We start from the raw sequence: 57,119 nt of genomic DNA, 5'->3' as shown, positions 1-57,119 counted from the left end.
CTCCATACTTTTCCATGTGTATTCTAAATTTATCGACATGAAGACGTAATAAGTGAAGAGTTGGTATTTAAGGTTGACATATGTTTACTTGCCGTGTAGCATATGAAAAGTCGTCATGATGATAATAATCACATATTTCTCGTATAACTCCGCATTCAAGAAAGGCCACAAGGGCGGAGGTTTCTACAGGAAGCCTATTCTTCCTAACTACGATGATAAGGAAATGCTTCAGTTCCCTTATTACGAAGTTAGGTTTATTTGCGTTATGTCAGGCGGTTTGGAATATTGTGGAGGTGCAAAATGAAAGATTTGAAGTATTTAATATCCGTCCTAGTGGGGGCTATGAGCTACGGTATATTATCAACAATTGTTGTATTGGCTTACGATAAGGGGTACCAGTTGGGTGAAGTGGTTGGCACGCAGCTCTTGACGGGCTGTATACTTGCCTGGCTGTTGGCACTTTACACAAAGGTTAGAGAAAAGCGTACACAGAGTGGACAAGGTACAGTAGGTGGTAATTCAGCTGTAGTTAGAAGTAAATTATCTTGGAAAAATAGAATAGTGCTGATGTTGGCTGGGGCGCCAACGGTCGTAACCGGTCTGATGTACTATCAATCCCTGCGTTACATCCCGGCTTCACTCGCGATCATTCTATTGTTTCAGTTCACTTGGATCAGCGTACTGATTCAAGCGGTCAGCAAACGCAAATGGCCTGATAAGGTCACCCTGCTAACCTTGTTATTGCTGTTCGGAGGAACGCTGCTTGCAGCGGGGATTATGGATCAGGGCGAAGCTCGTTTCAATGTCCTGGGACTTACACTTGGGCTTCTGTCTGCAGTAAGTTATTCTATGTTTATTATTTTCAGTGGCAAAGCTGTTCCTAACGTTCATCCAGCGTACCGGAGTGCGTGGATGGTTACCGGAGGAATGCTGCTGCTATTCATTTTATTCCCGCCATACTTCCTGTTTAACGGGTTGCTATGGAGTCAGTTACTGCTATTTGGTTTCTTGCTTGGTTTGTTCGGAGCGTTTATCCCACCTGTGCTATTTGCGATAGGTGTTCCTCATATCGGAGGCGGCATGGCGGGGATTCTCGGTGCTGCCGAGCTGCCGGTTGCCGTATTGTTGTCCTCATTCGTGCTTCATGAGCAAGTCAGCGGACTTCAATGGGTCGGGGTTATCGTAGTGCTGCTGGGTGTTGTGCTTCCTGAGCTAAGCAAGTTACGCTTGAATAGCGTTGATGCAAAAAAAGTATAATCTATCCTTATTCACTTAAACGCTATGTCCTCAGCATATCGTTGCAGACAACGGTTGCTAACGCGCTGTGTTTGAGGATAAGGCGGAGGTACGAGGCGTAAGTCCGGCCCGGAGCTCTCTCGCCTGGCTGCTGTCCAAATTGGTTGTTACTTCCGTAATCGTTGGTGCCAAACGCCTTGAGCAATTGGAGGATAATATGGCCGCTGCGGAAATGGAGCTTACCCTTGAAGAATTCCAGCAGCTTGACGAAGTCAGCGCTCTGCCGCCGGAATAGTAAAACCAAGAAGACGATATAGTTGTTCAAAAAAACGGCGCATTCCCTCCAAACAAGGGAGAATGCGCCGTAATTTCTTTACAAGACAATATTTAAGGAGCTTCCTTTTTTAGGTTGTGTTGAACCAAAGTGAAAGGGGGCTATTGATGATTATTTTGGTGAGTACAGTGAATTTGTCCATCGCTCTTGATTTCCTTCAACACTGCGTATTCATTACCCCAATCACACATTGTATTTAGAACAGGTACAAAAGATTGCCCCAGCTCTGTGAGACTGTACTCTACTTTTGGTGGAATCTCCTGAAAGATTTCTCTTTTCACAAGTCCGTCTTTCTCCAACTGCCGCAATTGATCTGTTAATACTTTTTGTGTGATCCCAGGTATCAGCGCATAAAACTCTTTGGTTCGAACTGAATTTCGACTCAAAAAGAAAAGGATTAAGCACTTCCATTTTCCACCCACAATATTCATAAAAACATTTATCCCTGTATTAAAATGGATCAAATCCCGTTCCTCCTCAGATAGGCACTTAAAGGTGGCTTACCCACAATTTTGTGCGTTATTTTCCTGTTTAGTATTAACTACTATAATTTGAAAAGCATTATAAATAAAGATGGGAGTGAACAACATGAGTGTTAAAAGTATTCTGGAGCATAGAAATTCAGTCCGACATTATGACCCGAGTTATAAAATCAGCCTGGACATGCTGGTTTCATTGATTGAAAGTGCAGGCAAATCACCGAATGGGAATAATATCCAGTCGGTAAGGTATCTAATTATAGATGATCCCCAAATCCAAAAGTCTCTATTGCCCATCGCTTTCAATCAACAACAAGTAGCAGACGCCTCAGCTTTAATTGTGATGCTAGGTGATTATAAAGCGTTCCAAGCAGAGAATATTGTACAGATCCATGAGGAAGGTTTTCAATCCGGTTATTTCGATGAATCTTTAAGAGACTTTCTAGCACAGGCTGCAATTGATTATTATGCAGTTAAATCAGACGAGGAACTTCGGATGGAATTAACCAGAGATGTAAGTCTTGCCGCAATGTCATTAGTCTTGCTGGCAAAGGAAGCTGGACTTGATACGGTGATGATGTCCGGTTATGATTCCAAGCAGTTAAAAGCAGCTTTAAATATTTCCGAAAGATATCTTGATGTAATGCTTATCGCTATCGGAAAAGGGATTAAAGCTGGGCATCGAACGGTGAGACATGATGTCCATAAAGTAATCTATAGAAATAAACTAACTTAAAGAGACGCACATTGAAAAAAGAGAGCCGAACGGCTCCCTTAGTATTGTGAGATTGAAATGTTTCTCCCGAATTCCTCGCTAGATTTATTGCTCCTCGGAAGTTGAATCAGTATGAGGATACTGAGATGCAATAAACTCGTGAATGATTTGACGGAAGTATTCGTGATTATCATAGCTGTTGTACATGCGGAAGGCCAAGGTTTGGGAGTTTCCGAAAAATAAGCGTTCAAACTGGGTTTGCCGGCCGCCGAATGCTCCCGCTCCCAGTTCCCAAGCAAGCCGGAATAAGGCATTTCGATACCAGGCATCCGAGACATTACCCTTCAAATACTGACTGAGGTACGAACCGGCACTTGAAATGAAGTCGGATTCGGAGGGGATCATGATGAGACCGCTTGAACTGAACTTTTGGACCATCTCAACCATCTCTGGATAAAACTCTGAAAAGTGAATGGTTGAAGCCAGAAGTGGACCTTTATCTGGAATGAGATATCCAAATTTGTCTGAAGATGCCCCTATTTCAGAAGCCAATCTTAATGCTTTGAATGTTTCTAAAAAAGTTATTGTTCTTGAAATCTGCTGAAAATTGTAGGGCTCAAGGACAGAATTTTGTTCTTCCGCCAATGATTCTAGTACACCCAGAAAAAATTCGGTCTTTGCAATATAACGGGTGATAATTTGATGAGCCATATGTGTATGAAAGTGACTTTCGTCGAACAATCGTGCACCATACGCTTCATCACCGTAATAAAATATACGATCATGAGGAACCAGCACACGGTCAAATACAACAAGCGTATCCATTTCTTCATATCTTGAACTTAGCGGATGGTCGTAGAGGGATGAGGCTGCGTAGCTTTCACGGCAAAAAAATGTCATTCCAGGCAGGTCATTGGGTACTGCAAAGGCAAATGCGAATGGGTTATCATCATCCACAAATGATGGTGAGGGTGTCGGAAATACAAGCATTTCATCGCATGTAGCACCTTGTGTTGCCATCATAAAAGCTCCTGTTACAATCATCCCTTCATCATTGATCTCTACAACTTTCGCAGCGATAGAATCCTCTGTAGCATCAATCTGACCGGATATTTTGCTTGCTTGAGGCTGGATGAATGCATGGGATAAGGTAATGTCCTGATCTCGGCAGTAAGCGTAGTACTTCCTGAGGTTCTCAGCATATTTAGGATTTAGATCTTCGAGAATATCGGCAGCTGTAAACAAAGACATGATGGCCGTGTTCATATAATCGGGGGAACGTCCTAAAAATCCATGATGCTTGCCTGACCAGAGTTCAATCATTTTTCTCCGGCGTTGTAAGTCTTCAGCATTTTTGGGAGGGAGAAAAGAGAGACCGACAGGCTCTCCTGTTTCTGGTGAAGGATAGGTCATCTGCGCTAAATATTGCTCATCACACTGCATGTTGTACATTTCGGCTTGAGTTTGTATGAGACCTTTAAATGCGGGGTGCTTCGATAAAGGGCCCTCGATCTGCACTCCTTTATACCAGATATTAATGTTTTGGCGGTCAATTCGTTCGATGTATTGATCACCCGTTTTAATGGGCACACGTCTTCACCTCTTTGGAGAGCGTCTTTTGCTAAAAAAGCTGTGTTATTGCTTATAATGTACGTACTTATGATCAACCTTGTACATTGTCCTTAAAAGGTGTGGGGGAAGAGGGCGCCTAAAGTTAAAGTGCTATAGAAATAGGGTATCTCATTCGCCTTTAAGCGGTGGAATACCCTATGATCCAGTCTTTATACATCGAGGAATATTACATGCTGCTGAAATTCAAACGGTTACCGTCGGGATCATATGCATGAAAGCTGACCATTCCTCTAGTTATGAATCCGCCAATATCCGAGGTTTCGATCCCGCTGTCTGATAGGAACGTATGATAATTAAAAAAATCCTCACGATCAGTAACCCAGCAAATTGGCCGCACAGGTCCATCTACTTTTCCAATATAAGCATCTTCTGTTAACTGCTCTAATACCCATAAGGATTTTTGATCTCGTTGATGATTTAATTGAAGGCTCATGATGACATAACCATCTTTGCTTAAATCGTTCTCCATTTCCATCCCCAAATAGTTACGATACCACTGGACGGATTTTTTCAGGTCGCTAACACCCAATCTAATCCAGGAGGGGACGAAACCTTGTTCTTGTATTTGTTTATCTTCCTGAGCCGTAAATCGAATTCCCTCGTATGTTGCCCAGAAGTCAAAGTAAGTCGTACCACCCGGCCCTTTATAAATATCGGTCACCCGAACCCCGCTTGATTTATAGTGACTGTGCAGTTGTTTCAGGTTTCGAGTCCTCCAGCACAACCGGATGTTGGACTCCACGGTCCCGCGTTCAGCAAAATGATGGGGCAGTCTTACAGACGATAGACTTGAGATCAGCCAAGTACCCCAATTCATTCGCGTCATTTTGCCCTCCGTACATCTTGGATCAGGCTTCCAGTTCTCCTTTTGGCCTACTTCCCACGACATGAACTTCTCAAACCAATGAATGGCCTCTTCGTGGTTGTCCCAAAGTACGTCGACAGTCGAACCATCAAAATGTAATTTCGGTACTGCAAAGGTTGTCATAAGCATTCTCCCATCTTATTATTTTTGCAAGATTTCCCTGTCCCTTATTTTAAAAAAACCCATTATGTACGGTTTGACGAATCTTGCTATTTTAAAAAATTGGCTATTTACCTCTGATTGGCAAGCACCACTGGCTGCGGAAATGCCGCTCAGGATCTGTTATACTGCCCCTAATTTCAATTACGGCATACTTGCCGCCGGGCAAGGTTGAAATCTCCAGATCATCTCTGGATTCTGAATGGGGTGTGACGGTTACGCATGCATCATATCGGCACTTTTCAAGAGGGATCAAGTAGGGATCGTCGTAGGATACGCCGATAATCTCAGGCTCAGAAGAGAGCAACCCATTAAGATAAGCTTGACGAAACGCTTTGTCGAAGGCATGCGATAATTCCCGGGTCAATCCCGTATCTGATAGACCGGAATGACGTATGGAAAGTATTTTGACAGGTGGGAAATGGACAATCTGAGCCGTATGAACGTAATGGTGTGCCCATCTGATCATTTCATCTATATCGATTGACAGATACCCTGCGGCCTGCATTTTGTGCCTGAAATGCTTCTCCGCAAAAGTTACACTCCGTGACTTAAATATATTAAATTGTAAACGGTAGTTAGTGGGAGACATACCGTAGAATACTTTGAACGAACGGGAGAACCCTGCACTGGACGAAAATCCGCATTCCAATCCAATTTCAGTGAGCGACATGTTTTCATGAAAAACAAGGAGTTTCGAGGCTTTCTCAATGCGGACCCGGTTCACATATTTATTCAGAGTTTCTTTGACGACATGTTTAAACATTCGATGAAAATGATATGGAGAGAATCCAGCAACCTCAGCGAGCTGCTCCAAGGAAAGATCATCGTCCAGATTAGTGTGAATATAATCTAGAACAGCATTCACTCGTCTAGTATAAATGGCCATTTCATGGATGTTCGGGGATTGCAATAGACTATCCTCCTAGCTGTATATCTGTCTGTATTTTCTTATTGAAAAATTCTACGAAATTTTGGACTTTCCTGATTTTTCCTTATCACTAAGCGCGTCTATTAAAGCAAGTGCACGTGTGGTTTCTGCCAATGCTGCGGTATGATTACCGTCAGCTGCGTATCATTCAGCAAGCTTAGTGAAATATAATTCTGGAATCTGATTCAAGGCGGCAATAGCGCTTTCATATTCTCTCTTTGCATTATAACCATAGGCCAGAAAACGCAGTGCATCATATTTTACTTCAATGTTATTTGAATATAGAGTAGGGTATCCTGATGCTCAACAACCGCTTAAGCGATTAAAAATCAGCTCCAAGTTGAATACAGGAAAAGTAATCGGCGCTTGTTTAATGTTGATTAGCTAGACTCCAATAGCAGTATCGATTAATCTAGATAAATGGAAACTGGAATTTGCTTGAATCATGGACTTGAACTCATGGTGTAAAGAAGAAAGGAGGCTGGCTATGACTTATTCACAGATGTGGAACAACGCTGGAAATGAAGCCGAGATTCTCTATTTGGAAGAGCAAGTTGAGGTTGTCAAAAAAGAAATAAAACGAGCAGAAGCCGCAGGGCTTCAGGAAATATTGGATCAAGCGAATCACAAGTTGGCTGAACTGGAAGCGAAGCTGGATGAGCTAGAGGAGTAGGGGCTAGCTGCCCCAAGTACTCGATTACTCTTACCCAATAGTGATTGGATTCCTCTCATAAGAAATCCAATCACTCCAACTACCCGCAGGAACAGCAGAAATTTTGGTGATGTTGCAAGAAGAGCAGGGAAGCGCAAGCAAGCTATAGCTCAGTTTTCGCTATTAGGTTGCACTGTCGCTCCTTTGCTGTTCAGGATTTTTTTATACACCTCAATCGCCAGCGCCCGTGACTGCTTAAGATCAACGATAGCATATGGTCTAGGCAGGTGGATATCTTTATCGGACAAATCTGCCAGCTCCGGCAGCCAGGTACGTATATAATCTCCGCTGGGGTCATGAGTCTGGGACTGGGTTACCGGATTCATGATCCTGAAGTAAGGGGAGGCGTCGAATCCGAGCGAGGAGCTCCACAGCCAGCCGCCACGGTTCAGCACATTATCATAATCGCTCAGCTTCAGCCGGAAGTAACGCTCCCCGTAAATAAATGGACAGCCCAGATTTTTGGTAAGAAACATTGCGGTAATCATTCGCAGCCGGTTCGGCATCCAGCCGGTTGTGTTCAGTTGGGTCATGGCGGCATCGATTACCGGAATACCAGTTCTTCCTGAAGACCAGGCCTCAAAGTATTTCGTACCCAGAACGCTCAAATCATACACCTTCTCATAGCTGAAGAAATCAGAATCGAGCCGGGCCTGATACAGATAGAAATCCCGCCAGGCCAGCTGCCGCAGCCATTCTTCCCCACCATTTTCTTCATCCGCCAGCCGAGTATACACAGTACGTGCAGAGATGGTACCCGTATTGAGGTGTCGGCTGATCCGGCTGGTGCCCTCCTGTGCATATTTGTCACGGCTCACATGATAATCCCGTAAATGTAAGTCTATAAATTGCTCAAGCGTATCTTTTACATCTATCTTCTTTCCTGAAGGTGCTAGCTTTTCAATCTGAAGTGTAATCTCCTCAGGAATCTTGAAATCCTCAGCAATTCTCTCGTCCAGCGTGGACGTTGACAGCTCCGCTAAGGTCGAAGAATAGGGCGGACGAAACCGCTCTGCCAAGTAGCTGCGCCAGCGGCGGTAGAACGGTGTGAATACCTTGAAGGGCTCTCGTCTCCCACACCAATCCATGAAATCTTCCAGATCGCAGAGCATGCTGTCGTGATAAATTTTGAAACGGATGCCGAGTGCAGCCGATGTATCGCGCAGGCTCATGTCTCTTTGTAATGCATAAGGGGTGTAATCGGCATGGAGCATCAATTCCTGAATGGGGTAGGTTTCGCTAAGCCTCTTGACAATAATATCAGGCTCGCCATACAGAATATGTAGCTGCTTGCCCTCAGTGGCGTACTCCTGCTGAAGTCTTGAGACCTGCGTCAGGAAGTTAACCCCGCTATGCTCAAGATAACGTTGTTTGCGCAGTAGAAAAGGCTCCAGAATCAACACATGAAGGCTGCAAGATCCAGAAGAACGTATGGCTTCAAAGGCTGGAAGATCGCTAGTCCGCAGATCCTTGCGGTGAATGAAGAGAATCATTAGAAGTATTTCCTTTCTGTTATCTGAGGGAATAAAACTCCTGTCCATAATACGATAGATTTGAAGTTTTGGCGATGAACTGTTCCTGCTGCAAGCGGGAAACTCGGCGGAAACGGACCTTTCCTAAAGAACTACTACTAATTTCCATGATATAATCATTAAAATCTATATTCACATGGAAAGAAGAAATTTCAGTCGGGAGCGTGATGAAATGCTGAGAGGAAACAAGAAAGCAGAAAATATATCGAGTTTCAGGGTAATAGCCAATGCGATACGATCTTAATAGCGCAAGAGAGTTGGCTATTCGTGTGTGTGTTGCTTCTGGTGCAAGCAAAGCAGTAGCAATCTCTCTTGCAGAAGCAACTATCGCTGCAGAATGTGCCGGTCGTAGTTCGGTTGGTTTTGCTCATCTTCCTGATTATCTGGAAGGCTTTTTGGATGGTCGCATTACTAGCACAGAAGAGCCGGCGCTCTTTTTCCAGCTCCAACTCTCATTCAGGTCGATGCCAAGGGTGGTATCGCCCAGCTTGGTTTTGATCGTGCATTCGAGGAATTGCAAACACGGGCAAACACTTATGGTGTAGCCGTATTAGCGTTAAAGAACAGCTATACGGCTGGAGAGTTGGGCTACTACGTAAGGCGTCTCGCCCGCAAAGGATTGGTAGCATTGGCTGCGGCCAATGGATCTGCCTTAATGGCCGCCGGACAAAGTAAGGAGGCTGTGTATGGTACCAATCCTCTCTCATTTGCTGCGCCTGTCGACAACAGAGCTCCCTTGGTTATCGATCAGGCATCCAGTGCCACGGCTTTTGTTAACATACGGCAAGCGGCAGAACGCGGTGAGATGATCCCTGAAGGCTGGGCCATCGATGAGAAGGGGCAAAGCACTATGGATTCGCGTGCAGCGATCAAGGGGGCTTTGCTTGCTTTCGGCGGTGCGCGTGGTGCCAATATCGCACTCATGGTTGAAATACTCGCCGCAGGTACGACAGGCGCGAACTGGTCACTTGATGCTCCGTCCTTTGAGGAAGGGAGCCACTCGCCTGGTGTAGGCTTGTTCATTGTTGCCCTAACCCCCGAACTACTCGCTCCAGGTTTTTCGGCTCGTATGGCGGATCAAATCGAACGTTTGTCCTCCAAAGGCATTCACATTCCCGGGGGCAGCTTTGTTAAGGAAGAAATAGATCTTCCGTCTTCACTTGTTGCAACCCTTGAGAAATATTATTAGAACTAGCAATTATTTAAGCTATTATGACATGAAGCAGAAACCATCTAAAGATAGCCAAGACAAAGGTTTGGACAGATAAGTAACGCGTTACCTTTTTAGAATACGCCAAACTCTATCGTTACTACATTAATAACAAGCGCTCTCTTTTTGCATGCAGGTAGACACTTCTAAGCTGACTTCTAGGCTTTTCAGCGGCCGTTCTCAGGGGGAATTTCCGTTTGACTTCGTTACACCCCAGCATGACGCAAAAAGTACATCGCCACATGAGCGATGTACTTTAATACATAACCTGTATGTCTGCTTTCGCTACTTTTCGTCCCCCGTCGCAATCGGATTTTCCTCATAAGAGATCCAATCACTCCAGCTCCCCGCATACAACTTCACATTCGTATATCCGGCCTTTTCAAGTGCTAGCACGTTCGGGCAGGCGGTGACGCCGGAGCCACAGTAGACGATGATTTCCGAATCTTTGTCCAGATTAGCGAAGTGTTCTTGCAACTCTTCGGCGCTCTTGAGGCTGCCATCTTCATTCTGAGTGTCTTTCCAGAAGAAGTTAACGGCACCAGGAATGTGCCCGGCCTTCTTGTCCAAGGTTTCTTCGAGACCTAAGTATCTTTCCCGCGCACGGGAATCGATTAGCACGGGAAGAGCAGGGGATAAGGCGGAATCTGCAATATTCGTAAGCGTGTGCCCGGACACCCGGCGAACCTCATCGACACCCGCTAACATCTGTGATTGTAAGTTTGGCTCAAATGAGCTAGGTATTCTTATTGGCTGATGATCCGTAACAGGGAAGCGTTCGGCTTTCCAAGCGCTGAAGCCACCTTCCAGGATGAATACTTGCTCATGGCCCAAATAACGCAGCAGCCACCAAAGCCGGGCGGCGTTCATACCACTCTCATCGTCATAAGCGACTACGCGCGTCGTGTTGCCGATACCAAGCTTCGCCAGACGTGCAGCTAAAGCTTGTGGGTCCGGGAGAGGGTGGCGTCCACCATGCTCTGATACAGGGGCTGACAAGTCCAGCTCCAGATCGAGATAGACCGCTCCAGGAATATGTTCCTGCTCAAAACTTTCTTTGCCAGCTAGCGGTTTACCTAGCGTAAATCGGCAGTCTACAATGGTCTGCTCGGGTTCATAGAGTCGTGCCAGCAGCCAGCGTTTGGAAACGGTAGCTTCCATAAGTATCCCATCCTTTGCTTGAATCAATATAAAAAACATTATAGCAAAATATGATTGTTCGTGGAGTTGTAGTCAACGCAAAAATCCTAACCGCAGATGACAGGGGAAGTTGCCCTTGCAGTTAGGATTCTAGGATATGAACTAGAAATTATTAACCAGGATCGCTTGTGGTATCGACCACGTTCAACTGTGTTAGTTAATAGTCTTAACAGCCTGTAGAAAAAGGATATTCTAATGCAAGCTATCAGCTGCTACTCACAATCCGAGTCGATTACCCTTCTCCAACCGCAGAATTTGCTTTTCACCGTTGTCAGCCAGTTCCCGGAACTGGACGATGGTATCACGCATCTTAGGGAGAGCGTCCTGCTTGTAGGTGCTAATCGAATCCAGCGCTGAGAGGACGTCTGTGAACGCCTGCTTAAGCGTGTCGGCAGAAACGCTGGTCTCCAGCGCCTGCTTGTGAATGGCTGCGCCTTGCTCTTTAAGCATTCTGGAAGTGCCACTGATCAGTGTGTCAGTGGTCTGGTTAAGCAGTTCTATTTTTTTTAGGACAATTCTTTGATTATAAAGGGCACTGGCGACCGTAACCGAGATTTTCAGCGCAGACACTGTAACGTTTCTGGCTCTATCTACCCCGCGGATTAGCTCTTTATTATTGCGGATCACCACTTCGATAGCCATAATGCCTTGCTGGTTGACCACCAGCATTTGCTGCAGATCCATCACCCGTTGACGGAGAGGGAAGAGAACTTCTTCCGTAATGAAGCGGATTTTGTCTTCGGACTCCCCACGCACCTTGGCAGCTTCGATCTGTGTTTCAATCTCCTGGTCCATTAAAATACCGAGCTGAATTTCTTTTTGCAGCCTTTTCGTTAGCTCCCGTAAGGTCTGCTGTTCAATTTCCAGTGTTGTATTGTCGTTACGCAAAACGGTTTTGCCTTTATCCAGAGAGATAATAATATCGGAAATGACGGCATCGGCCTTCTGGAATTTGGCAAAGTAAGCGCGTAGCGGATTGAACAGCTTGCCTAGCAGCCCGCTTTTGGCAAAATCGACAGCGCTCGGGTCCAGATCCTTCAGCTGCAATTGCAGCTCAGTTAAGCCTTTGGCAACATCGCCGCCTTCATCGCCTGTTTTGGACAAATTGCCCACGGTTACTTGTAGCAAGGCATTCTTATCGGAAGAGGAGCGCATCGTTCCCATGCCGAAGCTGTCAATGGATTGCAGAACGGCTCTTCGCTTCTCCAGCGAATCGATGTCCAGTTCCAGAATGGAAGAGACGTTGTTAATCGCGAGTTCCTTCAGCTGTGTGACTTCTTCCGGCTCTGGTTTTACCTGTTCTTCAATAACCGACTTCAAATTCTCTGCACTTGGCACTTCCATAGTGAATGACATGGCAATCCTCCTATAAGTGAGTAGTTGATAACAAAATTACATTTGCACATTGAGCAGATTGCCGATTTTGTACACGACGTCATCTGTATCTGCATTGATATTGGCAGCTTCATTAATGATGGATATACTCTCCAGAGCTTTAATATTCGCATTGTAACCAATGGTATAGATCGGAATTTTATAGGTTTGAATAAGTCCTCTGATATCATCCAGTGAATGTCCCTCGTTGGTCTCCCCGTCACTTAGTACAAAGATCAGCGGCTTGATCTCCGGATTAACTTTGACTTGATCTTGAAGCATCTTCATGGCAACAACCATGGCGTCAAACGTAGCGGTACCTCCCGCAGCTTGTAGACTGTTAATGGCACCTACGAACATAGACTGCTGATTGGTATCATATTTTGCAATGGGAAGATTGACCGTAACGTCACTGGAGTAAGAGACAAAGCCGATACTGTTGTCTTTTCCTAAATACTTCTGGCCCTTCAGCAAGGACTCTTTCAGACGATTGAGTGGTTCGCCGGCCATGCTTCCCGATACATCGGCAACAAATACTGCTGCAATTGGTGTATTTCCGTCTTTCTTTTCCTTCCAGAGCTTCTGGGCGGACGAGAGTACACTGCCATCTACTGGGTCAAGTTCGGCAACATAATCATTCAGACCGTTAAATCCATTGTCTGCTCCAGATTTTTGATATTTAGCCTGTTCAACAAAGGCAGCGAATTTCTTAATAATCTCCAGCTTTTCCTTAGGTAAATTACCAAGCGCGTACAGCGGGCTGTCATGTCTTACACCGAATGGAGTAAATACATAACCACTCTTTAAATCAGCTGTGTTGACATAAGTCTGGTATTCCAGCACGAATGCATCGAGTCTGCCAGTTTTTGCGGCTTCGCGCATTTGCAGGGTGGTGGAGGCAATGAAGGGAACGTTGGCCTGGAACTTCTCGAAGCCTTGCACTGCCTTATCCCCCAGTAGATCAGAGCTATCAAAGGTGGATAGGGCCGTTACCAGAAAATTCAGTCCGGTGGAACTGGCAAAGGGATCGGTGTACCCCATCGCCAGCTCGTTGTCAGCGATAGCGTCTGTAATGGTTTTAACATTGAGGGATCCGTACTTATTCACCAGTTCATCATACTTCTTCTTGTTGGTCACGACGCCCGTTACATTACCGATCAGGCGCTTGGCGACAAGTTCAGTTTGAACGCCGCTGGCTTTGACCATTTCTCCCCACAACTCATTAGAAGGGGTATAGGCGTCCGGCACATATTTACCGGATCTTATGTAGTCGGCCGCTGTACCTGAAGCGATATTGCGGATTTTGACCGAAACGGGTTTTCCGTCTACCAGTGTATTAGAATCATTGAAGTCTTTAGCCACACCATTCAACCATCCATCTTTGCCAGTTCCGGATTTCTCTATAGAAGAGAAGATTTCAACGAAGTTGTCGGTTGTAGGCTCAACAGAAATCGTGAACTTGGAGATATCAGGTAGGGAGTCGCCGACGGCTACAGGATCAAGATCGATTTGACCTTTGACCAGTGGCGCAGTGGTTACTTTAATATCTTTATAGAGCTTCTCCAGTCGTTTCGTGGCATCCTCCGCCGAAATTTCGGTCTTGGATTTACCCAAGTTAGAGGTAAGGGTGATTCCAAAGTATACAAGTGCAAAGACCGATACCGCAATAATTGCTAATACCGCAAATGTTTTTCCTTTCCTCGCCATCATCATCTTCCTTTCTATTGCTGGTAGAGTTTTGTTTGTTTGATTAAGTCATTGATTTCTCTCATGCAGGGCATTTCTTCGATCGTTTTATAGTCTGTACTGTCTAACAGGGAGATTTCCAGCAACAGCTGATCAAGCTTCAGTATAATTTCTTCGTTGGCACCTAAATACCCGGCCACATAGGCAAAGTATTCGTTGAAAAGATTCCTTTTCTGCTGTACCAGTTTATCGGAGAACTGTCCAGGGTTATGTGAATCGGTAAAAAGCGAGAATTCTTCGGCATCGAATACGCTTAACTTGTTAAGAATCCCTCTGATATTCAAATAAAAGAGTTTTTCAACGGACCCGATCACCGCAATAAACTTTTGATAACTCAGTTCTGTTTGCTCAAATCGCTGCGACAGGACGTTCAGCAACGTATCCTTCTTCTTATCGATTCGCTCGAGCTGATCCAGAGCAAGGACAACATCTTTTTTAAGTACTTTAACATTACGGTATTTATGCAGCTCGGCTATATAATCCACCTGGGTCTCCAGCTTCCGGATGGATTTCACAGGTGAAGGTTTGAATAGCAAGATATAACTTCCGTAAAGGACAATCAGCAAGCTGAGGACTAACAGAGTTACGCCGGAGGCGGTCTCAAGGGCAGTTCCGCTGACAATGTCCACGCCCAGCAGCCCCGGTGACAATACCGCGATGTTCAGTAACACAATGCCTGCAATTAGGCCGAGCAGTTTGAAAAGTCTTGAGCTGTTCAGGGTTTACACCTCCTCCAAGAGTATATTTTGACAAGGGTCATTCTGATTCATTTTATCAGAGAATAGCGAGATTGGCTTTCAAATCTTTCCAATAAACAGGAACTATACGGAAAAATGTTGGCTGATTAGTGGTTATTACGTGAAATCAAGGATATTTGTTTCAAAATAAAATATAAATTGGGCTTTACATGGTTATAATGTTAGTGTACTATTAAACTATGACACCGACACAATGAAACTTTACCATAACAATCTTTCTAAAGGGGGAGGCATATATATGAGCCAAAGAGATGAGCAGCAAGCGCAACACGAACGGGAAGACATTGTCCTGCAGATGAATGAAGTCAGCAAGATCATTAAGGGAAAAGCTATTGTTGATAAGCTTTCTTTTCAAATTCGCAAGGGTGAGATCGTAGGGCTGCTAGGACCAAACGGTGCGGGGAAGACGACAACGATCCGCATGATGACTGGGCTGATTCGGATGAGTGAAGGAGATATTGAGGTACAGGGCCACAGCATCAAGAAGAATTTCAAATCGGCCATTGCCCACATCGGCGCCATTATTGAGAACCCGGAGTTCTATCCCTACATGACCGGACTCGATAATTTACGGCAGTATGAGCGGATGACTGACGATGTGGATGATGACCGGATTGAGGAAGTGGTTCAGCTGGTGGGACTTCAGGAGGCAATGAATAAGAAAGTCAAATCCTATTCGCTCGGTATGCGCCAACGGTTGGGGATTGCCCAGGCTCTACTGCAGCGGCCTAAGCTGTTGATCCTGGATGAGCCAACTAACGGACTTGACCCGGCGGGTATTCGGGAAATGCGCGACTACATGCGAACCATTGCTGAAGTGGAAGGCATCTCCATTCTGATCTCTAGTCACATGCTGTCGGAGGTGGAGCAGATCTGCCACCGTGCGGTTGTGATTCAGAACGGCAAGCTCGTGACGGTAACAGAACTTGGAGCAGAGAACAACGTTTCAGAAGAGGTTACGTTAACGTTCCGAGTAGATGCTATTGAACCGGCAATTGCGATAGCTCATGGAACAGAAGGTATACAGGTGGTCCGCACCGACTTTATTAGGGATCAGTTGACGGTCACGATGAACAATAAGAATGTACCAGAACTGGTAGGGGCTCTGGGTGCAGCGGGCGTGGGTCTGTACCGGATTGAGGAGAACAGGCGGAGCCTGGAAGAAGATTTCTTGAAATGGACAGGAGGGAATCGTATTGCATAACCTGAAACGGCTGGTCGTCAACGAATGGTTGAAATTGTTTAAGAAACGTTCGTTTTTTGTACCGTATGCTTTGTTAATAGGAATGTCTTTCATAGCAGGTTACGTTATACATTCTTTTGCAGCAGGGATGTTTGGCTCGGTCTATGACTTTACAGTAACGATGTCCTACATCCAAGGACTGGGCCAGGTCGTAACCATTATGGCGATTATCGGTATCTCCGGAATAGTAGCCAAGGAATACAGCCAAGGAACAATTAAATTTTTGCTGATTCGTGCTCGCAGCCGGAGTGCTATACTGACTTCCAAATATATAACAGCTTTGTTCTACGGATTGTCGTTGACGCTTGCAACAGCTGTAGCGCTATTCATTTCCGGGTCAATCTGGTTTGGCTTTAGCGGTGCTGAAGGAAGCTGGCTCGACGTTCTTGGTTCACTTGGGTATAGCTATGTCTATACCGTGGTCTATATAACGCTTGCTTTTATGATAGGAATACTAACGACCTCGGGAGGGGCGACGATAGGGATTACGATGCTCATGCTTATGCTCGACAAGACAATTATTCAGAAGGAATTTTATAAATATATGCTGTTCCCCAACTTGGATCTGTCTGTCTATACCGATGGAGGAGCTCCGCTGCCGGGAATGACGTTATCCTTCTCGATCGTGATGCTTGCCGTGTATGTGCTTCTATTCCTCCTTGCCGGGTTTGTTGTGTTCAGACGAAGGGATGTTGCATAACTATGACGATTGAATTTGATAACAACCTGCCTATTTACATCCAGATTATGAATTATATCAAAGGTGAGATTGTGACCGGGAAGCTGAAGCCGGGGGATAAAATTCCTTCCGTACGTGAGCTGGCCAGTGATTTACAGATCAACCCGAATACGGTGCAACGGACCTTTCAGGAACTGGAGCGTGAGACAATCGTGGAGACAAGACGCGGGATGGGACGATATGTGACAAGTGAGGAAGGTAAAATTATGACCATCAAGAAGGAAATGGCCAAAGATGTGCTAGACCGGTTTATCCGCGGGATGAGAGAGCTCGGTTTTCAAGGAGAAGATATTGTTGCTGCCGTAGCAGAGAGCGTGAACCACAAAGATGGAGAATAAGGGGATGTATAGTGTGGAGGATATCCTTCAGGTACAGCAAGTCAGCAAAAAGTATTGGTCCAAGCAGGCTGTTCGCGATATTTCTTTTACATTGGGACCTGGGAAAATCATCGGTCTCTTGGGCAGCAACGGTAGCGGCAAAACTACAATTATGAAAATGATCGCCGGTCTGGCTCATCCAACCTCTGGAAAAATTTCTGTTTATGGTAATCCTGTAGGTTTTGAGACCAAATCTTTAATCTCATTTATGCCAGACCAGCCGCTAACTGAGTCGTGGATGACGGTGGGGGATGCACTGCGCTTTTACAGTGATTTTTTCCCGGATTTCGATCAAGCCAAGGCGGAGCGGATGCTGGACTTTATGAAGCTATCGCTGGCTGACAAGGTCAGATCACTGTCCAAAGGGATGAGTGAACGTCTGCAGCTGACATTGGCATTATCACGTAAGGCCAGTCTCTATCTGCTGGACGAACCGCTGGGCGGTGTGGACCCCGTGGCGAGAACCAGAATCCTGAATGCGTTGGTAGAGTTCTATGAAGAAGACAGCAGTATTCTGATCTCCACGCATCTGGTGTCTGATATTGAGCGGATTTTTGATGAAGTCATTATGGTCAAGAATGGGGAAATGGTCATGCACGGGAATGTGGAAGAGCTCCGGCTGCAGCATGGGAAAAGTATGGATGAACTGTTCAGAGAGGTGTTTGCCGAATGCTAAAGCTAATGAAATATGATTTCAGGCGTAATCGTGATCAGATTCTGGGGCTGTATGCAGTCACACTGCTGCTTGAGGCTGTGATTTGGATCTTGGCTGAGGTTTATCAATGGGAGAATCTTAGCATGCTTGTGCTTCAGGCCGTTATTTATTTCTCGGCCGCTATCTTCCTTGTAGTTCTGGCTTGCCGAACTTATAGTACCAATCTGAAGTCCTATGGTCGCAAACTACTTCCGTTAAAAACATATTATACCGTGCTCTCCCCGCTGCTGTTGAATCTGATTCTGTTGATAGTCTTAATTGCACTAGGAATGCTGCATGCGGCAGTCTATGGCTGGGTCTATCCGGACATTCTGCCAACAGATTTCTGGTATATTGCTTACATCAGTGTACTGAATTTGCTAGGCGCAGCCATGGTCTTTTTGATTGCGCTGACGTTCTCTATTACGGTTTCCTACAGTCTGCCTTTCCGCAGCAAAGTCTGGATCGGGATCGTCACACTGTTTGTTCTGAATCTGATTCTGGGACTGGTAGAAGGGAAGCTGTTTCCAGATTCAGGGGGATGGATGGAACTTGCTTTCCGGTATAATTTCACTTCAGGTGAGTATTTGAACCCTAACGGAATTGAAGCGGCTGGTAAAGCTTTTGACATCGGTCCGGCACTAATTGAAACTGTATTTTGCCTGATTCTATTATATACATCCAACTGGCTTGTTAAAAAGAAGGTAGAGATCTAATTTCTTGACTCTCTACTATAGAGTATAATAAACAGACGCCTCTCCAAGTGATATGCTCCCATCATAGTAGACAGTAGAAAAAACAAAAACATCTACTGCTACAATGATGGGAGTTTTTCTATTTCTATTTACATTCCCTCCGCACTGCGGCCATGGGTCCATGAGTCCAGTTCCCGGATCAGCATTTCTTCTTCAATTTCACTCAAATCCAGTCGAACACCATATTTGTACTGTCCGAGACCGAACATCCAGCCCCAGCGCACACTGCCTTGTAATCTGAGTTTGTTCTCATTTAGCTGAAAATGAATAATCAGCTTCGTATCTCCAGCTGTGAAGCGAAGGTTCAGGGAAGTCCGTACCTTACATCCGGAACGGCTGAGATCGAGCATTACGCCTTCGGTCAGCTTCCCGGCACCGGGGCCGGTATTACCGGCCGGCACTTCAAGCCAGCATTCGATCGGTTGGTTCATGACATACCGGAATGGTTCTTTTCTGCTCGACCCGTCCATAATTTACCTCCGCTAGTTTATTTGCTATTATATCGAAATGAAGAGAGTGCGACAATCTACTAAAGTGTTATTTTTCAGATTTTGTAGTAAAAATTTACATTCGTACGAATAAGGGTGGGTCAGACATGTATCAATACGATAATGAAACTTTTCACCATCATAATTTTGACCAAAGTAATTTGCAGGATGGTGAACTAAACGGCTGTATCTTCGAACAATGCTCGTTCAAGGGCGCATCAATGGAAGAAATGACTTCTACGGGATGTCAGTTTATTGATTGTGATTTTACGGGAGCCTATCTGAATGCATCTCTGCACAGGGGCTCAGCATTCACGAATTGTAAATTCAGCGGGACTAATCTGTTTGTCGTAAAATTTGAAGATTGCAAAATGGTCGGTTCGGATTTCTCCAACGCAGCGCTTGACGGACTGACGATTACAGGTGGTGATTGGTCATACACCAATCTGAGACACGCGAATTTGAGCAAGCAGAATCTGCGCGGGATAAGATTTTTGGAGGCAGATCTGTTTGGCTGTGATCTGCAGAAATGTGACCTCCGCGGAGCGGATTTAAGCAGAGTGCAACTTGGTCAATGTAAGCTGAAGGGAGCAGATCTTCGGGACGCAAAGCTGGAAGGTATTGATCTGAAAAGCCTTGATTGGCAAGGTGTAAGAATGGATGTAGAGCAAGCTGTACTTCTGGCACGCTCGCTTGGTGCGAAGGTAGGCTGAGCTGAGAAAACAGACTGTTGAAAACTTAAGAGGAATCCGATGATAGATCAGTGGCGTTTTCAAACAAGCAGGATCGAATAAGGAGAATGAAGTGTGACATTGAATTTGCGCCGCTGGCTATTCTGATCTAACCGGGTATGCCTACGGTGAGGGATATATGGACTATCCCGGCTTAGAGGTTAACTACCTTAAAAGCACAGAAACTGCGCTAGGGTTCGTGTCCGATATCGCGCTCGCAGGAGGCGAAGGTAGTATCCAAACGTTTTATTAACACGATAACCAACTCTTTGATTTGGAGGAGTCAGTGAATGTCGGCTGCATTATTGGCGCAGCTGTCTGGAATGCGGAAAGCGGGCAGGACACACGCGAGACGATGCGTCTCGCGAATGAAGCCCTTTATATATCCAAACGTACCGGCAAAAACCGGATTGCGTTCGAAGCTAATTCTTAATCAAACCGAAAAAGGCTGGTTGAGCACTAAGTGCACTGTATTCCTGGTAAAGGACAAGGTGCCATACTGCTTAACGCAGCCTTTTTCTCGGTTTGGACCACCATTTGATCCAGAGGTAACCTTCATCGTCCCGGAAATATTTGATCCCAATCCAACGCAGAGGCGTCCAAATTTCCTTAAAATAATATGATGGCATAGTCTTTTAGACCCCCTTAATAGGCATATAATACTATATTTTACGCTACAAATATGAAAATCTCAACTTTTATTTGCTTAAAATTTCCACAATAGAATAAAAGCGCCTAATTATATCTCCTAAACTATCCTCCTAACATTACGATTAATCATATAGTTCTTTAGCACCTTACTTTTATTATATTTCTCCTCAATGACGGGAAAATGACAAATTATAGATTTATAGAATTTTTGTATGTTTTAACTTGGAAATAGGGTGGAGCAGGGGGAGAAGCACAAGCATTGTGCGCGGACTGGCATTAGATAGTAGTAGAAAGGATGTGATGATATGAAAGAGGCGGATTTCATCGCAAAAATTGCACCTTTTGCGGTGGACAACATGCGAAGCAGCAGGGTCGCAGCTTCCTTGACGATTGCGCAAGCCGCTCTTGAATCCGGCTGGGGCAGCAGCGGACTGACGGTGAAAGCCAATAATTTATTTGGTATAAAAGGCAGCGGGCCGGCTGGAAGTATCACCATGCTGACTACGGAATATGTCAATGGAAAGCCGGTTCAGGTTCAGGCTGCTTTTCGTGCCTATAACAATTGGGGCGAATCCGTTGCCGACCATTCCAGATTACTGGTCAACGGAGTGTCCTGGAATCCTAAAATTTATAGCAAGGTTATCGGGACTACTGGCAAAGCAGCAGCCCAAGCCATTGCCGCTGCCGGCTATGCCACCGACCCGGGTTACGCAGCCAAGCTGATTTCAATGATGGACACCTATAATCTTTACCAATTTGATGAGCAAGGAAAGGAGGACGACGAGATGTCGGCTGAAGATAAGCAGAAGCTAGCAATCCTGGAGGAGCAAGTCAAGACGCTTAATGGATTGATAGCCAGCCTGAATGTCAGCAGGGATACGCTGAAGACGGGCGTGCAGGAGCAGGGTCAGGCAATCAAAAACGTCACTGAACGTATAGCTGCTGTCGAGAACCGGGCGGTTATGAATGTGCCAGATTGGGCCGAGCCCGCGGTTAAAGCGGCAACCGCAGCCGGGCTACTGGATACCCCTTCCGGAGGAAGCTATGATTTTTACCGCATTTTGACGGTATTGAATCGTGCAGGTCTTTTAATAACTAAGAAAGGATGATCCTATATGAACGTTGCGCTCAATACGGTACTTGCCTTTGCTTCGATGCTCGCAGTATTTGTAATGGCTCTCGTGCAACTGGTGAAGAACAGCTTCAACCTGCCACGCAATCTGGTGCCTGTTGTGGGTCTGGCCCTTGGCCTGGTGGTGGGGGTTGTTTCTTACCCGTTTACCAATATGGATTTGATTATGCGTCTTTGGGCAGGCGGACTGGCAGGGCTATCTGCTACAGGGCTGTTTGAATTGGCTTTTAATAAACGGGAAGGTACAACGAAAGAGTGATAGAAGCATAAGCATCATAGTTTCGCTCACAGATAAGGCTTGTTTCTCTAGTAAAACAAGCTTTTGATAGAGGAGATTTAACCAAACCAATTAGTAGTACCGTTAATACAATAAAGTATGTTAAAAAAGAAAGGAGGTGCATTCTCATGGGAACCTATGTTGATGGCAGAACATCTCAGAATGCCAGTTACGCCAACTCGATTGCAATTCCGATTACCGTCATTAATACTCCGCAACTCTTTGGTCAAATCGGTCTGGTAACAGCTGGTATTGGTGCTAACCCTCGGGTTATATTGAAAGGAACGATTTCTGTACAGATTCCGCTGGCTTTGGTAGGAATTAGAGTTACTATTGTTAGAGGAACCCTCCCAACCGACCCAGCTGTATATTCTGCGACCTCTACCTTTGATCTTAGCGTTTCGGCTCCGCAGGTTATCACTTTCTCGGCTACGGATTTTCAGCCGCCGGTCACACCACAGATCACGTATACAGCTTTCGTCTCTTCTTCATTACTGGGAACCGTTCGTGTTGGTCCTGAAAGCTTCGACGGTATTATTGTTTCGGATTAATATACTCCTGGCACAATTAATCAAATCTTTATATTCTTTTCAGGTAGTTTTAAGCTGGAATGAGTATAGTAATCCCATGACCCCCTTATAATATAGACTTTGACCCTGCCGGATCTCGGTGGGGTCCCTTTTTTGTATAGATAAGATTCTATTCTTCTAAAAAAGACCTACTCTTCGTTATTATCACCCGGTACAATAAAATCATCATAATACTTACGGAGAGTCAGGTGGTGTCATAGTTATGGATATCAGGAAGATGGGACCGCATGAAGCTCCCCCGATGGAGCTGCTGCTGTTGGCCGATCCCTCGGTGCCGGTTATTGAAGGGTACATAGAAAGAGGAGAGTGTTACATCGCGTTAATCGAGCGGGAAATCGTCGGCGTGTCTGTACTGCTTCCAACCCGGCCGGGGACGGCAGAATTGATCAATATTGCGGTGGTGGAACATCTTCATGGCCAGGGCATAGGGAAGCGACTGGTACAGCATGCCATAGCGACAGCCAAGTCGCAGGGCTACAAAACTCTAGAAATCGGAACAGGAAATTCCAGCTTGCATCAGTTGGGTCTTTATCAAAAATGCGGTTTCAGAATCATTGGGGTGGATCGTGATTATTTTATCAGGCATTATCCTGAAGCGATCTTCGAGAATGGTCTGCAGTGTATCGACATGATCCGGCTGGCGCAAGATCTCATAGCAGATTCAGTATGCCTCCCGCAAATAAAAATGAACCAAGAATAATGGTTACTAGACCTCCGAATTTGGCCATGTCTATATAGGCATCGCTGGGTTCGGAGTCATTTTTAACTTTCCAAGCTTCGTTCATCTTCCACCCAAAGGTGGGCTTGCGAATCGTAAAGATGCCCAGTGCAATAATCAGACCGCCTAGAATAATGAGAAAAAAGCCATTCAATTTAGGAGCCTCTCCTTTCGTTATGAATTACCTAAACTATATTCTATTTTTGCCGGGATTTCCAAATACGGATGCCGACTGTAAGCAGAACGAAAATAATGATAAAAATTACTAATTGAGACATATGTATTCACCTCCAATACAATTGTAAACGATTGGAAAGTGAGAATCTGTGAAAAAAATCCAAGGGGATGATAAGGTGTCGGATACTTCTGAACAACACTATATGAACATACATGGCGTAAAAGTATATGGGGTCCAAATGGATTCCCAAACCCGCTGCAGGCATTACCATTCACCAATTGATATTATAGCGATCCGTTTTCCATGCTGTGATGCTTATTATCCTTGTTATAAGTGCCACGAAGAAGTCGGAGGTCATGCTGCAGCGAGGTGGGGAAAACATCAGAGGGATGAACAAGCAATTCTGTGCGGGGCCTGTGGTCATCAGTTAACCATCCATGAATACATGGCCTGCGGCTCATCGTGCCCTGGCTGTAAGGCTGCTTTCAATCCAGGTTGTCAAAATCATTATCATTTATATTTTGAAATGTAGATTTGATATGTTTCACTATTAACGACATCGAGTTATCATCATATTTCTCAGCAAGCGTTGAAGTTTGCTCAACACGATCTCAATGGACCTGCACTCATCTCAACACTTTATCATATGCTGATTTCAAAATAGGTTAGGGTGGTGAAAATCAAAAATGATGTCATACAATTCATCTGTTCTTATTAGTGGTATTGCAGCATTTTCCGATGGGGTAAAAGCAACGTAATCAGTTAACGTTCAAATGCCCATCTGACGGTCAGAACCAAACCACATGAGCTAACCAAGCTAATTAGAAGAAAGCACCCATGCTAATGGTAAAGAAACACCCCAAGCAAATCACACAAGCAAACGATAATCAAACTTTAACCAAACGACACAGAGAGATAACCGAATCACACAGAGAGATAACCAAAGTTAGGTCGATCTCAATACTAATCGTATTTAGAATAGCGAGGATAGTGTCCTCACACTCGGAATTTAGGTTTGAACAATTTTATAAGAAGAGGTGATTATGTATGTATTATTGCATCGCTTGTTCACAAATACATCAAGGGAAGAATAGCCAAGGAAGTGTTTTCAAGAAAGGACTTTATGTAGACCCAGGAACTGGGGCGATGATTCATTTGGGGATGTGCGAAGAAGAACATAGAGGGACACAAGACAATATACAATTAACAATCAGTGATAATTATGTGCAATTAAAAACCATTAACAGTTGGTTACCCATTCATCAATCTGCTATAGAAAATTCAGAATTTAGCGAATATCATTAGGTGGCAAAACGAGGTGGCAAAAACGGGTGATATCCTCAATGGAGGACAGCATCCGTTTTTTGTGTGCATTTATTTAATCTATTTCATTAATTTAATCGATTCATTTATTTCCATCAATTGCATCGTAAAATTGGCCTAGCTCACTGTGTTCCTAACTAAGGGCAATTTTGTACCTTATTTCAACCTTTTTGGGCCAAATTAAGGAAATAAGGGCATTTTTGTATGCTATTTTATGGAGAATTGGATTTAAAGCATGATATCAGAAGATTTAAGGTACAAAAATGTCCTTAATTTAGGCTGGCCCTCATCTTCACACAATTTAAGGTACAAAAATGCCGTAATTTACACTTTGGTGAGGTACAAGGCGATCTCCGTTTTATTCGAGTGGCACATTTTGCAGTTAGAATGCTTTGTATTGCTTTCTTTTGTTCATCGTACAAAGTTAACATTGTTATGGAGAATCGTAAATGGTGTTTTATAAATAGAGGCTCATAAAATGGACTCATGTAAATATAAATTTGGTGTATTGAAAATGAAATCCCCTTGCTAAGTAAGGGGTTATAAACAAAAAAATCGAGACCCTATTTCTAGGGTCTCTTTCATGGGAGAGGAGAAACCGGACGAAGAGCTTATGGGGAAACGTAAGCCTGCTCCGCGGTTGTCTACGACATTTTGTGATGTCGATAACTACATGATGTCCCGGCTTGCTCGTTCTTATACATACGGCTTTAGAAATTGCTCGGAAAAGGTGGGATACCGCTAGATCCGACATAATGATACAAACTTTTTATTTCGGCGGGCGAATGTGGTACGATAGGCGTGAACTTGTGCCCTTTTTGGCATAATAAACAGAGATATAAGCAGGTGAGCAAAGTCGTGAGAGTGGTATCGGGAAGTGCAAAGGGGAGGCCCCTTAAAAGTGTTCCGGGAAGTGGGACAAGGCCAACAACGGACAAGGTCAAGGAAGCGCTATTCAGCATGATTGGCCCTTATTTTGACGGGGGATCGGCGCTTGATTTGTTTGCCGGTACAGGCGGATTGGGGATAGAAGCCCTGAGCAGAGGCATGGACAAGGCCGTATTTGTGGACATGGAGCCTAAAAGCATAGACACGGTGCGTGCCAACCTGAAGGCAACCAAGCTTGAGAGTCAGGCAGAAGTTTACCGGAACGATGCGGGCAGAGCGATCAGCGCTTTGAAAAAACGGGGGAGACGGTTCGATCTGGTGTTTTTGGACCCGCCCTACCGGCTGAAGCACGGGGATGAACTGATGCTGGCTCTGGCCGAAAAAGGGCTGCTGGAAGAAGATGCGACGATCGTCCTTGAACATGAATCAGGATATGACTACCCTGAGGATATCAAGGGATTCTACAGAGTGCGGCAAGCTGTGTACGGAGAAACGACAGTCTCGATTTATCAGTATGAAGCCGCTGGACCGGATGAAACCGGAAGCGGTGGGGAGGAACAGGATGAGTCAGCCAATTAGAAAAGAACGTATTGCCATATATCCGGGAACGTTTGATCCGGTCACCATGGGGCATATGGATATTATTCATCGTGCGGCCAAGCAGTTTGACCGTCTGATCGTGGCGGTGCTGAACAATTTAAGCAAAAATCCACTGTTCACCGTGGAGGAACGTACTGACCTGCTGCGCCAGGCTACAGCGGACATCCCTAACGTGGAGATCGACAGCTTCAGGGATCTGCTAGTTAACTATGTCCGGCAAAAAGATGCACAGGTCATCGTACGTGGAATACGCACCGTAACAGATTTTGAATACGAACTGCAGAACGCTTCCATTAATCATAGTCTTAGTCCGACAGCGGAGACTATTTTTATGATGACTAACCCGAAATATTCTTATCTAAGTTCCAGTGTGGTGAAGGAAATTGCCCATTTCGGCGGCAATGTCACTGAGTTTGTCACACCAGAGGTAGAGCAGGCGATGAAGCTCAAGTTCAACCGGAACGCCGACGAAGTGAAGTAAAGAGGTACACTGCACCCGAAAGAAGCATGAGCAGGGCTAGCAGGGAGATTTGCACACCCAGCAGCTGTGGAAATGCGCTCCATAATGTATAAGTCTGTACGTCTCCGGCGGGCAGAATTTGTGTTCCCGTAAAAGTCGGCAGGGTCTTCTGTTGCAGTGACATAAGCGGCTTCCAGAGCAGCAACGTCAATACAAAAGCGTAGCTGCCATGCAGCAGACGGACTGCTGCGAAGGGCAGGAAACGTAAGCCTGCTGATTTTAGCAGTGTCAGTACCTGAAGCTGTGCACAGATGCCGCTCCAGCCCAGTGCAGCAGACAGCAGGGCGAAGCCCAGGATATCGGCTGTTCCGTTGGGTGATGAAGCGGCAGTAGCTCTGGCTGTTTCAGTCATGCCGGTCAAAGCCTGGGCCCCCAGGTGAAGCTCCAGCAGGCTGGCCGGCAAGGCTGCGGGTAGTCCGGGGAACAAACGGACCAGGATGTTGATGATTACGGCAAACATAATAATGTAACCACCTACGACCATCAGGTTCTGTACCGCATTGCCTACAGCTTCGCCCAGCAGCTTGCCGAAGCTCCGGCCATCTTGTGCCCGGGCATGAGCAGCAGCATTCGTGACCCGGTGATACAGAGAGTCTCGCTTGCTGTGCGATACGGTCGCCGGAGCAGGTGGCTTTGAAGGCTGCCACCCCAGCCGGGAGGCAGTGAAGCCTGCCAGTAGGCCCGCCAGCCAATGCAGGATCAGCAGGCTATAGCCTGCTGCAGGATTGTGCAGCAGCGCTGCTCCGATAACGATAAGCAGCGTTACTGGACTTGCAAAATGGACGAGCGAGGCGAGCCTTCCCGCTTCTTTGCCGGTGAGGCTGCCCTGCTTGTGAAGCTGGAGGACGCCCCCAGCACCGCCGGGGAATCCGGCAGTAGCCCCCAGGGCAAGCGTCCAGCCCCCGGCCCCGGGCAGCCGGAAGACCCGGGTCATCAGCGGCTCCAGCAGCACGCCGATTCCGTGTACAAAGCCGGATGCGGTCAGCATCTCTGACAGCATCAGGAATGGCAGCAGCGCCGGGAAGACGAGGCTCCACCAGAGCTTAAGCCCTTGCAGCGAGGCTGCAAAGGACGACTCTGGCGAAGCCACGATGGCTGCGGCGAGCAGAATGGCCAGCATCCCGGAGAGAAACGGGATGGACCGGGCGCCGAGCCTGCGTATTTTAGTGTTCATTTCTGGGATCACCTCTTCATAACTTAGGACAGGGTGGTAATGTTATCAATTTATGCAGGGGAGACAACCGTCATGCCAAAGGCTGGTGGCGGTGTTTTTTTGAAATATAAGGATTTATATGTTTTACGCTAGAGTCAGGGGAAAGAAGGGAACAACCGTGAAACAACTGAAGCGCCGGGCAGGACTTCGCTCTATAGTCTACCTTTGCACGTTTATAGTGGTCGTTTATGTATTTGTATTTATGAGTACGCCATACATCATGTACCAGCCGGGCAGCGCTTCGGAGGTCGCTCCGATGATTAAGGTGGAGAATGGTGATCCCGCCGAACAAGGAACCTTCATGATGACGACGGTTTCGGCCAGTTATGCCAATGTGGCGTTACTGGTGGCTAATATGTTCAACAGCAATGCAGAAATTGCCCGTAAGGATACGCGGCTTGGAGATAAGTCTGAAGCAGAATATGCAGCAGAACAGGTCTATTATATGAACAGCTCTCAGTCTCTGGCAGTGCAGGCAGCCTATCATGCGGCAGGCATTCCTTATAAGGATGTTACCGACTATCTCTATGTGTTCTCCGTTCCTAATCAAAGCAACAAGAGCCAGTTCCAGCCGGGAGACAAGATCTTGAATGTGGATGGTAAACCGGTAACGGATCCGGCGGCCCTCTCTACCCTGTTATCTGCGCGAAGCATTGGCGATAAGGTGAAAGTAACTTTGCAGCGTGCGGATAAGAAGCTGGAAGAAGAAGTTACGCTTGTGGAAGTGAAGGATAAAGACGCGGCAGCTGGGCGTCCGGGTCTTGGTGTGGTCATTGGTGCGGTTCAAAGAGTGGAGCCTCAGGAACCTGGGAAAAGCGTAAGCTTTGTCAACACAGATGTTGGCGGTCCCTCGGCAGGTCTGATGTTTACTATGGAAATTTACAATCGTTTGACGCCTGGTGATCTTACCAAAGGACATCGGGTAGCCGGAACCGGCACCATTGATGCAGATGGTGTGGTAGGACCGATTGGCGGGGTGAAGCACAAAATTGTAGCCGCCGACCGGGCTGGAGCGGAGTTCTTCTTCGTGCCTGTCAAAAATTACGATGAGGCGAAGGCAAAGGCGGATAAGATCGGTACAGCTATGAAGCTGGTACCCGTATCTACGCTTACAGAGGCACTGGATTATATGAAAAAGCTTCCGGTCAAACCCTGACCGGAGGCTCCAGATAATCGCGGTACAGGTCCGCACGCAAGGGGTGCTGGAAGGCACCGGCATAAGCAGCAGCGGCCTGAATATCACGGGTAAGCTGTGGATGGGGGCAAAGCGCAGGCCGCAAGACGACGGGCAGGGAGGCGCTTTGCTTCATTTTTTTGAGCAGAGGCCGGCCACTTTTCCTAAATCCGAGGACACGGATATAGCCGGGACCCTCTGCCAGTGCGGAAGAAGCCAGTTCCTCCTTGCTGTGCCCCAGCAAAAGATGGAGCAATAGCCGCTGGAGGCGAGTGCGGGTGTAGCGTTTGCTCTTCACTGACTGGAGCAAGCTCTCTATCGTGAACTGCTCCAGCTCGGACATGACGCGCAGCAGCCGGTTCTCCAGGCCTTCATTCATATCATGGAAGGCCCGCAGCTCGTCTGCGGTGCGGGTGGAGAGCAGATGACGCAGAGGAGCGCGGAAGCTCTCCCAGTCTAGTGGGCCGCGGCCAGCCGCGCGCTCGCGCTCAAGGATGGACAGGCTATATTCCGGCATATAGGGTGCCGGAGAGCCGCCTTCTCCCAGCAGCCGGCGGATAGCCGTTGCGCTGGCGATCGAGGAGCCGGGCTGGAGCGGATCATGGAAGCCTGCGCCGGTCCGCGGCACAGTAAGCGGAGTGATCTTGCTCTTTAGCCGCTGGAGCGCGATGAGATAATGCAAGCCGAGGCTGTTGTTCGGCTGGCGCAGAAGCTCAGCTGCGCTGCCGCCGTCCGGTTTCTCCTCTCCCAGGAGAAACCCCTCCCAGGCGACCGCCGCCGCTGCGCTGTAGGCGGCGGGGAAGCTCTCTCCGAGCGCCATCCGGCGGCGGATTTCGCCCTGAAGCTCGCTGCTCTCGTCGGCAAGGTATGCCGCGAGGGGCACCAGCGAGCCCAAAGTGCCTGCTTCGGAGCCGAAGCACAGGCTGTCCACGACTCCGGTCGCTTCCAGCAGGGCCACGGCTCCGTGGGCGAACCATTCTGCCGGTTGAACGGCATAGGCCACCGGCAGCTCAATCACGAGATCGGCGCCCATATGGAGCGCCATCTCCGTGCGGGCTTGCTTGCTCACTGCCGCCGGCTCGCCGCGCTGGGTGAAGGGGCCGCTCATCACTACAACAGTGTGCTCGGCGCCGGAGATCTTTTTCGCCTCTCTGTAATGATGAACATGCCCGTTATGTAAAGGATTATATTCTGCAATAATACCTACCGTTGTCACGGATACCTCACTCCTGTATTGTTATAATAGTCGGCTTTTGGCTCCTGCCAATAGTTATATCATAATTCTCCGTCTTTTCTGAAACAATATAAAGGGAAAATGGTTGACAAAGCTAACCAATGCTAGGTATAATAAATTTTGTTTGTTTGGAGTGATACTGATGAAGATTCACTTTCGCAAAATTGCGAATGCCGACGAACCCTTGCAGATCCATGAAACCATGGATGTAAGCGAGGTTGTCAGAGGGCGTAAGGATATTCTGGACATTAGCCCCCTCTCAGTTAACCTTAATGCGCTGCCCGCGGGTACCGATCAGGTGAACGTGGTGGGAACGCTGAGTGGAGATGTGGACATGTTATGTGGCCGCTGTCTCAATGAGGCTCATAGTCATTTGAAGATTCCTTTTGCCGAGACTTTCAAGTGGCTGAAGCAGCCAGATCTTCCGGAAGAAGATGAAGATGATGAACTCATCTACGTCAAGGACGAGATTGTGGATCTTGTTCCGCATCTGGAAGAAACTTTCGTACTGCACTTGCCGGATTCGGCATTGTGCAAGGCAGACTGTCTTGGTCTTTGTCAGACTTGCGGACAAAATTTGAACGAAGGCACCTGCAGTTGCGACAACACAGTGGTCGATCCTCGACTTGCTGGGTTGAAAGACTTTTTCAAATGATACATTAAATGAACCTGTCTTCCGCGCTTCGCGGGTTAAAACAAATTAGGAGGTGGAATCACATGGCAGTACCTCAACGTAGAACGTCCAAGACACGCCGTGACAAACGTCGCACTCACTTTAAATTGGCTGTGCCGGGCATGGTTAAATGTGAACAATGCGGAGAATTGAAGCTTGCTCACCACGTATGCAAAGTGTGCGGAACGTACAAAGCAAGAGAAATCATCAAGCAATAGTTTTTGGCGAGATGACGAGCGCTCTCCTTTTATTATAAGAGGAGGGCGTTTCTTTTAATCATTAACTTACATAGTTTTAGATACAAATGAGAAGCCGCTTTGGAAGTCAATGCTTTATTTTTCCGGCGGCATGCTTTATACTACATATTAGTACCTGGTTCTAAAATGAAGTTATAAGATTTTATATCCATATAGACAGCGGCCATTGTGTGGCCGGATGCTTTTGTTTTCAGCACGTGCCAGGAGGTGAGCCGCCATCGAGCGGATGTCTAAAAAGGATCGTCAGCAGCATATGCTTCAGATTATCGGAAGCAATCCTTTCATGACTGACCGGGAACTGACCCGGCAGTTGAAGGTGAGCATTCAGACGATTCGTCTGGATCGGATGGAGCTTGGGATTCCGGAGCTGCGTGAGCGTATGAAGCAGATGGCTGAGCATTCCTATGATCAGGTGCGCTCACTGCCTGCGGATGAAGTGATAGGGGATATAGTAGACTTGCAGCTCGACAGGAGCGGCATTTCAATATTTGAGATTAGTGAGGATCATGTCTTCTCCAGAAACGGCATTGCACGCGGACATTACGTATTCGCCCAGGCCAATTCGCTTGCAGTCGCCGTGATTGACGATGAGATCGCCCTGACGGCTTCAGCTGATATCCGTTTCTTGCGTATGATTCATTTGGGAGAGAAATGCATTGCCAAAGCTCAGGTGCGTTCGCTCGCTGGGCGCGGAGGCAAGGCTGAAGTGGATGTATTCACATATGTTGGTGAGGAAATGGTGTTTCAGGGCCATTTTATCGTGTATCGGTCTGCAGTTGAAGAAAACAGCGAAGGGGGAAACCGCAGTGCGGATCGCCATTGATGCCATGGGCGGGGACAATGCTCCTGAATGTAACGTAGAGGGTGCATTGTCCGCGGCCGCGGAGTGGCAGGATACACAGCTCGTGCTCGTCGGAGACGAAGCCAGACTGTTACCACTGCTGAAGAATATGCCGTCTAATGTGACGGTACGCCATGCAGGAGAGATTATTGAGGCGGACGAAGAGCCTGTAAGAGCGGTGCGCCGCAAAAAGGACTCGTCGATGGTCGTTGCCGGACGTATGGTGCGTGAAGGAGAAGCGGACGCCATGATCTCGTCCGGTAATACAGGGGCACTCATGACCACCGGTTTGCTGATTGTTGGCCGGATGGAGGGCATCGAGCGTCCAGCATTGGCGCCGATGATTCCGACACTGGACGATGTTGGTGTGCTTGCACTGGATCTTGGTGCCAATATGGATGCCAAGCCTCAGCATTTGGCACAGTATGCCCTGATGGGCAGCATCTACCGTAACAAGGTGCACGGTATTGCCAAGCCGCGTGTTGGTTTACTTAACGTAGGTACGGAGCCAGGGAAGGGCAATGAACTGACGAAGGAAGCCTATCCGCTATTGGAGAATGTACCGGGTATTCATTTTATCGGGAACGTTGAAGCTCGTGATGTATTGACCGGCAACTGCGACGTACTGGTCTGTGACGGCTTTGCCGGAAATATTTTGCTGAAATCGCTGGAAGGTACAGCCGGGGCGATCTTCTCGCTTTTGAAAGAGCAATTCAGCAAGTCGCTTAAGACCAAGCTCGGCGCAGCGATGCTGATGCCTGAACTGCGGAGCCTTAAAGGCAAGATGGACTACAAGGAACATGGCGGTGCGCCGCTGCTCGGTCTTGGCGGGTTGGTCGTCAAAGGTCATGGCTCATCCGACGGCAACGCGGTCAAGAATGCGGTTCGTCAGGCGCGCATTGCCCTGCAGGCTGAACTTGTACCAAGCATATCGAAGGAAATTAGCGGGAAGTGAGTGACAATATGAAGAATTTGCGGCCGGTTGGGATTATCGGGACAGGAAAGTATGTGCCTGAGAAGATCCTGACCAACAGTGATCTGGAAAAAATCGTGGACACCAATGATGAATGGATTGTGAGCCGGACAGGGATTCGGGAACGCCATATTGCAGCTCCACATGAAGCAACCTCCGATCTGGCGTATGAAGCTTCGCTGAAAGCGCTGGAATCCGCTGGAATGAAGGCTGAAGATCTGGATCTGATTATCGTAGCAACGATTACTCCTGATAGTGCATTTCCTTCCACAGCCTGCATCCTGCAGGATAAGCTTGGAGCGAAAGGCGCTGCGGCCTTCGATTTGTCCGCCGCCTGTTCAGGATTCGTATACAGTTTGGCAACTGCTGTGGGCTTTATTCAGAACGGAATGTACAATAACGCACTGATTATCGGCGCCGACACGCTTTCTCGCATTACAGATTATACTGACCGTAATACTTGCGTGCTGTTCGGTGATGGTGCGGGTGCGGTAATTATCGGTGAAGTGCCTGAAGGCCGTGGCTTCCAGTCCTTTGATCTCGGTGCCGAAGGTTCCGGCGGCGATCTGCTCAAGCAAGAAGCGGGCGGATCCCGTCTCCCAGCCTCACAAAGCACTGTAGAAGACAAGAAGCACTTCATCTATATGAACGGGCGTGAAGTGTTCAAGTTCGCAGTCCGCATCATGGGGACAGCTACGGAACGTGTGCTTACTAAAGCTGGTTTGGCTAAAGAAGATGTGGATCTGTTCGTACCACATCAGGCGAATATCCGTATCATTCAGTCAGCGATGCAGCGGTTGGATTTGCCGCCAGAGAAATGTGTAATTAACGTAGATAGATATGCCAATACCTCGGCAGCGTCTATTCCGCTGGCACTGGTTGAAGCGGCGGAAGAAGGCCGGATGAAGGAAGGCGACAAAGTGCTTATGGTCGGCTTCGGTGGAGGCCTCACATGGGGTGCATCCGTTCTGGTATGGTAATATAACGTTGAACTGAAGAAGATAAAGGTAGATCGCTGGTAGTTTGGCAGCTACCTTTTACGGGAAGGGGATCAACATTATGGGTAAAATTGCATTTGTCTTTCCCGGGCAAGGTGCGCAGGCAGTTGGCATGGGTAAAGATGTATATGATGCGCTCCCGGTCAGTCGCGCAGTATTCGACAAGGGAGACGAAGTACTTGGGTTTCCACTGAGTCAGCTGGTATTCGAAGGCCCGGACAGTGATTTGAAGCAGACGGTTAACACTCAACCTGCGCTGCTGACAGCAAGTGTGGCGTATCTTGAAGCACTGCACGGTCTTGGCGTGAAGCCGGATTATGTGGCTGGTCACAGTCTTGGCGAATACAGCGCGCTTGTAGCGGCAGGTGTTCTGTCCTACGAAGATGCAGTTAGACTTGTGCGTCTGCGTGGCCGCTTCATGGAAGAGGCTGTAGGGGCTATGGCCGCGGTGCTTGGCGCAGAGCGTGATGCACTGGCAGAGCTGTGCCGCAGCATTTCCGAAGAAAGTGGTCTGGTGGAACTGGCGAACGTGAATTGCCCGGGACAGATCGTCGTATCTGGCTCCCAGGCTGGCGTAGAGAGTGTTGTACAACGCGTCAAGGAAGCCGGTGGCAAGCGGGCTATTCCACTTGAAGTCAGCGGACCGTTCCACTCTTCTTTAATGAAGGAAGCAGCGGATCGTCTGGCTGCTGAATTGAAGAACATTACTTTCAATGCTCCATCCGTCCCTGTCGTTGTCAACGTCACAGCAGCACCGGTGAGTGATCCTGAAGAAATTCGTGAATTGCTGATTCGTCAGGTGTATTCGCCTGTGTTGTGGCATGATAGTGTAGAGTGGATGATTAGCGAAGGTGTAGACACTTTTGTAGAGATTGGTTCCGGCAGCGTACTAACAGGTTTGATCCGTAAAATTGACAAGAGCGTTAAGCTCGTCAACATCAATAGCCTGGAGAGTGCGCAAACATCCTGGTAAGCAAATGGCTGATCAGGTGTGATAATAGCAGGAAGCATATCGAATGAAAGGGGATAAAACTATGTTCTCAGCATTACGGGGCCAGACAGCCCTCGTTACCGGCGCTTCGCGCGGCATTGGCCGCAGTATCGCGCTGGCGCTGGCGGAGCAAGGCGTGAAGGTGGCCGTAAACTTCGCCGGCAGTGAAGAAGCGGCACAGGAGACTGTGGCGCGGATTGTCGAGCTGGGCTCAGAGGGCATTGCCCTCCGGGGCAATGTCGGCAATGCTCAGCAGGCAGACCAGCTCGTGAAAGAGGTGCTGGACACTTGGGGGCGGATTGACATTCTTGTCAATAACGCTGGCATTACCCGGGATAATCTGATTATGCGTATGAAAGAGGAAGAGTTCGATCAGGTCATCGAAACGAATCTCAAAGGCGTGTTCAACTGTCTGAAGGCAGCTACGCGTCCGATGATGAAACAACGTTACGGACGGATCATTAACATCTCCTCAGTCGTGGGTGTAACAGGGAATCCTGGCCAAAGCAACTACTCGGCAGCCAAAGCAGGCATTATCGGCCTGACGAAGTCTGCGGCGCGTGAACTATCCTCACGGGGAATTACCGTGAACTGTATCGCACCTGGCTTCATTGATACCGATATGACCCGTGAGCTGTCCGATGAAGTCCGCAGCGGACTGGTGGAAGGTATTCCACTGGCTCGCCTGGGACGGCCGGAAGACATCGCTAATGCGACAGTGTTCCTGGCTTCCGAAGGGGCTGCTTACATGACAGGCCAGACACTTCACGTGGATGGCGGTATGTACATGTAAGCCCCGAAATGGGTCCAAAGCCTTGCTGGACAAGGGATTTGAGGAAGCCGGAAAGCGTTTATATCCGTCTATGGCATTTTGACTTCATATCTCGTATAATACCAAAAGAGGAGGTGAACCGGATGTCCGATGTATTGGAGCGTGTAAAGCGCATTGTCATCGACCGCTTAGGTGCCGATGAAGCTGAGGTAACATTAGAAGCGTCTTTCAAAGATGATTTAGGTGCTGATTCTCTTGATGTAGTAGAATTGGTTATGGAATTGGAAGATGAATTCGATATGGAAATCTCTGATGAAGATGCAGAGAAGATTACGACCGTGGGTGAAGTTGTGAAGTACATACAATCTCATACCTAGAGTCATATGATTGAGAGTCCCGATCCTGCTAAGGCGGGACTTCTCCTCATTTTTGCATCGTAATGGGCTTTGCAGGTGCTTATAGAGCGCCGCTTATGGGGATAATTACTGAACCGCAGATGGCTTGTACTGCTGCGGAAATTGCAGTTTATATAGGTTTGATCTTACAGTTAACAGATGAGGTGATTGCGTTTGAGTCATAGAGTGGTTATTACCGGAATGGGCGTAGTGACGTCATTGGGCAAGGATCTGAATACGTTCTGGGACAGTCTGATGAATGGTAAATCCGGGGTTTCCTTAGTTGAAGCATTTGACGTTAGTGAATACCCGACGAGAATTGCAGCTTCTATCAAGGATTTCGATCCGGAAGAGCGCTTTGGTCGTAAAGAAGCCCGCAAGATGGACCGTTTTGTACAGTTTGCGGTAGCAGCTGGCGAGGAAGCACTGAAGGATAGCGGCCTGAAGATTGGCGATGACATTGACGCTGAGCGTATTGGTGTAGCTGTCGGTTCAGGGATTGGCGGACTTGGAACATGGGAAGATCAGCATAACCTTCTGCTTGAGAAGGGACCTAAACGTGTCAGCCCGTTCTTCATTCCGATGATGATCGCCAACATGGGATCTGGACAAGTATCTATCAACCTTGGCGCGAAAGGCCCGAACACAACAACAGTAACTGCTTGTGCAACGGGTAGTCATTCTATTGGGGAATCTCTGCGGCTTATCCAACGTGGGGATGCGGATGCTATGATTTGTGGCGGTGCAGAAGCGACGATTCGCCCGACAGGCATGGCCGGTTTCTGTGCAATGAGAGCGATGTCTACGCGCAACGACGAGCCGGAGAAGGCAAGCCGTCCGTTTGACACTGACCGTGACGGTTTTGTCATGGGAGAGGGCGCAGGAATCCTGATTCTTGAATCGCTGGAGCATGCACAAAAGCGTGGTGCGAAGATTTACGCGGAAGTTATTGGTTACGGCCTCAGTGGTGACGCACATCACATGACAGAGCCAGATCCGGACGGAGCGGCACGCTGCATGAAGATGGCTATCCGTGATGCGGGGATTAAGCCAGAGGACATTGATTACATCAATGCTCATGGTACATCGACTCCTGTAGGGGACAAGTCCGAGACTGAAGCTGTCAAGAAGGCACTTGGAGATCATGCTTACAAGGTAGCGATCAGCTCCACCAAGTCGATGACAGGTCACCTGCTTGGCGCGGCCGGCGGAGTGGAAGCAATCATCTGTGGGCTTTCCCTGCAGAACGGTATGATTGCACCAACCATCAACCTCGACAATCAAGACCCGGAATGCGATCTTGATTATGTACCGAATGTTCCGCGTAAAGCAGATTTGAACATTGTAATGTCGAATTCATTTGGATTCGGTGGACATAACGCAACCGTTATTTTGAAAAAATTCAACTAGTAAGGGGACAGTGCGGTGAAAGGAGACCTGAAGCAGTTACAGCATCAACTTCAAATCCAATTTCACGATTCTGTGCTTCTGAAGCAGGCCTTTACCCATGCGTCATACGTGAATGAACACCGATTTAATCAGCATCAGGACAATGAACGTCTGGAGTTTCTAGGCGACGCTGTCCTGGAGCTGACAGTCTCCGAGTATCTGTATAATCTGCTGCCGGACAGGCCAGAAGGAGAGCTGACCAAGCTGCGGGCCGCAATTGTATGCGAGCCATCGCTAGTGAAGTTCGCCGAGAAACTGGGCTTTGGACGGTATGTGCTCCTGGGAAAAGGGGAAGAACTTACGGGCGGACGTACTCGCCCTGCCCTGCTTGCAGATGTGTTCGAATCATTCGTGGGAGCGCTTTACCTGGATCAGGGGTTGGAGGCAGCACGCTCCTTCCTGGATAACCATGTATTTCCCCTTGTGGAAACGGACGGCAAGCTTCAAATGCAGATTAGCGATTTCAAGACGGAACTGCAGGAACTGATTCAGCATCACAACATGGGTACGCTGGAGTATCGGATCATTGAAGAACGGGGACCCGCGCATGAGCGCGAATTTGTCTCTGAGGTATACATGGCCAGCCGTTCACTTGGCCGGGGAAGCGGACGCTCCAAGAAAGAAGCGGAGCAGCAAGCAGCAGCAGCGGCGCTGTTGCGTCTCAAGGAAGATGGTGCCTGATAACGCACCCGCTGTCCTGTAAAGGGGCAGCCGATGAGAGAGAGCAGCAATGGTCTGAATGCCGGCGTAGAGGCGGAGGTCAGACCGTTGCTGCTCTTTTTTGAAAATATAAGAATTTATATGTTCTACGCTATAAATCATCCTTATATTTCTCGCTGAAACGGATGCCGTCCCTTAGAGGACGGCAAAAGCCGTTTCTACTTGTGAGAATTGAAGTTTAGGTAATGTCTGAGTTCGGTCAGAAGTTATAAAGCCTTGTCATGCAAGGGGATTCTTGCAGGGCGAGGTTGTTTTAGGGTGCTGAACGCTATGGTATAATGGGTCAGAGGTGATTGGCGAGTCATGTTTTTGAAACGGATTGAATTAGCGGGTTTTAAATCTTTTGCCGATAAGACAGAAATGGAGTTTGTACGAGGGATTACGGCTGTAGTTGGGCCTAACGGTAGCGGCAAAAGTAACATTTCTGACGGCATCCGCTGGGTGCTTGGTGAACAAAGCGCCAAATCGCTGCGCGGCGGCAAGATGGAGGATATCATTTTTGCCGGAAGCGATGCGCGCAAAGCGGTGAATTACGGTGAAGTCTCGCTGACGCTGGACAATGAAGACCATACGCTGCCGCTTGATTTCAGCGAGGTCACAGTGACCCGGCGTGTTCACCGCAGCGGAGAAAGTGAATATTTGATCAATAAGCAGTCCTGCCGCCTGAAGGACATCACGGAATTGTTCATGGACACAGGGATCGGACGGGAAGCCTACTCTATTATTGGACAAGGCCGTATTGAGGAGATTCTCAGTACCCGTTCTGAGGACCGGCGGGGAATTTTCGAAGAAGCCTCAGGTATTGTCAAATACAAATCACGCAAGAAGGATGCTGGCCGCAAGCTGGATGAGACCGAGCAGAACTTGCTCCGTATCCACGACTTGCTTAGTGAGCTGGAGGATCAGGTGGGTCCGCTGAAGGAGCAATCCGAGAAGGCGATCCGCTATAAGGAACTGCGTGAACAGTTGAAACAGCTGGAAATCTCGGTCTATGTGCATCAGATTGAAGGCATTCATACGTCCTGGCAGGAAGGCAATGCTAAGCTTGAAACGCTACGTAACGAGCAATTGGAGCTGGCGACGGTAGTCTCCGCCCATGACGCGAAACTGGAGAGCGGGCGATCCGCCCTGCGTGCGCTTGAGGAACAGGTTGAGGAGCAGCAGGGTCAGTTACTGCGCTACAGTGAAGCCTATGAGAAAAGTGAAGGCTTGGGTGAGGTGCTCAAGGAACGTCACCGGAACCTGGAGAGCAACCGTGAACAGTTGCTGCTTACGCTGGGTTCTGTAGGTGAGCGTTCAGCGGACCGTCAGCGTGAGCTGGCTGCTCTGGAGCAGAAGCTGGAGCAGTCCAGGCTGGCGCTGGCTGAGCTGCGGGGCCAACTGAGTGATGAAGAAGCGAAGCTGGAAGGCGTTGCGGACGGTATCAGCCAAAGTAAGGAAGAGAAGCTCAAAAGCGCCTTGCTGGAGCTGATGAACCTTATGGCCCAGGCCCGCAACGAAATCCGTTATGCGGATCAGCAGAAGGAGAACCTGGAACGGCGGATGAGTCGCAGCGAGGAAGAAGGCGACAAGTGGAATGTTCGCCATGAAGAGCTGATTTCTGCCCAGAAGGGGCTGAAGGATAAGATTGCTTCTCTCGGCAAGGAGCTTGGCGAGCTGCGCAATGCCTACATTTCCGAGAGCGAGCAGCTCAGCAAGCGGCAGAAGCTGATCGAGGAGACTGGAGCGGGCTTGCGCAAATGGGAGCAGAAGCGGGAAGCGCAGGTTTCCCGCCATGAGACCATGAAGGAAATGCAGGATGACTTCGATGGCTTCATGCTTGGGGTTAAAGAAGTGCTCAAAGGCGCACGTAAAGGCCAGTTGAGCGGGGTACACGGTGCCGTTGCTGAGCTGATCTCGGTTCCCGAGAACCTGGAACTGGCAGTGGAGACGGCTATGGGGGCGTCTCTACAACATGTCGTGATGGAGAATGAAGCAGTCTCCCGGCAGGCGATTGCTTTTCTAAAGCAGCGCCAGCTTGGACGGGCAACATTCCTGCCACTCGACGTCATTCGCCCACGGCAGATTACGGGCAGTGACCGTAGTCTGGTGGAAGGCGCAGAAGGCTTTGTTGGGATCGGTTCGGAGCTTGTCGGCTTCGACGACAAATATGCCAACATCGTAGGCAGTCTGCTTGGTAATGTAGTCATTGCTGAGAGTCTGGAGCAAGCGAACCGGATTGCGGCGAAATGCCAGTATCGTTACAGGGTCGTGACCCTTGAAGGCGATGTTGTCAATGCCGGCGGTTCGATGACTGGCGGTAGCCAGCACAAGAAGAACAACAGCCTGCTAAGCCGCAAACGCCAGCTGGATCAGCTGAGCGGTGAGATAGAAGAGACGGAACGGCAAATTGCCAAGCTGAAGCAGGGCATTGATCGACTTCGTGAGGAGCAGGAGAAGGCCAGCGTGAAGCTGGAGGAGCTGCGTCATAGCGGAGACGAGAAGCGGCTGGAAGAACAGCGCGTGACTGGTGATCTGAAGCAGCTCGAGCAAGAGCTGCGTCATGTGCTGGAGCAGGTCGAAAGTGCCAGTGTACAGCGCAGCAGCTTTGAGACTGAAGCCCGTAACCTGGAAGAGTCGCGCAAGCAGGCTACGGCTGAGCTGGAGCGGCTGGAGAAGGAAGAGAAGGAGGCCCATGAGGCCATCCGTAGTGCAGAATCTGCCCGCAAAGCGAACGAATCCGCCAAGGAAGAGCTGCAGAGCAAGCTGACAAGTATGAAGGTCGCTGAAGGAAAGCTTGATCAGGAGATTTTCTCTCTAGAGGAACAGCTTCGCCGGATGAGACAGGATGTCGGCTCACAGGATAAAGAACTGCGTCAGAATCGGAATTTGCTGAATACGATTGAACAGGATCTTGCCGACAATGAGCTTAAAGCCGTCAAGCAGAAGGAAGATATGAACAGCTACCGGATCAAGAAGGAAGAAACGGCCAGTAAACTGGATTTCTCACGTGCTGAGCGATCTGCGTTAACCCGCAAGCTGGAGCTGGAAGAAGGCGAGACCAAGGACCAGCGGCAGGCACTGAAGGTCGTGGATGACAAGCTGCGCTCTACGGAAGTCGCTGTCGGTAGACTCGATGTGGAACTGGACAACATTCTGCGCAAGCTGAGTGACGACTACGAGCTGAGCTATGAACTGGCGAAGCAACGCTATCCGGTTCCAGAAGATGTCCCTGCTACGCAGATGGAAGTACAACGTCTGAAGCGCAGCATTTCTACACTCGGCGAAGTCAATCTGGGCGCTATTGAGGAATATCAGCGCGTCCATGAACGCTTCACGTTCCTGAGTGGCCAGAAGGATGACCTTGTGGAAGCCAAGACAACCTTGTATCATGTGATCCGTGAGATGGAAGATGAAATGTCAAAGCGCTTCAAGCAGACTTTTGATGCCATCCGCAAGGAGTTCGGGACTGTGTTCACGAAGCTGTTTGGCGGGGGCCGAGCCGATCTGCAGCTGCTGGACCCGGATCATATGCTGGATACGGGAATCGACATTGTCGCGCAACCGCCAGGGAAGAAGCTGCAGAACTTGCAGCTGCTCTCTGGTGGCGAGCGCGCACTTACAGCGATGGCACTGCTCTTCGCTATCCTGCAGGTCAAGCCGGTACCGTTCTGTGTACTGGATGAGGTCGAAGCCGCACTGGATGAAGCCAATGTGGTGCGTTTCGCCCAGTATTTGCGTGAGTTCTCTGAGCAGACGCAGTTCATTGTCGTTACCCACCGGAAAGGGACGATGGAGGAAGCGGATGTGCTATACGGGGTCACGATGGAAGAAGGCGGCGTATCCAAGCTGGTGTCAGTGAAGCTGGAGGATGAGGAAGCCGAGATTGCTTGATGCAGGATAGTTGCGGTTGAGCGCGATTAGATGTAGCCGGACACGACAGAGAAAATGATGAACAAGCTTTGCAATATGAGTGGAGTGGGGGAAGACAATGAGCTTTTTCAGAAAATTAAAAGAAAGCATCGCCAACAAAACGGAGAGTGTAACCAAACAATTCCGTGACGGTCTGGAGAAGACCCGCCAAGGGTTCGTCGAGAAGGTAGCAGACCTGATTACCCGCCGTAAAAAAATTGATGAGGAGTTCTACGAAGAACTCGAAGAAATCCTGATCGGTGCGGACGTCGGCGTCAATACGGTAATGACACTGGTAGAGGAGCTGCGTGCTGAGGTCAAGAAGCAACGGATCGAAGATGCTGCAGAGCTGCGGCCGATTCTGTCAGGCAAGCTGATGGATCTGCTGCGCGGCGACGATGACAACAGCCTGAAAGAGAACCCTGACGGTATCACCGTCATTCTCTTCGTTGGCGTTAACGGTGTTGGTAAAACTACGACGATCGGGAAGCTGGCTCACCGCTATAAGCAGGAGGGCAAAAAGGTTCTGCTTGCAGCAGGCGACACCTTCCGTGCAGGAGCGATTGAGCAGTTGGAAGTTTGGGGCCAACGTGCGGGTGTAGACGTTATTAAGCAGAACCCGGGCTCTGACCCAGCGGCAGTAATGTACGATGCCGTGCAGGCAGCCAAGCAGCGTAATGTGGATATTCTGATCTGCGATACCGCTGGCCGACTGCAGAACAAGAGCAACCTGATGGAAGAGCTGAACAAAATCTTCCGCGTCATTCAGCGTGAGATCCCAAGTGCACCGCATGAAGTGCTAATGGTGCTGGATGCGACCACTGGACAAAACGCTTTGACCCAGGCCAAGCTCTTTGGTGAGAAGAGCGGTGTAACGGGTCTGGTCCTGACCAAGCTGGACGGAACAGCCAAAGGTGGTATCGTTGTTGCGATCCGCCAGGAGATGAACCTTCCGGTGAAGCTCGTTGGACTGGGTGAGAAAATGGAGGATCTTCAGCCATTCGACTCCCAACAGTTCGTTCATGCCCTGTTTGCAGGTATGATCGACGAGGAAGAGAAGGCGGAAGAGTAAGTCTGCATGACAGACGAATCATAACCACAACGAGATTTGCATTACAATATTGAAATTAGAAAAGTGCGGAGTAGAGGAATGGGTCCTCATGCTCCGCACTTTTTTCAATTTTACGTATCGTAACTGATACCTGTTGTACAGCCGTTTTAATCGCTGTGGACATTTTCTTTATTTTGCGAAAAACCAGCAAGCTGATGATTCATCTCTTCAATCGTTTGCTCGACACTCAGTACACCGTTCAGCATTTTTTCAAGGGATAACCCGATTACCAGTTCGAGCTTCTTAGTGTTGATTCCCGTGCCGTTCAGTGTTTTGGTTTCTCTGATCCCCTGAGCGCTCCATTTGCTCGCATCCTGAAGCCAAGGGTACAGCGTGCGGATGGTATAATTGTCGTTGATCTCCGTTTTGCCAGTCGTTCCCCCAAGTAAGCTGATCTGCTCCGCAATTTCAGTTTGATTCACCCATTTCATGAACTGAATGGCCGCCTCAATCTTATTGCTGCTTTTCGAAATCCCGATCACTCCACCACCAAGCAGTGGTGCATTTCCCGGAACAGGTGCTGAGCCGATAAACGAGCCGACATCACTGTGCGCAATCCGCGAGACATGGTTCATAAAGCCGATAACCATCGCCGTTTCTCCTCTGGCAAAACTATTGACCGACTCTCCCCACCAGGATTCATCTAATTTCTGAGCTACGTTTAACGTTTCTATAAAGTTGTGCAGCGCTTGTGTAGCCTTTGGCAAGTCCAACGTCATCCCATTACCGGTTATTAATCGTCCGCCCTCTGCGTAATAACGGGTTAAGAACTCAAGCGCGATAATTTCCGGTCTGCCCAGCGTTACGCTTGTACCATATGGTGTCGGAGACTGACTGAAGCAGGACTGAGTGAAGAAGGTCACCAGTTTGGTGTACGCTTCGTAGTCTGCGGGCTCCGTCAACTGCTCTTTATATTTCTCAAAGTACATCCGCTTGATCATCTGGTCTTCAAATAAATCTTTTCGGTAAAAGAGCATCTGAACGCTGGGGTCAAAAGGAAACGTATATGCAACCCCTTCGACATTCATATAATTGTCTTTGATATGAAGCGGGAGGGCATGAATAATCTTATCGAACTCCCCGTCCAGACCCTGAAGCGGATGAAAGGACGTCTTACCGAACCAGGACAGCCATGCCATATCCATCCGGACAATGTCATAACCTGGATTGCCTGAAGCCTCCGAGAGAACCTGATAAATTTCCTCATAGGTATGGATCGCCAGCGATACATGGATGCCTGTTTTCTTGGTGAAATGAGGGAGCAACTTCTTCAGCGCATCTGTAGTCGGACTAGGAATCGTTAGCATCGTCAGGTTTGTCTCACTTGGATTGTTAACTGTCGGCGCATGTACTGGCTCTAGACCGCTGTTCGCAAAAATCGTATTCTTCGCAATTTTCTCCTGTCCATTCACTTGTTTCATTAAAGACTCGGCGATATGATGCCCGAACAGCTGATAATTTTGCTGATATTTGATGAACTGGTCGTCAAAAGCTGCTTCGGTTGGCGCAAGGCATAGGATCGGCGGCTGCTGATCATCGGAACCGTAATAATGAGCGTTTTTGAGAAGCTGGGCCCGGCTCAGGCTGGAAGTCACAATAATGTCTGGCGTCCCATTTTCCCAAAATTCAAAGGCTCTGCTGTAAGACTGCCCCAGGGGAGAGGCGATCATTTTAACCGAAGCTTGCTTCATTTCCCCCGCGATAGTCTCCGCGAACTGCTGCTCGCTTGAATACTTCTGCTCATCCACGAAAATCCCGATCGACTGATACCGTTTCTCCGCTAGATAGCTTGAAACATCTTTCCCCGCCTGCACGAAGTTAAAAGCAGCAAATGCTTTGCTGTTCTTGATTTTCCGATTCACAAATAGGATGTTCTCTTTCGGAATATTGAGTTCATTGTAATAGATAGAGGCATCGTCCAGGCAAGAGATGGTGATAATTCCGGTAACGCGTTCTTCGGCAATTTCCTTCAGTATGTTTTGTTCGTTCAGCTGCAGATCGTAGGTTATGTAGAGATGGGTGCGGTAGCCCCATTCGGTGAGTGTCTTATCAAGACCCTTGTACAGCTGGGCATACTCCTCCGATTCAATGCTCGGAATGATGATAGAGATCGATTTAGTTACGCCAGAACGCAGGGACTGCGCCTTGTAGTTTATTTTATATCCAAGCTGCCGGGCAGCCTCTTCTACCAGCCGAATCTTCTTGGCACTGACGTTGCCTCTTCCGTTCAATACATTAGACACCGTTCCATGCGAGACGCCGGCTGCTTTTGCAATATCCTTGATTGTAGCCATCTTACAATCCTCCTACTTTTTTGGCTCATATTAAAATCAATACTGACGAAACGACGAAGTGGAGTGGAGGGGCGAAGGGATTCTGGAGAAGCGTAGCGTTCGCCTTTAAAGACCGACTTCATCCGATAAAATGTTCTTCCAATTGAGAAGCCGGTCTTTAACAGCGATCGGAAGAACCCTTCGCACCCGTAGCGACTCCTAGCACGTAGTAAGCCAAGCTCTGATTTTCTGCTGAGCCATATTCCTTCATCATAACTATAATAATTTTTACGTTCAATAAGAGAATTGTAAAAAGATGAAGGGATGTCTCTAGTATGACCAAATCATCCGAAATTGACACGTTCCAATTATTTTGATAAGATGAATTTGATCCAGTACACTCAGGAGCAGGAGGCACATTTAGATGTTTGGAAAAGCTATATTCAGCAAGATTAATGGGCTACTTAATCAACGATTTAATGAGCGGGGAGTATTGATTGCCGTACATAGAGGTAGCTTCGGCGGCAATATTATTGAAAATACGCTCCCCGCATTTAAAGTCGCACTGCAGCAGGGCGGCGATATGATCGAAATCGATTTGGCCAAATCGACGGATGGCGCGATCTATTTATTTCATGATGGAGGAGAGCCGCGGCTGCTGAACGAGACGGATAACATCACTACGATGGATTCTTCCCGGATTGCCGGGTTGTCTTACTACAATAGTCTGTTTTGTCGGACGAACACTAAGCTGGATCGTTTGGAACAGGTGCTGCCCCACTTAAAAGGCGACACATTGATAAACATCGACCGCGCCTGGGATTTCTGGCCTGAGCTCGTAGAGATTCTGAACCAATATGACATGATGAATCAACTGATTTTAAAAGGACCTGTGAACAAGGAAACACTGGAATTTTTCGATAATTACGAGAAAAAGTATATGTTTATGCCGATTGTTTACTCTGTTCAAGAGATCGAGACCGTGTTGTCTTACACCAATATTAATCTGGTGGGTATGGAACTGATCGTTAAGACAGACAGCGACCCGTTGTTCCAGGACGACGTTATAGAAAGACTGCATGAGCAAAATCTCTTTGTATGGGCCAACGCCATTACACTGGACGATTACACATTCCTATACGGCGGCTTGGATGATGATACGTCGATTATTCAAAGCCCTGATCTGGGCTGGGGAAAAATAATTGAGAAAAAGGTCGACATTATTCAAACCGATTGGCCTTCGCTATTATCTCCCTACAGGAATGAACGGCTGAAAGAGACAGAACTTCATCGTTCATAAAATAACAATAAGTAACCCGCCCTGGATGAAACCGGAGGCGGGTTTTATAATATCAAGCATCAACCAATCCGTCAGCGAGTAATCAGTCGCAGCTCGCTGTTATCTGAACTACAAGTGAGCCGAGATTGTATTATTCAGGCGATGACGCTGTATATAAAAATAGACCAAGTGATTGCTGTCCATTGACGGAGGGAATCATTTGGTCTATTTTTCAAGCACTATATCTATGGATTCAAAATCCACTTTGTATTTAGCTCTTATCATAAAATCAATCAGATCAGCAGCTAGTGCATAGGATTCAAAACGGTTGCCGCACTCCTGAGAAAAACTCCTCCACGACCTCAACATCGTTTCTGCACGTATGAAATACATATAGCTCACGAGTCGGGTGGTGCTTGTGCAGCTCCTTATAGCCGCTCCACGCCTCTTGCGGATTATCGTAGTCTTGAATGACCGCCATATCCTCTAATTGAAGCACGAAGTAAATGAATGATTCAATCCATCTATGGGTGGACTTAAACCGTGACGAATTCGGATAAACTAGATGTACACCGAAGAACACATGGAGAAAGTGAGGAAACAAGCATGATGAATATTTTGATTACAGTTGTAATTATTCTAATGATATCTCTGAAAGAAAAGGAGATCAAGACTACCCGTTTATGGCTTTTACCTGCCATCCTGGCGTATGTAGTGTTCACCAGCATAGCCCAAACAACGTTGAGCGTGAATAGTATGCTGCTATATATTCTATGCCTTGTGATCGGTTGTGGTATTGGTGCATGGCGTGCTTATTTGGAAGAGATTCGAATTCATCCGGAGTCAGGCAAAATTATGTCGAAAGGATCGTGGGCAAGCAGCATTCTTTTGATCGTGGTTTTGTTGCTACGTCAGCTCGTAAGTTCATTAGATGTACATTATACGTTCCACATCCTGAGCAGTGCGCTGCTGTTTCTTCCCTTGGGAAGCATTGCTGCTCGCAGGTATTTCCTGTATACCAAAGTTCGGCGTTTACAGGAACGAGGAGTTTAATCTAAAGTTTATTCGTAATCTTAAATTCTATAGGATCTTATTATTTGTTCAGTATGCTGGCCATACTTAGGTAAATGAAAAATTTAAGGTGGAGGCTTTTATTATGACTACAAAGCATGTGTCTTCTTTATTAAATAACATACTGCGTTCAATTGTCCTTGTTATTGGGGGTTTGGTGAGTATCTTGGTAGTGTTTGCTGCCCTGACGCTATTAGTTCCCGCTAAAGGGAATTCAATAATAACTATTGGAATCATGACTTGGTCCGTATTGGGTCCGCTCTTTGTTGTTGCTAGTTTAGCTGTGGTTATCGTTACCTTAGTGTTGCGCAAAAAAGTGAAACGCTGGTTGGCGAATGCAACTGTTGTTTTGTCCGTATTGGCCTTATTGTCCTCCAGCGGGATCGTAGGAAATTTTATAAAGACAACCTATGACAATGGCGGCTCGATAAATGTGCTATCGACGATTTGGCCCTTCTCGGCAAAACCTGCACTTCCTGATGTCACGCAAACTTATCAGGTAGCAGATGGTAAAGAGCTGAAGGCACTCGTGTATAAGCCCCCAATCCACACAAATAAAGCACCGGTTATCATGTATATCCACGGCGGTGGTTGGATAAGCGGCCAGGCATCAGATTTGTCTTCCATCATGAGGTGGTATGCAGATCAAGGTTGGCTAGTGGTAAGTGTAGACTATCGATTAGCTTCAGATCAATATGCTACATGGGATAAGGCGCCTGCTGATGTTGCGTATGGTCTGACTTGGGTGTCCAAACATGCTGAAGAATGGGGCGGAGACAATAATCGGTTAATTGTTATGGGAGACTCAGCAGGCGGTAATTTGGCTGTCAACCTCGGTTGGGCGGCAGCAACTAACGAGGCTATGCAAGATATAACAATTCCAAAGCCGAAGGCAGTGATCGCGGGATATCCTGTTGTTAACCCCGGTTATACTTATGACTACGGGCAAAAATGGTGGAATGGTCAAAGACCGAAGGATTTTACAGCAGATTATATCGGTGGTTCACCTAAAGAGCATCCAGAACGGCTGTCAGCTATCTCCTCATTAACCTACGCCTCTCCTTCTGCACCCCCTACACTTATAGTTGCAGCAGAAAACGATGACTTTATTCCAGCACAAGGAACTTACGAGGTAGTGCAGAAAGCAAAGGATATGGGCGTTAACATTACACTTAGAAAATTCCCATCTACGCATCATGGATTTGATGTCATCCCGGGAACCCTTGGAGACATGGCTAAAAAGTCAGTGGTCACTCAATTTCTAAAAGAACAAGGACTTGGTCCAAATTAAAAGTAAGGCTAATCAGCAAGCTTTCCAAATGAATCACAATACAAAGCCCCTATGATTATAACAATCATCAGGGGCTTTATTTTTTACCATCACCAAAACTTCAGGCCTTTGATTTTCTTCCATAGACCAAATAGAGTGCCACAGAAGAGATCACCATCAACATGACCGAATACACAAGTCCGAGCGCCCGGGTATCGGAAGAGGTTTGTCCGCTGGTCGCATTTTGAATAGCGATGCCCAGCGGTTTGAACAGCGGGTGGTACAGGAAGACTGTCAGATCATAGTCTGCTAATTGACTGTTGAAGTTGAGCGCAAGCACCGCCAGTGTTGAAGGAAGAACGATGGGGAGCAGGACTCTTCTGAACGTATAGAAAGCACTAGCCCCGAGACTCCGGCCGGCATCCTCCAGGGAGGCATCAATGCTGAAGAAGGCAGCTTTGAGCATTCGCAACGTAAACGGGATCAACACAATGATATAAGCGATCATTAAGATCCACATCGAACCGGTCAGCACCTGGTTGGCCATAATCCATTTTGGCGCGTCATAAGTAAGGATCAACCCTAGCGCAATTAGCGTAGAAGGTAGCAGCCAAGGGATTAGCATTGCGTACTCCAGCGCTGTAGTAAAGAGATTGCTGTACTTATGCAGAATGCGAGATACAAGAAGTGACAAGGTGACGACAATCACAGCTGCCCCGGCAGCGTACACAATACTGATGAGATACGGCTGATACGCATCCGCGTTGGTAAACAGCAGCTTATAGTTGCTGACCGTAAAATGATCCCAGGACAAGGTGGAAGTAGAGATGCTATAAGCATCCGTAAAGGAAAAGATGACTGTCAATAGAATTGGTACGGTATAGATTATAAATAGAAGGTAGGCAACGACGTGAACCACTGCGTTCAGCGTCTTATTCGTTATTTTCTGCTTTACGATTTCTGATTTCACCTTTGAGACCGAGATAAAGTTCCCTTTTTTCTCCGCCTTACGAAGAAAGGTCAACAGAATCAGTGTAGCAACCCCCAAGATGATCGCCAGCACGGAGGCCATGTCCCGGGAGGTTGGGCTTTTCGAAAAGGCCAGAATTAACGGGGTAATCGTCTGAAATTCAGTTCCCCCTACAATCAGCGGCGCGGAGGTGGCGCCAAGACCGGTCAGAAACAGCAGGATCGTAATCGCGAATAAAGAGGGCTGCAACACTGGCAATACCACTCTTCTTAAAATGTAAAAGGGGGACGCACCCATATTACGTGCAGCCTCCACAGTTTGGTAATCGATTTTGCGAATGGCATTCGATAAGAACAACACGTGATTGGACGTACAAGCAAAGGTCATGACGAACAGTACAGCCCAATACCCGTGGAACCAGTCCGCCGGAAAAGAAGGGAAGAGCAGGAGCAGAAATTTCGTAATAAAGCCCTGCTCGCCGTACAGAAATTTGTAGCCTGACACCAGCACAATGCCGCTGTATACAAGTGTAGTATAATAGCCGATCCGCAGCAGCTTGGACCCTTTAATATCGAAATAGTCGGTTACAAATACTAGAAAGATACCGACGATATTCACGGTAATGACCATCGAAACGGCCAGAATAAAGCTATTTAGCAGGCCCTTCAGCGCTCTTTTGGAGTGTAGCAGTTTTTGAAAAGGTTCAATCGAGAAGCTTCCGTTTGCCCAAAACACGCTCTTCAGCAGATTAAGATTGGGATAAACCAGAAAAGCAATAATAAACCAGGTTAAGAACAAACCCGCAATAAGTAGGGAGAGTCTTCCCGGCGTTACGTATCTTTTAATGCGCTCTATTGTCATGGGGAAAGCCTCCTAATATTGCAAAATATCGTCCGGGCGAATATAGATATCTATTTCATTTCCGATGATGCAGCGGCTTCGTCCGTCCTCAATCTCCACCTTTTTCAGGAGGGCCCCACCTATTTCAAACGTATATTTCGTGTATAAACCGTAATATTCAGCGTCGATCACGCGTGCCGTCAGTGTAGTAAACGCCTCGGCGTTCGCCTCTGGCAGGGAGGTGTAGATTTTCTCAGTTCTTAGATAGGCGGCTTTAGCCGGGTCGAATGACTTGCCTGATGTTGCGTTAACCTTTTCGATGATAGATTGTTCCAATGTATTGATGTCTCCGATAAAATTGCATACAAACTCGGTCGCAGACTGACTGTAAATTTCGTACGGTGTGCCGACCTGCTCCACGGCTCCGTGATTGAACACGGCGATGCGGTCCGATAAGGTCAGGGCTTCCTCCTGGTCATGGGTTACATAGATCGTGGTAATGCCGAACTTCTTTTGCAGACTTTTCAGCTCGTTACGCAGTTGGACCCGCAAGCTGGCATCGAGATTGGAGAGGGGTTCGTCCAATACTAGAATGCTGGGCTTTAGCACCAGCGCTCTGGCGATAGCTACACGTTGCTGCTGGCCCCCTGACAGCTCGGATACTTTTTTGCGTAATTGCGCTTGACTCAGGTCCACTTTCTGGGCGATTTCTGCCACTTCGGCCTCAATCTGTTCTTTGGGCATTTTCTTGACCTTCAGGCCGAAGGCGATGTTCTCATATACATTAAGAGTCGGGAACAGGGCGTAACTTTGAAAAACCATACTGATGTCCCGTTTCTCTACAGGTAATTGCGTGATGTCCTTGCCATTCACATGAATGGATCCATGCGTCGGGCTGACAAATCCAACGAGGCTTCGTAACGTAGTCGTTTTGCCACAGCCGGAAGGGCCAAGCATGGTGAAGAATTCTCCTTCTGCAATGTTCAAATTCAAGTTCTTCACTGCGATAAAATCGTTGTATTTAATTTCTATCTCTCTAAATTCGATCATGATTCCCCGGCTCCTCGCTTGTTGTATAAAAATAAAGCCACCCGGCAGTGGGGGCTGGCGCGCCATAAATGAGGCGACCTGTACTCCTGCTGCCGGGATGGTCATGATGCTGAATTACGGTAAAAGCTCAAGCTGGATTTTCTCAACCCAGTTGTTGATGTTCTTGTTCACAAACTCCCAATCGATCGGTTGTTGTTTGAGGGAAGCGTCCAGATCTTTAAGATCCTGCGCGGCGTTCTCGAGCGCTTTGCTGTTAGCTGGCATAGTGGAGAACTGCTTGGACCATTCTGTCTGTACCTCGCTGCTACCGAACCAATCGACGAAGGCTTTGGCGGTGTCGAGGTTCTTCGTACCTTTGACAATCGCTACTTGCTCAACAATATAAGGGACACCAATGGCTGGTTTTACAATTCCGGCTTTGACGTTGTACTGCTTCTCTCTCGAAGCGATCCCGCTAGAGAACATCGGGCCAAAAGGTGACTTTCCACTAGCCAGGTTGGCATAGAAATCTTCGCCTTCGGCTTTATAAAAACCGTATTTCAGGTAGTTCTTCATGGCATCCCAACCCTGCTGGGAGATTCCGTACTCACCATTCGGGTCCTGATAGCGCACGAGAATGCCAGCCAGAACCGCACGAACGGTAGCGCCGCCGAGATCGTTCGTTCCCGGTGCATCGTATTTATTATGGAATTGCGGGTTGGTCCACAGATCCGACCAGTCTTTAGGAGCGGTGCTTTCGTTGTACAGCTTAGAGTTGTAAATCAGCAGGATCGCTTGCTTAACAATTCCATGGTAATAATCGTCTTTATCACTTAAGCCCTCAGGAACTTCGCTTGCCCACGCGGGCTTGTACTGCTCCAGCATGTCCTGCGACTTGAATTCCACATAGTTCACCGTACTTAAACCATAAATAATGTCGGCTACCGGCTTGTTTTTTTCGGCAATCAGACGGTTAGCAATATCGCCGCCGCCACCTTCTACGATTTGCAGGTCGAAGCCTTTTTCTTTGGCTTTCTCTTTCAGCCAATCACCTCTGCCGTCAGAAGCGGAATTAGTGTAGACAACGAGTGGAGCCTTAGCAGAACTAGCAGCCTCAGTCGGGCTTACGGCATTGGTTGCATTTGTGGTGGAGGATTGATTTCCACATGCAGCGAGCGTGCTGGTGAGTACAAGACCGAGTAGAGGCAGGACCATCCGTTTGAATTTGGTGTTCATAAAAGTCTCCCTTTTTCATTATTTTTGGAACGTGTCAATTTCAAATTGATTATAGCAACATCCGAAAATCACCGTCAATCGAATTGATGTTATTTAACATAGCCTTAATAAAGTTAACAAAACTTCTGAAAAAAGCTGAACACGATATATAAGCCGAACAAAAGAAATTAACAAAAAGCGAAGATGAGCGAACGGGGAAGTTTGGAACTGTAGGGGCAAAGCATTCGCCTGCAAGCTTTCCATAGAACAGCTGGCGCCGGAACGTAGACTGTCGACAGATTTCAACCACTAGAAACGGTAATTCCCCCTTCAACAATCGTCTTAACATTGGAAAAGAGGGGGCACCGCCTCAACTAACGGCATTTTTGCACCTTATTTTTCTTCAATGAAGGAAAATATGTGAAATAAGGGCATTATTGTATCTTATTTTTCGGTAAATTATGCTGAACGGGGTGTTCTGGAGTTTTAAGGTACATTATTGCACTTAATCTCTACTAACCCTTAGCTGCAGAGGATTTAAGGTACAGAAATGCCGTTAATTACACTTCGACTTCGATCCTTCTTATATAAACTCTCTTTTTTTTGGCCGTCTTTGTTTTTTAAATGCGTTCTATATAGTCGGTGAGCTGTGCCCATTCACACCGCTATTATGCCTTGATCTCCTGGTTATATCCGGGGAACCTGCCATGGATGATGAAGAGACTGAAAATATAGGCTAAAAGTTCAATGAGTAAAAAATACAACATATGAAAAATTCATAATAATAGAAATATCCAGAGCATTGATCCTACAATTGCTGTGAAATTTGCATAGACGCTCTTACTATACACAGAAAAGTTATAAGGAAGCGATTACATAATAGCTGTCAGGGTGAAAACAACATTTTGTTGTTATGTATATTGACATGAGGACGTGTGAATACGTAGAATGAAAATAAAAACAGCGTTAATTCACATTTTTTTCTAGAATGGATGAATTTACTGTCAGAAAACATTACATTTATCCGAAAGGAGAGTCGGGCTCATGTCCAAACTCGATCCACTGCTCGGCCTATCCCCGTATCCGCTATTTCATTACTATGATGAGATGTATGCTGATGCGCGGAGTGTTAGGCCCCACTATCAACATGTGAGCCGTATGTTTGCCGGAATGAGTCCCGAAGAGCTGCAGGGGAAGCAGAACCTCATGCAGCGTCGGATGATGGAAGAAGGCATTACATTTACACTATACAATCCGGCTCAGGACCATCCAATGGAACGGACGATTCCCTTTGATATGGTGCCGCGGATTATCCCGAAGGGGGAATGGGAACGGCTGGAGGCCGGGATCGTACAGCGCATTACAGCGCTCAATTTGTTCATTCATGATATTTATCATGAGCAGAACATTGTGAGGGATGGAATTGTGCCGCGTCGAATGATCCTCTCCAATTGTTATTTCCGGCCAGAGATGGCGGGACTGCGTGTTCCAGGCGGGGCCTATGTCACTACATCCGGTATTGATCTCATCCGCCATCATGATGGAAAGTATTACGTATTGGAGGATAACCTGCGTACACCATCAGGGTTCTCTTATTTGTTCAAAGGGAGATCGCTGATGAATCAGCTGTTCCCTGAACTTTCCCTGGCCAGCTCCATTCGAGATGTGGATCACAGCCTCAACTGCTTTTTATCCGTTCTACGCAGCTTGTCTCCTTCACGGACGCGGGACCCGGTCATCGCACTGCTGACACCGGGTGAATACAACTCGGCGTATTACGAGCATGCCTTCCTCGCACAACAGATGGGAATTCATCTGGTAGAGGGACGTGATCTGGTCGCCCGTGATCATAAAATCTATTTGAAATCCATGGATGGTCTGCGCCGTGTGGATGTGCTGTACCGAAGATTGGATGATGATTATATTGATCCACTGGCCTTTCAGCCCGATTCGTTACTCGGTGTAGCCGGACTCATGAATGCCTACAGGGCTGGCAATATTGCGATTGCCAATGCTCCGGGAACAGGGGTGGCGGACGACAAGGCTATTTACGTGTATGTACCGGACATGATTCGATATTATCTCAAGGAAGAACCGATACTGGACAACGTGCCTACCTATTTGCTGTCTAAAGCGGAGGAGCGCCAGTACGTTCTGGAACACTTGGAGGATATGGTTGTGAAAGAAACTTCGCTATCCGGCGGATACGGCATGCTGATTGGCAGTGAGGCGACCCGGGAAGAACAAAACGAGTTCCGCTTGAAGATTCTGGCCGATCCGGAGCGTTATATTGCCCAGCCCATCATGTCCTTGTCTAGAGCGCCGGTACTGTCGGAGTCCGGGGGAATGACGCCACGCCACATCGACCTTAGAGCATTTGTCCTGATGGGAGCGGACTGCAAGCCGCATGTGATTCCCGGCGGACTAACTCGCGTGGCCATGAAAGAAGGTTCGCTTGTTGTCAATTCCTCACAGGGTGGAGGGGTTAAGGATACCTGGGTGATGGCCTGATATTTTATATTAGAAAAAGGGGTGGCTGACGATGCTGAATCGCAATGCAGAAGCGTTATTTTGGATAGGCCGGTATATTGAACGGGCAGAGAACCACGCACGGCTGATCGACGTCCATTATCATATTCAGCAAGAGGCGGATTTTCAGCAGGAAGGTCATAAATGGTCACGGCTGATCGATGCACTCGGGGTACGAAGTGAATACAGTCAACAGTTTGAAACCTTCTCTGAACAGGATGTGTTGTCCTTCATTACGCTGGATCTCGGCAACCCCAATTCCCTCTTCTCCTGTGTCCATCATGCAAGAAATAATCTGCGTACGCTGCGTCAGCATCTGCCCAGCGAGCTATGGGATATCGTGAATAGCTTTAATCTCTGGCTGGGGGAACGCTCAGTGGCGGATATTATGCGCGGACCGCATCAGTTCTATCGTCACGTTAAGGAGCGGACGGCCATGTTCCTCGGCGCAGAACAATCGGTGATGGTGCGGGGAAATGAGTGGCATTTTATTGAGAGCGGTCGTTTCCTGGAACGTGCGGAGAATACAACACGGATCCTTCAGTCGGTCACGGCATCATGCAAGGACAAGGACATCAATGCGATGTACACTCAGCTTCAGGCGGTACTCAAATCCGTGAGCGGATACCAAGCCTTCCGGCGGTATTATGCCGATGCTGTCTCACCGGAGAGTATTCTGGAGTTTCTGATTGGAAGTGCGCAATTTCCGAGGTCGATCTGTTTTTCCTTTCATAAGCTGGGTGAACATCTGGCAGCACTAGAGCTTGACGGATCTGACAAAGGGTCAGGGTATGAGCGAGTGATCCGGCAAGCGGGTAGAATCCAGGCGGAGCTGGATTATATGGAGAAGGAGGAAATGTCCGGCGACATGGTAGAGCATGTGCTGCAAGCGCTGGTACAATCCTGCGAGCGGCTGGGTAAAACAATGGAAGGCGCCTTTTTTCGGCGGGAAGGCATCTCAGCATGAAAATCCAAATCCATCATACAACAACATATACTTACCCCGAGCCGGTTACGGACAGTGTCAATGAAATTCGCCTCACGCCGCGCACCAATTATCGTCAGTCCTGTTATCACCATGAGGTGGAGGTGCATCCGCCGGCGAATCTGCTGACATACGAGGATTTTTTCGGCAACCGCGTCCACGCTTATTCGGTTAATAAG

57 protein-coding genes and 1 riboswitch (1 of these 58 only partly in view) are annotated in these 57,119 nt (G+C 47.7%); of the genes, 39 read left to right on the top strand and 18 right to left on the bottom strand.

Going from position 1 to position 57,119, the window contains the following annotated elements; all coding sequences use genetic code 11:
* The first annotated feature begins 119 nt into the window (after positions 1–119).
* A riboswitch (purine riboswitch) is annotated at positions 120–230 on the top strand.
* Positions 231–300: 70 nt separating this feature from the next.
* Positions 301–1,257, top strand: coding sequence for an EamA family transporter (locus ACFRAM_RS11925; protein WP_379466036.1), 957 nt, complete (start codon positions 301–303; stop codon positions 1,255–1,257).
* Positions 1,258–1,324: 67 nt separating this feature from the next.
* Positions 1,325–1,531, top strand: coding sequence for an aldo/keto reductase (locus tag ACFRAM_RS11920; RefSeq protein WP_379466035.1), 207 nt, complete (start codon positions 1,325–1,327; stop codon positions 1,529–1,531).
* A 140-nt stretch (positions 1,532–1,671) separates the two neighbouring features.
* Here ACFRAM_RS11920 and ACFRAM_RS11915 read toward each other — a convergent pair whose 3' ends face one another.
* A complete protein-coding gene (locus ACFRAM_RS11915; protein WP_379466034.1) occupies positions 1,672–2,034 on the bottom strand; it encodes a winged helix-turn-helix transcriptional regulator in 363 nt (120 codons plus the stop codon).
* 124 nt (positions 2,035–2,158) lie between these two features.
* On the opposite strand from ACFRAM_RS11915, the gene ACFRAM_RS11910 reads away from it, so the two are divergent.
* Entirely contained in the window at positions 2,159–2,785 is a 627-nt protein-coding gene (locus ACFRAM_RS11910) for a nitroreductase family protein (protein ID WP_379466033.1), read from the top strand.
* Between the two features lie 84 nt (positions 2,786–2,869).
* Here the strand turns inward: ACFRAM_RS11910 and ACFRAM_RS11905 are convergent, their stop codons facing one another.
* From ACFRAM_RS11905 to ACFRAM_RS11895, 3 genes are all read right to left on the bottom strand, one after another.
* The gene (locus ACFRAM_RS11905; RefSeq protein WP_379466032.1) at positions 2,870–4,354 is read right to left on the bottom strand and encodes a 4-hydroxyphenylacetate 3-hydroxylase family protein; all 1,485 of its coding nucleotides are present in this window, start codon (positions 4,352–4,354) and stop codon (positions 2,870–2,872) included.
* Positions 4,355–4,562: 208 nt separating this feature from the next.
* The gene (locus tag ACFRAM_RS11900; RefSeq protein WP_379466031.1) at positions 4,563–5,384 is read right to left on the bottom strand and encodes a VOC family protein; all 822 of its coding nucleotides are present in this window, start codon (positions 5,382–5,384) and stop codon (positions 4,563–4,565) included.
* A gap of 103 nt (positions 5,385–5,487) precedes the next feature.
* Complete coding sequence (locus ACFRAM_RS11895; protein WP_379466030.1) at positions 5,488–6,333, bottom strand: AraC family transcriptional regulator; 846 nt, start codon at positions 6,331–6,333, stop codon at positions 5,488–5,490.
* Positions 6,334–6,838: 505 nt separating this feature from the next.
* On the opposite strand from ACFRAM_RS11895, the gene ACFRAM_RS11890 reads away from it, so the two are divergent.
* Positions 6,839–7,024 carry a hypothetical protein gene (locus ACFRAM_RS11890; RefSeq protein WP_379197523.1) on the top strand — a complete coding sequence of 62 codons (186 nt, stop codon included), beginning with the start codon at positions 6,839–6,841 and terminating at the stop codon, positions 7,022–7,024.
* A 149-nt stretch (positions 7,025–7,173) separates the two neighbouring features.
* On the opposite strand, the gene ACFRAM_RS11885 is transcribed toward ACFRAM_RS11890, so the two are convergent.
* The gene (locus tag ACFRAM_RS11885; protein ID WP_379466029.1) at positions 7,174–8,556 is read right to left on the bottom strand and encodes a cryptochrome/photolyase family protein; all 1,383 of its coding nucleotides are present in this window, start codon (positions 8,554–8,556) and stop codon (positions 7,174–7,176) included.
* A 493-nt stretch (positions 8,557–9,049) separates the two neighbouring features.
* Here ACFRAM_RS11885 and ACFRAM_RS11880 point away from each other — a divergent pair, with 493 nt between their 5' ends.
* Complete coding sequence (locus tag ACFRAM_RS11880; RefSeq protein ID WP_379466376.1) at positions 9,050–9,784, top strand: Ldh family oxidoreductase; 735 nt, start codon at positions 9,050–9,052, stop codon at positions 9,782–9,784.
* A gap of 306 nt (positions 9,785–10,090) precedes the next feature.
* Here ACFRAM_RS11880 and ACFRAM_RS11875 read toward each other — a convergent pair whose 3' ends face one another.
* The 4 genes from ACFRAM_RS11875 to ACFRAM_RS11860 form a co-directional block, all read right to left on the bottom strand.
* Positions 10,091–10,966: a sulfurtransferase gene (locus ACFRAM_RS11875; protein WP_379466028.1), complete on the bottom strand. Its 876-nt coding sequence runs from the start codon at positions 10,964–10,966 to the stop codon at positions 10,091–10,093.
* Between the two features lie 255 nt (positions 10,967–11,221).
* Positions 11,222–12,361: a toxic anion resistance protein gene (locus ACFRAM_RS11870; RefSeq protein WP_379466027.1), complete on the bottom strand. Its 1,140-nt coding sequence runs from the start codon at positions 12,359–12,361 to the stop codon at positions 11,222–11,224.
* A 36-nt stretch (positions 12,362–12,397) separates the two neighbouring features.
* Positions 12,398–14,086, bottom strand: coding sequence for a vWA domain-containing protein (locus ACFRAM_RS11865; protein WP_379466375.1), 1,689 nt, complete (start codon positions 14,084–14,086; stop codon positions 12,398–12,400).
* 14 nt (positions 14,087–14,100) lie between these two features.
* On the bottom strand, positions 14,101–14,796 hold the full coding sequence (locus ACFRAM_RS11860; RefSeq protein ID WP_379466026.1) for a hypothetical protein: 696 nt from the start codon (positions 14,794–14,796) through the stop codon (positions 14,101–14,103).
* 325 nt (positions 14,797–15,121) lie between these two features.
* On the opposite strand from ACFRAM_RS11860, the gene ACFRAM_RS11855 reads away from it, so the two are divergent.
* From ACFRAM_RS11855 to ACFRAM_RS11835, 5 genes are read left to right on the top strand one after another with little or no spacing between them, the layout of a single operon-like run.
* Positions 15,122–16,087 carry an ABC transporter ATP-binding protein gene (locus tag ACFRAM_RS11855; protein WP_379466025.1) on the top strand — a complete coding sequence of 322 codons (966 nt, stop codon included), beginning with the start codon at positions 15,122–15,124 and terminating at the stop codon, positions 16,085–16,087.
* The gene (locus ACFRAM_RS11850; protein WP_379466024.1) at positions 16,080–16,826 is read left to right on the top strand and encodes an ABC transporter permease; all 747 of its coding nucleotides are present in this window, start codon (positions 16,080–16,082) and stop codon (positions 16,824–16,826) included. Before ACFRAM_RS11855 ends, ACFRAM_RS11850 begins: the two co-directional genes overlap by 8 nt.
* A 2-nt stretch (positions 16,827–16,828) precedes the next feature.
* Positions 16,829–17,203 (top strand): GntR family transcriptional regulator, encoded by a 375-nt coding sequence (locus ACFRAM_RS11845; protein WP_379466023.1) that lies wholly within the window; start codon positions 16,829–16,831, stop codon positions 17,201–17,203.
* Between the two features lie 13 nt (positions 17,204–17,216).
* Positions 17,217–17,918, top strand: a complete 702-nt coding sequence (locus ACFRAM_RS11840) for an ABC transporter ATP-binding protein (protein WP_379466374.1) — start codon at positions 17,217–17,219, stop codon at positions 17,916–17,918.
* Positions 17,912–18,652 (top strand): hypothetical protein, encoded by a 741-nt coding sequence (locus tag ACFRAM_RS11835; RefSeq protein WP_379466022.1) that lies wholly within the window; start codon positions 17,912–17,914, stop codon positions 18,650–18,652. The genes ACFRAM_RS11840 and ACFRAM_RS11835 overlap by 7 nt, the downstream gene beginning before the upstream one ends.
* A gap of 128 nt (positions 18,653–18,780) precedes the next feature.
* On the opposite strand, the gene ACFRAM_RS11830 is transcribed toward ACFRAM_RS11835, so the two are convergent.
* Positions 18,781–19,161, bottom strand: coding sequence for a PilZ domain-containing protein (locus ACFRAM_RS11830; protein WP_379466021.1), 381 nt, complete (start codon positions 19,159–19,161; stop codon positions 18,781–18,783).
* Between the two features lie 125 nt (positions 19,162–19,286).
* Between ACFRAM_RS11830 and ACFRAM_RS11825 the strand changes: the two genes are divergently transcribed.
* The 6 genes from ACFRAM_RS11825 to ACFRAM_RS11800 all read left to right on the top strand — a co-directional run bounded on the left by ACFRAM_RS11825 (position 19,287) and on the right by ACFRAM_RS11800 (position 23,260).
* The gene (locus ACFRAM_RS11825) at positions 19,287–19,892 is read left to right on the top strand and encodes a pentapeptide repeat-containing protein (RefSeq protein ID WP_379466020.1); all 606 of its coding nucleotides are present in this window, start codon (positions 19,287–19,289) and stop codon (positions 19,890–19,892) included.
* Between the two features lie 304 nt (positions 19,893–20,196).
* On the top strand, positions 20,197–20,343 hold the full coding sequence (locus ACFRAM_RS11820; protein ID WP_379466019.1) for a nucleotidyl cyclase domain-containing protein: 147 nt from the start codon (positions 20,197–20,199) through the stop codon (positions 20,341–20,343).
* A 523-nt stretch (positions 20,344–20,866) separates the two neighbouring features.
* Entirely contained in the window at positions 20,867–21,670 is an 804-nt protein-coding gene (locus tag ACFRAM_RS11815) for a glycoside hydrolase family 73 protein (RefSeq protein ID WP_379466018.1), read from the top strand.
* A 6-nt stretch (positions 21,671–21,676) separates the two neighbouring features.
* On the top strand, positions 21,677–21,952 hold the full coding sequence (locus tag ACFRAM_RS11810; RefSeq protein WP_379466017.1) for a holin: 276 nt from the start codon (positions 21,677–21,679) through the stop codon (positions 21,950–21,952).
* Positions 21,953–22,098: 146 nt separating this feature from the next.
* Positions 22,099–22,521, top strand: a complete 423-nt coding sequence (locus tag ACFRAM_RS11805; protein ID WP_379466016.1) for a hypothetical protein — start codon at positions 22,099–22,101, stop codon at positions 22,519–22,521.
* Positions 22,522–22,762: 241 nt separating this feature from the next.
* A complete protein-coding gene (locus ACFRAM_RS11800) occupies positions 22,763–23,260 on the top strand; it encodes a GNAT family N-acetyltransferase (RefSeq protein ID WP_379466015.1) in 498 nt (165 codons plus the stop codon).
* On the opposite strand, the gene ACFRAM_RS11795 is transcribed toward ACFRAM_RS11800, so the two are convergent.
* The gene (locus ACFRAM_RS11795) at positions 23,211–23,432 is read right to left on the bottom strand and encodes a DUF6199 family natural product biosynthesis protein (RefSeq protein WP_379466014.1); all 222 of its coding nucleotides are present in this window, start codon (positions 23,430–23,432) and stop codon (positions 23,211–23,213) included. The genes ACFRAM_RS11800 and ACFRAM_RS11795 overlap by 50 nt on opposite strands.
* A gap of 226 nt (positions 23,433–23,658) precedes the next feature.
* Here ACFRAM_RS11795 and ACFRAM_RS11790 point away from each other — a divergent pair, with 226 nt between their 5' ends.
* The 4 genes from ACFRAM_RS11790 to coaD all read left to right on the top strand — a co-directional run bounded on the left by ACFRAM_RS11790 (position 23,659) and on the right by coaD (position 26,748).
* On the top strand, positions 23,659–23,988 hold the full coding sequence (locus tag ACFRAM_RS11790) for a CHY zinc finger protein (RefSeq protein ID WP_379466373.1): 330 nt from the start codon (positions 23,659–23,661) through the stop codon (positions 23,986–23,988).
* 515 nt (positions 23,989–24,503) lie between these two features.
* A complete protein-coding gene (locus ACFRAM_RS11785) occupies positions 24,504–24,761 on the top strand; it encodes a DUF3973 domain-containing protein (protein ID WP_379466013.1) in 258 nt (85 codons plus the stop codon).
* Positions 24,762–25,637: 876 nt separating this feature from the next.
* Positions 25,638–26,246, top strand: coding sequence for a 16S rRNA (guanine(966)-N(2))-methyltransferase RsmD (gene rsmD, locus ACFRAM_RS11780; protein ID WP_379466012.1), 609 nt, complete (start codon positions 25,638–25,640; stop codon positions 26,244–26,246).
* The gene (coaD, locus tag ACFRAM_RS11775) at positions 26,230–26,748 is read left to right on the top strand and encodes a pantetheine-phosphate adenylyltransferase (RefSeq protein ID WP_379466011.1); all 519 of its coding nucleotides are present in this window, start codon (positions 26,230–26,232) and stop codon (positions 26,746–26,748) included. The genes rsmD and coaD overlap by 17 nt, the downstream gene beginning before the upstream one ends.
* On the opposite strand, the gene ACFRAM_RS11770 is transcribed toward coaD, so the two are convergent.
* On the bottom strand, positions 26,720–27,961 hold the full coding sequence (locus ACFRAM_RS11770) for a nucleoside recognition protein (RefSeq protein WP_379466010.1): 1,242 nt from the start codon (positions 27,959–27,961) through the stop codon (positions 26,720–26,722). The two genes, coaD and ACFRAM_RS11770, sit on opposite strands and share 29 nt — an antisense overlap.
* Positions 27,962–28,118: 157 nt before the next feature.
* Between ACFRAM_RS11770 and ACFRAM_RS11765 the strand changes: the two genes are divergently transcribed.
* Entirely contained in the window at positions 28,119–29,156 is a 1,038-nt protein-coding gene (locus tag ACFRAM_RS11765) for a SepM family pheromone-processing serine protease (protein WP_379466009.1), read from the top strand.
* Here ACFRAM_RS11765 and ACFRAM_RS11760 read toward each other — a convergent pair.
* Positions 29,146–30,390 carry a nucleotidyltransferase gene (locus ACFRAM_RS11760; protein WP_379466008.1) on the bottom strand — a complete coding sequence of 415 codons (1,245 nt, stop codon included), beginning with the start codon at positions 30,388–30,390 and terminating at the stop codon, positions 29,146–29,148. The two genes, ACFRAM_RS11765 and ACFRAM_RS11760, sit on opposite strands and share 11 nt — an antisense overlap.
* Positions 30,391–30,550: 160 nt before the next feature.
* Between ACFRAM_RS11760 and ACFRAM_RS11755 the strand changes: the two genes are divergently transcribed.
* The 12 genes from ACFRAM_RS11755 to ftsY all read left to right on the top strand — a co-directional run bounded on the left by ACFRAM_RS11755 (position 30,551) and on the right by ftsY (position 43,440).
* Entirely contained in the window at positions 30,551–31,063 is a 513-nt protein-coding gene (locus tag ACFRAM_RS11755; protein WP_175374782.1) for a YceD family protein, read from the top strand.
* Between the two features lie 62 nt (positions 31,064–31,125).
* Positions 31,126–31,299 carry a 50S ribosomal protein L32 gene (gene rpmF, locus ACFRAM_RS11750; protein WP_026263995.1) on the top strand — a complete coding sequence of 58 codons (174 nt, stop codon included), beginning with the start codon at positions 31,126–31,128 and terminating at the stop codon, positions 31,297–31,299.
* Positions 31,300–31,564: 265 nt separating this feature from the next.
* Positions 31,565–32,161: a transcription factor FapR gene (gene fapR, locus ACFRAM_RS11745; protein WP_175374783.1), complete on the top strand. Its 597-nt coding sequence runs from the start codon at positions 31,565–31,567 to the stop codon at positions 32,159–32,161.
* Positions 32,145–33,134 (top strand): phosphate acyltransferase PlsX, encoded by a 990-nt coding sequence (gene plsX / locus ACFRAM_RS11740; protein WP_379466007.1) that lies wholly within the window; start codon positions 32,145–32,147, stop codon positions 33,132–33,134. The genes fapR and plsX overlap by 17 nt, the downstream gene beginning before the upstream one ends.
* 8 nt (positions 33,135–33,142) lie before the next feature.
* Positions 33,143–34,132 carry a beta-ketoacyl-ACP synthase III gene (locus ACFRAM_RS11735; RefSeq protein WP_175374785.1) on the top strand — a complete coding sequence of 330 codons (990 nt, stop codon included), beginning with the start codon at positions 33,143–33,145 and terminating at the stop codon, positions 34,130–34,132.
* Between the two features lie 79 nt (positions 34,133–34,211).
* Positions 34,212–35,123 carry an ACP S-malonyltransferase gene (gene fabD / locus ACFRAM_RS11730; RefSeq protein ID WP_379466006.1) on the top strand — a complete coding sequence of 304 codons (912 nt, stop codon included), beginning with the start codon at positions 34,212–34,214 and terminating at the stop codon, positions 35,121–35,123.
* A gap of 61 nt (positions 35,124–35,184) precedes the next feature.
* Positions 35,185–35,934: a 3-oxoacyl-[acyl-carrier-protein] reductase gene (gene fabG / locus ACFRAM_RS11725; protein WP_066372800.1), complete on the top strand. Its 750-nt coding sequence runs from the start codon at positions 35,185–35,187 to the stop codon at positions 35,932–35,934.
* Positions 35,935–36,056: 122 nt separating this feature from the next.
* Entirely contained in the window at positions 36,057–36,290 is a 234-nt protein-coding gene (locus ACFRAM_RS11720; RefSeq protein ID WP_019911228.1) for an acyl carrier protein, read from the top strand.
* A gap of 192 nt (positions 36,291–36,482) precedes the next feature.
* Positions 36,483–37,718 carry a beta-ketoacyl-ACP synthase II gene (fabF, locus tag ACFRAM_RS11715; protein ID WP_175374787.1) on the top strand — a complete coding sequence of 412 codons (1,236 nt, stop codon included), beginning with the start codon at positions 36,483–36,485 and terminating at the stop codon, positions 37,716–37,718.
* A 15-nt stretch (positions 37,719–37,733) separates the two neighbouring features.
* Entirely contained in the window at positions 37,734–38,438 is a 705-nt protein-coding gene (gene rnc, locus ACFRAM_RS11710; RefSeq protein ID WP_175374788.1) for a ribonuclease III, read from the top strand.
* A 342-nt stretch (positions 38,439–38,780) separates the two neighbouring features.
* Positions 38,781–42,350: a chromosome segregation protein SMC gene (smc, locus tag ACFRAM_RS11705; protein ID WP_379466005.1), complete on the top strand. Its 3,570-nt coding sequence runs from the start codon at positions 38,781–38,783 to the stop codon at positions 42,348–42,350.
* Between the two features lie 97 nt (positions 42,351–42,447).
* Positions 42,448–43,440: a signal recognition particle-docking protein FtsY gene (gene ftsY / locus ACFRAM_RS11700; protein ID WP_379466004.1), complete on the top strand. Its 993-nt coding sequence runs from the start codon at positions 42,448–42,450 to the stop codon at positions 43,438–43,440.
* A gap of 146 nt (positions 43,441–43,586) precedes the next feature.
* Here the strand turns inward: ftsY and ACFRAM_RS11695 are convergent, their stop codons facing one another.
* Complete coding sequence (locus ACFRAM_RS11695) at positions 43,587–45,773, bottom strand: extracellular solute-binding protein (RefSeq protein ID WP_379466003.1); 2,187 nt, start codon at positions 45,771–45,773, stop codon at positions 43,587–43,589.
* A gap of 403 nt (positions 45,774–46,176) precedes the next feature.
* On the opposite strand from ACFRAM_RS11695, the gene ACFRAM_RS11690 reads away from it, so the two are divergent.
* A complete protein-coding gene (locus ACFRAM_RS11690; RefSeq protein WP_379466002.1) occupies positions 46,177–47,052 on the top strand; it encodes a glycerophosphodiester phosphodiesterase family protein in 876 nt (291 codons plus the stop codon).
* Positions 47,053–47,350: 298 nt separating this feature from the next.
* Here the strand turns inward: ACFRAM_RS11690 and ACFRAM_RS11685 are convergent, their stop codons facing one another.
* On the bottom strand, positions 47,351–47,512 hold the full coding sequence (locus ACFRAM_RS11685; protein ID WP_379466001.1) for a hypothetical protein: 162 nt from the start codon (positions 47,510–47,512) through the stop codon (positions 47,351–47,353).
* A 125-nt stretch (positions 47,513–47,637) separates the two neighbouring features.
* Between ACFRAM_RS11685 and ACFRAM_RS11680 the strand changes: the two genes are divergently transcribed.
* Together ACFRAM_RS11680 and ACFRAM_RS11675 are read left to right on the top strand one after the other, a co-directional pair.
* Entirely contained in the window at positions 47,638–48,084 is a 447-nt protein-coding gene (locus ACFRAM_RS11680) for a CcdC protein domain-containing protein (RefSeq protein WP_379466000.1), read from the top strand.
* A gap of 103 nt (positions 48,085–48,187) precedes the next feature.
* Positions 48,188–49,393, top strand: a complete 1,206-nt coding sequence (locus tag ACFRAM_RS11675) for an alpha/beta hydrolase (RefSeq protein ID WP_379465999.1) — start codon at positions 48,188–48,190, stop codon at positions 49,391–49,393.
* A 100-nt stretch (positions 49,394–49,493) separates the two neighbouring features.
* Here the strand turns inward: ACFRAM_RS11675 and ACFRAM_RS11670 are convergent, their stop codons facing one another.
* The 3 genes from ACFRAM_RS11670 to ACFRAM_RS11660 form a co-directional block, all read right to left on the bottom strand.
* On the bottom strand, positions 49,494–51,203 hold the full coding sequence (locus ACFRAM_RS11670) for an ABC transporter permease (protein ID WP_379465998.1): 1,710 nt from the start codon (positions 51,201–51,203) through the stop codon (positions 49,494–49,496).
* A 12-nt stretch (positions 51,204–51,215) separates the two neighbouring features.
* Positions 51,216–52,232, bottom strand: coding sequence for an ABC transporter ATP-binding protein (locus tag ACFRAM_RS11665; RefSeq protein ID WP_379465997.1), 1,017 nt, complete (start codon positions 52,230–52,232; stop codon positions 51,216–51,218).
* 114 nt (positions 52,233–52,346) lie between these two features.
* On the bottom strand, positions 52,347–53,447 hold the full coding sequence (locus ACFRAM_RS11660; protein WP_379465996.1) for an extracellular solute-binding protein: 1,101 nt from the start codon (positions 53,445–53,447) through the stop codon (positions 52,347–52,349).
* A 1,023-nt stretch (positions 53,448–54,470) separates the two neighbouring features.
* On the opposite strand from ACFRAM_RS11660, the gene ACFRAM_RS11655 reads away from it, so the two are divergent.
* The 3 genes in view from ACFRAM_RS11655 to ACFRAM_RS11645 are tightly spaced (at most 31 nt apart) and all read left to right on the top strand, a layout consistent with a single transcriptional unit that may run on beyond the window.
* On the top strand, positions 54,471–55,937 hold the full coding sequence (locus ACFRAM_RS11655) for a circularly permuted type 2 ATP-grasp protein (protein WP_379465995.1): 1,467 nt from the start codon (positions 54,471–54,473) through the stop codon (positions 55,935–55,937).
* A 31-nt stretch (positions 55,938–55,968) separates the two neighbouring features.
* Positions 55,969–56,922 carry an alpha-E domain-containing protein gene (locus ACFRAM_RS11650; RefSeq protein ID WP_175372605.1) on the top strand — a complete coding sequence of 318 codons (954 nt, stop codon included), beginning with the start codon at positions 55,969–55,971 and terminating at the stop codon, positions 56,920–56,922.
* Positions 56,919–57,119, top strand: the 5' portion of a protein-coding gene (locus ACFRAM_RS11645) for a transglutaminase family protein (protein ID WP_379465994.1). 666 nt of this gene lie beyond the right edge of the window; the window shows 201 of its 867 coding nt (coding positions 1–201); its start codon is at positions 56,919–56,921; its stop codon lies beyond the right edge, outside the window. The genes ACFRAM_RS11650 and ACFRAM_RS11645 overlap by 4 nt, the downstream gene beginning before the upstream one ends.

This window comes from Paenibacillus sp. NPDC056722 (genome assembly GCF_042790635.1).
Lineage (GTDB): Bacteria > Bacillota > Bacilli > Paenibacillales > Paenibacillaceae > Paenibacillus_AQ > Paenibacillus_AQ agri.
Note: the sequence above shows the minus strand (reverse complement) of the source record. Positions and strands in the feature narration are given on the sequence as shown.

What these genes read in the sequence shown, in the direction of transcription:
- ACFRAM_RS11925 (WP_379466036.1), top strand. Translation starts at nt 301, where the DNA reads ATGAAAGATTTGAAGTATTTAATATCCGTCCTAGTGGGGGCTATGAGC.
- ACFRAM_RS11910 (WP_379466033.1), top strand. Translation starts at nt 2,159, where the DNA reads ATGAGTGTTAAAAGTATTCTGGAGCATAGAAATTCAGTCCGACATTAT.
- ACFRAM_RS11900 (WP_379466031.1), bottom strand. Translation starts at nt 5,384, where the DNA reads ATGACAACCTTTGCAGTACCGAAATTACATTTTGATGGTTCGACTGTC.
- ACFRAM_RS11890 (WP_379197523.1), top strand. Translation starts at nt 6,839, where the DNA reads ATGACTTATTCACAGATGTGGAACAACGCTGGAAATGAAGCCGAGATT.
- ACFRAM_RS11885 (WP_379466029.1), bottom strand. Translation starts at nt 8,556, where the DNA reads ATGATTCTCTTCATTCACCGCAAGGATCTGCGGACTAGCGATCTTCCA.
- ACFRAM_RS11875 (WP_379466028.1), bottom strand. Translation starts at nt 10,966, where the DNA reads ATGGAAGCTACCGTTTCCAAACGCTGGCTGCTGGCACGACTCTATGAA.
- ACFRAM_RS11870 (WP_379466027.1), bottom strand. Translation starts at nt 12,361, where the DNA reads ATGTCATTCACTATGGAAGTGCCAAGTGCAGAGAATTTGAAGTCGGTT.
- ACFRAM_RS11865 (WP_379466375.1), bottom strand. Translation starts at nt 14,086, where the DNA reads ATGGCGAGGAAAGGAAAAACATTTGCGGTATTAGCAATTATTGCGGTA.
- ACFRAM_RS11855 (WP_379466025.1), top strand. Translation starts at nt 15,122, where the DNA reads ATGAGCCAAAGAGATGAGCAGCAAGCGCAACACGAACGGGAAGACATT.
- ACFRAM_RS11845 (WP_379466023.1), top strand. Translation starts at nt 16,829, where the DNA reads ATGACGATTGAATTTGATAACAACCTGCCTATTTACATCCAGATTATG.
- ACFRAM_RS11835 (WP_379466022.1), top strand. Translation starts at nt 17,912, where the DNA reads ATGCTAAAGCTAATGAAATATGATTTCAGGCGTAATCGTGATCAGATT.
- ACFRAM_RS11830 (WP_379466021.1), bottom strand. Translation starts at nt 19,161, where the DNA reads ATGGACGGGTCGAGCAGAAAAGAACCATTCCGGTATGTCATGAACCAA.
- ACFRAM_RS11825 (WP_379466020.1), top strand. Translation starts at nt 19,287, where the DNA reads ATGTATCAATACGATAATGAAACTTTTCACCATCATAATTTTGACCAA.
- ACFRAM_RS11815 (WP_379466018.1), top strand. Translation starts at nt 20,867, where the DNA reads ATGAAAGAGGCGGATTTCATCGCAAAAATTGCACCTTTTGCGGTGGAC.
- ACFRAM_RS11810 (WP_379466017.1), top strand. Translation starts at nt 21,677, where the DNA reads ATGAACGTTGCGCTCAATACGGTACTTGCCTTTGCTTCGATGCTCGCA.
- ACFRAM_RS11805 (WP_379466016.1), top strand. Translation starts at nt 22,099, where the DNA reads ATGGGAACCTATGTTGATGGCAGAACATCTCAGAATGCCAGTTACGCC.
- ACFRAM_RS11800 (WP_379466015.1), top strand. Translation starts at nt 22,763, where the DNA reads ATGGATATCAGGAAGATGGGACCGCATGAAGCTCCCCCGATGGAGCTG.
- ACFRAM_RS11790 (WP_379466373.1), top strand. Translation starts at nt 23,659, where the DNA reads ATGAACATACATGGCGTAAAAGTATATGGGGTCCAAATGGATTCCCAA.
- ACFRAM_RS11785 (WP_379466013.1), top strand. Translation starts at nt 24,504, where the DNA reads ATGTATTATTGCATCGCTTGTTCACAAATACATCAAGGGAAGAATAGC.
- coaD (WP_379466011.1), top strand. Translation starts at nt 26,230, where the DNA reads ATGAGTCAGCCAATTAGAAAAGAACGTATTGCCATATATCCGGGAACG.
- ACFRAM_RS11770 (WP_379466010.1), bottom strand. Translation starts at nt 27,961, where the DNA reads ATGAACACTAAAATACGCAGGCTCGGCGCCCGGTCCATCCCGTTTCTC.
- ACFRAM_RS11755 (WP_175374782.1), top strand. Translation starts at nt 30,551, where the DNA reads ATGAAGATTCACTTTCGCAAAATTGCGAATGCCGACGAACCCTTGCAG.
- rpmF (WP_026263995.1), top strand. Translation starts at nt 31,126, where the DNA reads ATGGCAGTACCTCAACGTAGAACGTCCAAGACACGCCGTGACAAACGT.
- fapR (WP_175374783.1), top strand. Translation starts at nt 31,565, where the DNA reads ATGTCTAAAAAGGATCGTCAGCAGCATATGCTTCAGATTATCGGAAGC.
- ACFRAM_RS11735 (WP_175374785.1), top strand. Translation starts at nt 33,143, where the DNA reads ATGAAGAATTTGCGGCCGGTTGGGATTATCGGGACAGGAAAGTATGTG.
- fabD (WP_379466006.1), top strand. Translation starts at nt 34,212, where the DNA reads ATGGGTAAAATTGCATTTGTCTTTCCCGGGCAAGGTGCGCAGGCAGTT.
- fabG (WP_066372800.1), top strand. Translation starts at nt 35,185, where the DNA reads ATGTTCTCAGCATTACGGGGCCAGACAGCCCTCGTTACCGGCGCTTCG.
- ACFRAM_RS11720 (WP_019911228.1), top strand. Translation starts at nt 36,057, where the DNA reads ATGTCCGATGTATTGGAGCGTGTAAAGCGCATTGTCATCGACCGCTTA.
- smc (WP_379466005.1), top strand. Translation starts at nt 38,781, where the DNA reads ATGTTTTTGAAACGGATTGAATTAGCGGGTTTTAAATCTTTTGCCGAT.
- ftsY (WP_379466004.1), top strand. Translation starts at nt 42,448, where the DNA reads ATGAGCTTTTTCAGAAAATTAAAAGAAAGCATCGCCAACAAAACGGAG.
- ACFRAM_RS11695 (WP_379466003.1), bottom strand. Translation starts at nt 45,773, where the DNA reads ATGGCTACAATCAAGGATATTGCAAAAGCAGCCGGCGTCTCGCATGGA.
- ACFRAM_RS11690 (WP_379466002.1), top strand. Translation starts at nt 46,177, where the DNA reads ATGTTTGGAAAAGCTATATTCAGCAAGATTAATGGGCTACTTAATCAA.
- ACFRAM_RS11685 (WP_379466001.1), bottom strand. Translation starts at nt 47,512, where the DNA reads ATGGCGGTCATTCAAGACTACGATAATCCGCAAGAGGCGTGGAGCGGC.
- ACFRAM_RS11680 (WP_379466000.1), top strand. Translation starts at nt 47,638, where the DNA reads ATGATGAATATTTTGATTACAGTTGTAATTATTCTAATGATATCTCTG.
- ACFRAM_RS11675 (WP_379465999.1), top strand. Translation starts at nt 48,188, where the DNA reads ATGACTACAAAGCATGTGTCTTCTTTATTAAATAACATACTGCGTTCA.
- ACFRAM_RS11670 (WP_379465998.1), bottom strand. Translation starts at nt 51,203, where the DNA reads ATGACAATAGAGCGCATTAAAAGATACGTAACGCCGGGAAGACTCTCC.
- ACFRAM_RS11665 (WP_379465997.1), bottom strand. Translation starts at nt 52,232, where the DNA reads ATGATCGAATTTAGAGAGATAGAAATTAAATACAACGATTTTATCGCA.
- ACFRAM_RS11660 (WP_379465996.1), bottom strand. Translation starts at nt 53,447, where the DNA reads ATGAACACCAAATTCAAACGGATGGTCCTGCCTCTACTCGGTCTTGTA.
- ACFRAM_RS11655 (WP_379465995.1), top strand. Translation starts at nt 54,471, where the DNA reads ATGTCCAAACTCGATCCACTGCTCGGCCTATCCCCGTATCCGCTATTT.
- ACFRAM_RS11650 (WP_175372605.1), top strand. Translation starts at nt 55,969, where the DNA reads ATGCTGAATCGCAATGCAGAAGCGTTATTTTGGATAGGCCGGTATATT.